The sequence below is a fragment of the Streptomyces sp. NPDC001902 genome, from assembly GCF_042891295.1.
In the GTDB taxonomy this organism is placed as follows: domain Bacteria; phylum Actinomycetota; class Actinomycetes; order Streptomycetales; family Streptomycetaceae; genus Actinacidiphila.
The window spans coordinates 56,766-98,425 of the sequence record NZ_JBIATA010000013.1; the positions used below are offsets into that span (position 1 = coordinate 56,766).

Genomic DNA, 41,660 nt, shown 5'->3' on the forward strand with positions numbered 1-41,660 from the left:
GGGTGGTCCTGCCGCGGCAGCGTGCGGACGGTGTACGAGCCGTCGTCACGGGCGGTCCACTCGACGGGCGGGGCGTCCGGGGTGCGGGCGGACCGGCTGACGACGCGGATCTCCGCTGCGACGACGAAGCAGGCGAGCAGCCCGATGCCGAACTGGCCGAGGAACTCCGAGCGGGCGCTCTCCAGCCCGTCGCGCTTGGAGCTGCGTCCGATGGTGGCGAGCAGCTCGTGCACGTCGGACTCGGTGAGGCCGACGCCGGTGTCCGTCACGCGCAGCCGGCCGCCCTCGGCGTGCAGGAGCACCCGGGCGGGAGCGTCGGGCTGTTCGGCCCGGCGGGCGGTGATCGCGTCGACGCCGTTCTGCAGCAGTTCGCGCAGGTAGACCTTGGGGCTGGAGTAGAGGTGGTGGGAGAGGAGGTCCACCAGGCCGCGCAGGTCGACCTGGAAGGCGTGCGGTGTCTGATCTGCAGTCATCGTGGGGGCGCCGGTGCGTTCCCGGGGAGGGAGGACGGGGCGCGGGTAGGGCGATCGGGTGATCGCGGCCGCCGGATTCGGGACATCGTATGGCGGCGGAGCCCGTGGTTACCAGGGGGTTTCGCCGCACGGGACTCACGTGGGGGCGCACGGAGCGGGTGGGCGCCGCCGTACGGCGCGGGGCGGTTGTTCACTGGGCGTTCGGATCGACGGCACGCGGCGCGAGTAGGAACGTGGGGCGGACGCATTCCGGCGTGCGCGACTGCGACGTGGGAGGTCGGGATGGCGGACGGATCCGGGAGCACGGTCGGGCGGCGGTCGGTGCTGAGGGGCGGGCTGGCGGCCTCCGGGGCGCTGCTGGTGCCCGCGGCGGCCGCGCCAGCGCTGGCCCTGTCGGGGAGGCCGGCGGCGACGTCGGGGGTGCAGACCGGCGACGTGACCGCGTCGGGCGGCCTGGTGTGGGTGCGCGCGGACCGGCCGGCGCGGATGGTGGTGGAGACCTCGGCGACCGGGTCGTTCCGGCACATCCGGCGCTTCCACGGCCCGGTGGTCGGCCCCGGCACCGACTTCACCGGGGTGACCCGGCTGCACGGCCTGCCGTCCGGTGAGCAGGTCCACTACCGGGTGCTGCTGGCCGACCCCGACGACCCGCGCCGCACCGGCGCGCCGGTGACGGGGACCTTCCGCACGGCGCCGGACGCACGGCACGGCGGCGTGCGCTTCGTGTGGTCGGGTGACCTGGCCGGGCAGGGCTGGGGCATCAACCCCGACATCGGCGGCTACCGCATCTTCGACGCGATGGGCGCGGTGGACCCGGACTTCTTCCTGTGCAGCGGTGACAACATCTACGCCGACGGCCCGATCGCGGCGACCCAGGCCCTCCCCGACGGCAGCGCCTACCGCAACGTCACCACGGAGGAGAAGTCCAAGGTCGCCGAGACGCTGGCCGAGTTCCGCGGCAACTTCCGCTACAACCTGCTCGACGAGAACCTGCGGCGCTTCAACGCCCGGGTGCCGTCCGTCATCCAGTGGGACGACCACGAGGTCCGCAACAACTGGTACCCCGGCGAGGTGATCGCCGCCTCGGACCCGCGCTACACCGAGAAGAGCGTGGACGTCCTCGCGGCCCGGGCGCGGCGGGCGTTCGCCGAGTACTTCCCCCTCTCCTCGCTGCGGCCGGACGGCGCCGGCCGGGTGTACCGGGTGCTGCGGCAGGGTCCCCTGCTGGACGTCTTCGTCCTCGACATGCGCACGTACCGCAACGCCAACTCCCCCGACGACCAGGCCCACGACCCGCAGGGCATACTCGGCCGTGAGCAGTTGGAGTGGCTGAAGCGGGAGCTGTCGCGGTCGCGTGCAGTGTGGAAGGTGATCGCCGCCGACATGCCGCTCGGGCTGGTGGTGCCCGACACCACGGAGGGCCGGCCGAACATCGAGGCCGTCGCGCAGGGCGACCCCGGCGCGCCGCTCGGCCGCGAGCTGCAGATCGCCGAACTGCTGCGGTTCGTCAAGCACCGCAGGATCACGGGCACGGTGTGGCTGACCGCCGACGTCCACCACACCTCGGCGCAGCACTACCAGCCCTCCCGCGCGGCGTTCACGGACTTCGAGCCGTTCTGGGAGTTCGTCTCCGGTCCGCTGAACGCGGGTGCCTTCCCGGCGAGCGCGCTGGACGGCACCTTCGGCCCGGAGCGGGTCTTCGTGAAGGCCCCGACGGCCTCGAACGTCTCGCCCGCCGAGGGCTACCAGTTCTTCGGGCAGGTCGACATCGACGGCCACTCCGGGGACATGACGGTGCGGCTGCGGGAGCAGGACGGCTCGGTGCTGTTCACGAAGGTGCTCCGGGCGGGGCTGGTCGGGCAGTAGCCACCGACGGCAGCGGGGGCGGCGACGGGCCGGCGCCCGGCGGTGCGAGCGCGCCGCCGGACGCCGGCCGGTCGCGGCCCCCACGGCATCCCGCAGCCCTGCGGATCCCCGGATCCCGCAGCCCTGCGGATCCCCGGGCCACTCCCCCTCCCGCACAGGGCGGCGCCCGCGCCGCCGATGACCGCGGGTCCACCCGAGATCGCACCGGACCGAAGACGCCCGGCGCGCTCGATCGCCGACCCTGCACGAAGACCTCGTCCGGCTGAATCGGGGGACGAGACCCTCTGCACCAAGGGGACGCCCGGCCTTCCCGAAGGGACGGATCAGCACCTCCCCGGGTCACGCGGCACGGGCATCGTCCAGGCGCTCACAGCCGGTCGGCGGCGGTCGGATTCCATCACGATCCGCGGGATGTGGTCCAGGTCACCTCGCCTCGCCTCCTCGGCGCGATGATGTCGGGGCAGCGCGACGGTCTCCCCTGCCGTGACGGCGGCGAGTGACGACGAAGACGAGGAGCGAGTCCCATGCGCATCGTGATCACCGAATTCATCAGCCTCGACGGCGTGGTGCAGGCGCCGGGCGGACCGGACGAGGACACCGACGGCGGCTTCGCCAACGGCGGTTGGACGCACCCCTTCTTCGACCCGGAGGTCGTGGGCGGCGCCTTCGACGAGGCGGTCGGCAAGGCCGACGCGCTGCTGTACGGGCGCCGCACGTGGGCGGCGATGGCCGGCGCGTGGCCCGAGCGGGCCGGTGACCCCTTCGCGGACCGGATGAACGCGCTCCCGAAGTACGTCGTGTCCGGCACGCTCGGCGACTCCGAGCTGACCTGGCACAACACCACCCGCATCCCCGGAGGGGAGGCCGTGGCCCGGATCAAGGAGCTACGGGAGGCCCCCGGCGGCGACGTCGTGGTCATGGGCAGCCCGACGCTCGCGCGCACCCTGCTGAGCGAGGACCTGGTCGACGAACTCCGCCTCGTGGTCATGCCCGTGCTCCTCGGCGGCGGCAAGTCGCTCTTCCCCGAGGACGGCGGACTGCGCACCTTCGCACTGGTCTCCACGGTCACCAGCGACAAGGGCGTCAACGTCTGCACCTACCGGCGGGCGGGCGGCGCCCCGGGGGCTTAGCATGTGCAAATCGTCGGGGCAATACGGCGATTTCGAGACCTCGTGGAGCGAGCGGGGAGGGTGCCCAGCGGGCTCCTGAGGACGGGAAGGACGGCGCCGTGACGGGTGGTTTCACCTATGAGCAGGTCGGGATGACACGGACCGGCGGGCCCACGCCGCCGGGGTTCCACCACCTGCACGAGCGGATCCGGCTCGGCGAGGGCCCCCAGGTGCTGGCCGCGGCCGGGCGGGCGCTGATGGGGTGGCGGATGCACCGGGCGACCGGACTGCGGGTGCCCGCCCGCACCCCGGACGCGGCGCCGGGGGTACGTGTGTCCCTGCGGATCGGCCCGCTGCGCGCGCCGTGCGAGGTGGTGTGGGCGGAACGCGGCCCGGAGCGCGTGGGGTTCGCCTACGGGACGCTCCCCGGCCACCCGGAACGCGGCGAGGAGTCGTTCGTGGTGAGCCTCGCGCCCGACGGGTCCGTGTGGCTGGATGTCACGGCCTTCAGTGGACCGGGGGCGTGGTTGGTGCGTCTACTGGGCCCCCTGGGACGCGTCACTCAGCGTGGCATCGCGCGGCGCTACGGCCGGTGCCTACGCAGATTGTCGCAGGACGGAATTGTTGAAAGGGGGAGTTAACCGACATGGAACACCCTTTACCCGTCGGTCACAACGCGTTCGTGATCACGCAACACGAGTTCGGCATGGTGTTTGCATGCGAGAACTGACTTCCGCCACGACCGCCCCCGCCGCCTTCGCGGCCCGGCAGCACCACTGGCGCCGCGACGTGATCGAACTCGCCGCGCTCTTCGTGGCCGTGGCCACCGCCGACCTCATCGCCAATCTCGTCGGGCACGCCCCCGACGGCCCGGCCCTGCTGTGCCTGTCGGCCGCCGCGCTCGTCGCCACGGCCGGCTTCCACACATGGTGGGCACGCCATCACGGTCACTCACCGCCGACAGCCGGGAGCCACAGCGGGAGCCGTACGATGGAGCCGGGGGAAAGCTCCGCCGTGGGCGGACCCGACCCGCGGACGACGTTGTGGCGGGTGCGCACCACCGTGCACGACACGCCGGGCAGCCTCGCCGCGCTCTGCACGGCGCTGGCGGGGCGGGGCGTGGACATCCTCACCCTCCAGACGCACCCGCTGGCCGAGGGCACCGTGGACGAGTTCCTGGTCCGCGCCCCGGCCGCACTCGCCCCGGGCGACCTGACGCGGACCGTGGGCGGCGGGGGCGGGCGCGACACCTGGATCGAGCGGGCCGACGCCCACGACCTGGTCGACACCCCGACCCGGGTGCTGAACCTCGCCACCCGCACCGCCATGGACGCCGCCGAACTACCCCTGGCACTACGCCAGTTGTTCGGCCGCTGCACGATAAGGTCCACCCCGCCCGGTACGGCCGGCCCCGATCCCGCCGAGGACACCGAGGACACCGAGGACACCCTGGAGGGCACCATCATGCGGCTGCGCGATCCGGCCGGAGGCACCCTCACCGTGGAACGCGCCTACCTCCCGTTCACCCCGACCGAGTTCGCCCGCGCCCGCGCGCTCGTCGAGCTCGACGCGCACCTGGGCACCAGGGTCCCGGAGGACCGGGCGGTGCTCACCCTCCCCGAGGGCAACGAGATCACCGTCCGCCGGGCGGGCCCCGAGGACCTCGAGGCCGCCCGCGAGCTCCACGAGCACTGCTCCGCCAGGACCCTGACGCGCCGTTACCACGGGCCGGTCGCGGACGTGGACCGCTATCTGACCCACCTGCTCAGCCCCCGCTTCGGGCAGACCCTCGCCGTGCAGACCGTCTCCGGCCGGCTCGTCGCCCTCGGCCACCTGCTGTGGGACGGCGACGAGACCGAGGTCGCCCTGCTGGTCGAGGACGCCTGGCAGCGCCGCGGCATCGGCCTGGAGCTGCTGCGCCGCCTGGTCGCCCAGGCCGTCGACGCGGGGTGCGAGAGCGTCTACGCGGTGACCCGGGCGACCAACACCGGGATGGTCGCGACGATGCGCCGCCTGGGCCTGCCGCTGGACTACCAGGTCGAGGACGGCACGCTGGTCATCACCGCGACGCTGTCACCGGCCGGCGCGAGCGCGTCGCAGCGCTGAGCGCGATGTCGAGGTCCTCCCACAGGTCCTCGACGTCCTCCAGGCCGACGGACAGCCGCAGCAGCCGGTCGCTGACCCCCGAGCTGTGGCGGTCGCCCTCGTCGACGATGCGGTGGCTGATCGAGGCCGGGTGCTGGATGAGGGTGTCGACGCTCCCGAGGCTGACCGCCGGGGTGATCAGCCGGACCCCGGCGATCACCTCGTGCGGGTCGCCCTGGACCTCGAACGCGACCATGGCGCCGCCGATCCGCGGGTAGTGCACCTTCGCCACCCGCGGGTCGGCGGCCAGCCGCTCGGCCAGCGCGGCCGCCGTCGCCGAGGCGGCCTTCACCCGGACCGGCAGCGTGGACAGCCCGCGCAGCAGCAGGTAGCCCGCCAGGGGGTGCAGCACCCCTCCGGTGGCGAAGCGCACCTTGCGCAGCACGCGGGCGAACTCCTCGTCACAGGCGATGACCCCGCCCAGGACGTCGCCGTGGCCGCCCAGGTACTTGGTGGCGCTGTGCAGCACGATCCTGGCGCCGCTCTCCAGCGGGCGCTGCAGGACGGGCGTGGCGAAGGTGTTGTCGACCAGCAGCGGCACCTCGCCGCAGGAGTGGGCGACGGCCCGCAGGTCGACCTCGGCCAGCGTCGGGTTGGCGGGGGTCTCCACGATCACCAGGCCGGTGTCGGGGCGGATGGCGTCCGCTATTCTCCCCCTGACTGCGTCGGGGGTACCCCCAGCCGGGTCGGTCCAGGTCACCTCGGTGCCGATCAGGCCCCCGGTCAGGAGGTGGTCGCTGCAGCCGTACAGCGGGCGGACGGCCACCACGTGGCGCAGCCCCATGGAGGCGCGGGCCAGCAGGGTGGCGGTGAGGGCGGCCATGCCGCTGGCGAAGGCCACCGCGGCCTCGGCGCCCTCCAGCCGGGCCAGCGCCGCCTCGAAGCGGGCGACGGTGGGGTTGTCGAGCCGGGAGTAGACCGGCGGGCCGGTCAGCGCGGCACCGGTCACGGCGAAGTCGTCGAGCCGGGCGGCCTCGGCGCGGCTGTCCCGCGAGGGGTAGGTGGTGGACAGGTCCAGGGGAACGGCGTGCAGGCCGAGGTCCGCGAGGTCTTCGCGGCCGGCGTGCACGGCCTCGGTGGCGAGGGCGCGGGTGGGCGCCGATGCTGTCGTGTCCATGGCCCGATGCTGAACAGCTACCGGTCCGTAGCGGGGAGGGCCCGTGTTAACTTCGGCCGATGTCCGATTCTGTGCTTCTGGACCCGGTCGACCTCGAGATTCTGCGGCTCCTGCAGAACGACGCACGGACGACGTACAAGGACCTCGCCGCGGCCGTGGGCGTGGCCCCGTCCACCTGCCTGGACCGGGTCAGCCGGCTGCGCCGCACCGGGGTGATCCTCGGCCATGAGCTGCGGGTCGACCCGGCCCGGCTCGGGCGGCCGCTGGAGGCACTGCTGGCGGTGCAGGTGCGGCCGCACCGCCGGGAGCTGATCGGCCCGTTCGTCGAGCGGGTGCGGGCACTGCCCGAGTCCCGGGCGCTGTTCCACCTCACCGGGCCCGACGACTACCTCGTCCACGTCGCCGTGGCGAGCACCGGTGACCTCCAGCGGCTGGTCGTCGACGAGTTCACCTCGCGGCCCGAAGTCGCGCGCGTGGAGACCCGGTTGATCTTCCAGCACTGGGACTGCGGCCCGCTGCTCCCGCCCACGTCAGGAATATGATCGTCAATGGTGATGACGGAGCAGGCCGCTCCGTACCAGGATGTGACCATGCCCGACACCACCGGCAGCGCGCTGCCCCGCCAGATCGCCGACGCGTACGTCGACGCGGTCACCGAACTCGACCCCATCACCGCCACGTACCTGGGGGTGCGGACCGGTCAGGACCGGCTCCCCGACTTCAGCCCCGCCGGCCTGGAGGCCCAGGCCGGGCTCGCCCGCCGCACCCTGGCCGACGTCGACGCGGCCGAGGCGACGGACGACGACGAGCGCCGCTGCGCCCGGCTGCTGCGCGAGCGGCTCACCGCCGAGCTGGCCGTGCACGAGGCGGGTGAGGGCCTGCGGGCCGTGAGCAACCTGCACTCCCCCGTCCACTCGGTGCGCGGCGTCTTCATGCTGATGCCGACCGGGACCGACGAGGACTGGGCCGCCGTCGCCGCCCGGCTGCGCGCGGTCCCGGAGTCCCTGGCGGGCTACCGGGCCTCCCTGGAGGAGGGCGTCGCCCGCAAGCTGCCGGCCGGGCCGCGCCAGGTCGCCACGGTCATCGAGCAGCTCGGCGAGTGGCTGGGCGAGGACGCAGGAGCGAGCTGGTTCGCGCAGTTCGTGAAGGAGGGCCCGCAGGCCCTGCGGTCCGAGCTCGACGGCGGTGCCGCCGACGCCACCGCGGCCGTCGCCGGCCTGCGCGACTGGCTGCGCGACACCTACGCCCCCGCCGTCGAGGGCACCCCGGACGCCGTCGGCCGCGAGCGGTACGCCCGCTGGGCCCGCTACTGGACCGGCTCCGACCTCGACCTGGACGAGGCGTACGCCTGGGGCTGGGAGGAATTCCGGCGCCTCGACGCCGAGATGCGCGTCGAGGCGGAGAAGGTGCTGCCCGGCTCCACCCCGCTGGAGGCGCTGGCCCACCTGGACGAGGCCGGCGAGGCCGTCGAGGGCGTCGACGAGGTCCGCGACTGGCTGCAGGGCCTGATGGACGAGGCCATGGCCGCGCTCGACGGCACCCACTTCGACCTGGCCGAGCCCGTCAAGCACGTCGAGTCCCGCATCGCCCCGCCCGGCAGCGCCGCCGCGCCGTACTACACGGCCCCCTCCCTGGACTTCTCCCGGCCGGGCCGCACCTGGCTGCCCACCCTGGGCCGCGAGCGGTTCCCCGTCTGGGACCTGGTCAGCACCTGGTACCACGAGGGCGTCCCCGGCCACCACCTGCAGCTCGCGCAGTGGGTGTACGTCGCGGACCGGCTCAGCCGCTACCAGGCCACCCTCGGCCAGGTCAGCGCCAACGCGGAGGGCTGGGCCCTGTACGCCGAGCGCCTCATGGACGAACTCGGCTTCCTGACGGACGCGGGGCGCCGGCTGGGCTACCTCAACGCGCAGATGCTGCGGGCCACCCGCGTCATCCTGGACATCGGTATGCACCTGGAGCTGGAGATCCCGCAGGACAGCCCGTACCGTCCGGGCGAGACCTGGACGCCGGAGCTGGGGCGTGAGTTCTTCGGGCGCTTCAACGGGCTCAGCGACGCCATGCTCGACAGCGAGATCATCCGCTACCTCGGCATGCCGGGGCAGGCCATCGGCTACAAGCTGGGCGAGCGCGCCTGGCTGGCCGGGCGCGAGGCCGCCCGCAAGGCCCACGGCGACTCCTTCGACCCCAAGGCCTGGCACATGGCCGCGCTGTCGCAGGGCTCCCTGGGCCTGGACGACCTCGTCGACGAGCTCTCGAAGCTCTAGGCCGTCCTCCCCCGGGGCCGGCCCGGGGGAGGACACCGGGGAGGACACCGTACGCCCCCGCTTCACCGCTCCGGGTCGGGCCAGGCCGCCACGAGCGCCCGGTAGTCGGCGAAGCGGGGGCCGGGGACCGTCTCCCGCACCGGCCGGCCGTTCAGCCAGTCCATCCGGTGGATGCCGGTCTCGGTGTCGAGCAGGCAGCACACTCCCCCGGCTGCGGCCGTGAGGCCGGTGAACACCGACCGGACGCTCGCGGACCGCTCGAACATCAGGCTCATCCGGGTGGTCGCCGCCGTGAACTCCAGCGTCGCGTAGTGGGGGTGGAGCGCGGGCGCGAACCGGACCGTCAGGTAGACGTAGCCGATCGGGACCCTCCCGAGCGCGTCGGGCTCGGGGTCCCGGTCCTCCAGGAACGCGCGCACGGCGTCGTCCACCCCGAACATGATCGAAGTGTCGAGCCCCAGCGTGCCGCTCCCGGAGCAGTCCACCGGCTCGCTCCGGAAATGGGACGTGAAGGGGACGACGATGCCCTCCCCGCCGGGCAGGGTGACGGTCAGCGGCGGCACCTGCGAGGCCGGCGGCGCCAGCTTCACCAGCTCCGCCAGCGCGGCGGCGACGTTCCTGCCCGGCAGGACGATCTCGTAGGTGTAGTCGAGCCCCATGCGCATCCCTCCCCTGAGCGGCACCGATCCTGCCACGCCGGACCGTCGGCAGCCCGCGGGTTTCCCGCGGGGCACGCCGCCGCCCGGTGCCTGCCCGCGATGCCCGCCCCGGCGCGGGACCCGCCCGCGGGGAGCGGCGGGGGTGGATAGGGTGAGTCGCATGGGGGTGTCACGCCGATGATTCCGAATGCTGCGCGGGAAGACGGCCGCCTGGTGCTGACGCACGGGCGGGTGGTGCTGAGGGAGCAACTGCCGGAGGAAGCAGCCCAGTTGGCCGACGGCAAGCCGGCCGGGCTGGAGTGGATCGACGGCGGGCCGGGCGAGGGCACGATCATCGCGGCCGGGATGATGACGATCGCGGCGGCCGCCGCGGTGTACGCCCCGGGGTGGGGACTGTTCGTGATCCAGCGGACGGACGACGGCCTCGCGCTCGGCGGCATCGGCTTCCACGGCCCGCCCTCCGCCGTCGACGGCCTGGTGGAGATCGGCTACGACCTGTCGGAGTCCGCGCGCGGCGTGGGCTGGGCGACGGACGCCGTACTGGTGCTGTCCCGGTGGGCGCTGAGCCGTGCCGAGGTGCGCACCGTGCTGGCGACCACGGATCCGGGCAACCGCGCCTCGCAACGGGTGCTGGAGCGGGCCGGTTTCGGGCGGGTCGCGGACCGGGACGCCCAGTGGGCGTACGAGCTGCGGCCGGCCGGGGTGGTGTGACGGCGTAATGCGCTGTCGCGGCACCCGCCGGGTGCGCCACCATCGTTGACCGTGAACACCGTGCACCCGTCCCGGACCCTCTTCCTCTCGCCGCGCGTGACCGCCACCGGCCATGCGCTCGCCGCGGCCGCCCACCGGCGCGGCATGGCGACGCGTACCCTCCCCACGTGGCGGGTGCCGCAGGACGCGCTCGACGCCGTGGGCCCGTCGCTGTACGCGGGGCCGCTCTTCGCGGACGCGGTGGCGGCGGACCTGGGCCTGGGGCTGCTGGAGGCCGACGAGGACTGGCTGGCCCGGCTGCCGTGCCAACTCGTGGGGCGGCGGATCGAGTTCACGACCCTGGCGGAGGCCCGCGGGCTGCGCCGGCCCGCCTTCGTGAAGCCGCCGAACGACAAGAGCTTCCCGGCCCGGGTGTACCCCGACGGCAGCGGCCTGCCCGGTCCGGACGCGGTGGACGACGACGCCCCCGTGCTGGTGAGCGACATCGTGGCGTTCGCCGTCGAGTACCGGCTGTTCCTGCTGGACGGCGAGGTCGTCACGGGCAGCCGCTACGCGGCCCGCGGCGACCTGGACGTGGCGCCCCTGGACGGCGACCCGGCGGCCGGCGAGGTGCGGGACTTCGCCCGACGGCTGTTCGCACCCGGCGTGCCGGAACTGCCCGGCGCGGTCGTGGTCGACGTCGGCAGGACCGCGGACGGGTGGGCGGTGGTCGAGGCCAACGCCGCCTGGGCGAGCGGGCACTACGCGTGCGACGCCGACGCCGCGCTGGACGTCGTCCTGCGGGCCGCGGCGCCGCTCGCCGGCTGGGGTCCGCGGGACCGCCGGTTCCTGCGCCCGGCCGTCTCCGTGGTCCGCTGAGGCCGTCGCGCGGCGGCCTCAGCAACCGCAGTCGTCGGCGCCCACGGGCGCGGTCAGCGGGTCGGCCGGACGCCGTGAGGTGCCGTCGGCCGTCTCGTGGGCGAAGCCCTCGCGGATCCAGTACTCCATGCCGCCGAGCATCTCCTTGACCTGGTAGCCCAGGCTCGCCAGGGCGTGCGCGGCGCGGGCGGCGCCGTTGCAGCCGGGCCCCCAGCAGTACACGACGACGGGCACGTCGCGGTCGAGGAAGGCCGCGGCGAGCCGGGGGACGTCCGCGGTGGGCAGGTGGACGGCTCCGGGGACGTGGCCCTGCTCCCAGGCCTGGGTGGAACGGGAGTCGACGACGACGAAGCCGGGTCCGGTGCCGCTCTCCGCCGCCGTGGCGAGGGCGGCCGCGACGTCGGACACGTCGGCGTGGAAGGCGAGGCTCGCGGCGAAGTACCCGGCGGCGTCGGCCGGAGCGGCGGGCGGGACGCGCAGCACGGGGTTGCCGGCCGGAGCGGAGGCGGGGGCGGAGTCGGCGGCAGAGGCGGAGGTGGAGGTGGCGGTCTGTGTCGTCATGGCGGTAAATCTACGAGCCGCCGACGCCCGACTGAAGGGGCGTTCCCCGGCGCCCGTCTTGCCCGACCGGGGAAACCACTGGTACTCAAGGGGAATGACCGTGGATTCCCTCGACGCCACCGACTGGCGCATCCTGGACGCCCTGCAGCGCGACGGCCGGGCCAGCTACGCAGAACTGGCGCGTGCCGTGTCGATGTCACCGAGCGCGGTGACCGAGCGGGTCCGCCGGCTGGAGGAGGCGGGGGTGATCACGGCGTACACGGCCGTCGTGGACCTGGAGCGGATCGGCCGCCCGATCATGGCGTTCGTCCGGCTGCGCTACCCGCACGGCAACTACAAGCCGTTCCACGATCTGCTGGAGTCGACCCCGGAGATCCTGGAGGCCCACCATGTGACGGGCGACGACTGCTTCATCATGAAGGTCACCGCCCGCTCGATGCGTCACCTGGAGGAGATCACCGGCCGCGTCTCGGGCCTCGGCTCGGTGACGACGAGCGTCGTCTACTCGTCACCGCTCGCCCGCCGTGCGGTGGCGGAGGGCTGACCCCCGCTGCCCCTTGACCACCTGCAACTGGGCGGGGACGCGCTGCCGGAGCTCGGCCACGTGGCTGACGATGCCGACGGCACGGTCCCGTTCGCGCAGCCCGTCGAGGACGTCCAGCACCTCGTCCAGGGTCTGCTCGTCGAGGCTGCCGAAACCCTCGTCGACGAAGAGCGTGTCGAGGCGGGCGCCGCCCGACTCGTCCGTGACGACGTCCGCGAGACCGAGGGCGAGGGCGAGGGAGGCGAAGAAGGTCTCGCCGCCGGAGAGCGTGGCGGTGTCGCGCTCGATGCCCGTCCAGGAGTCCACGACCATCAGCCCCAGGCCCGACTTGACGTTGCGTGAGGCACGGGCGTCGGTGTGGACGAGGGTGTAGCGCCCGGAGGACATCCGGTGCAGCCGGACGCTGGCCGCGGCCGCGACCTGTTCCAGCCGGGCGGCCAGCACGTAGGTCTCCAGTTCCATGCGCAGCGTGTTCTCGCCGGCGCCGGTGGCCAGGTCCGCCAGGCGTCGCAGCCGCGCGTACTCCTCACGGGCCGGGGCGAGCGCCCTGGTGCCGCGCAGCGCCTCGGCCCGCAGCCGGTCGAGGGCGTCGCGGGTCGTGTGCGCGGCGGACTGGCGGGCGGCGGCCCCGCGCAGCCGTACGGTGGCGGTCTCGACGGCCCGCCGGGCCGCGTCGGGGTCGGCCGGGGGCAGCGCGGCGGCCTCGGCCAGGTCCAGGGCGGTGAGTTCGGCGGTGACCGCGGCCTCCTCGCGGCGCCACTCCTCCGCCCGTTGCCGCAGCCGCCGCAGTTCCGTCTCCGGCTGTACGGCGGCGGCCGCCGCCTCGGGCGTGGGGAAACCGGCCTTGTAGGCGGCGTCGGCCAGGTCGGAGTCCGCCTCCTTCAGCGCGCGGGCGCAGTCCTGCCCGGCGCGGGCCGCCCCGGCCGCGGTGGCGGCGCGCTCGGCGTCCGCCGTGAGCCGGGCGCGGCGCTCGGCGACGGTGGCGTACGGGCCGCGGGCCCGCGCCAGCCGGGCGGTGAGCTCGGAGTCCTCCTGGTCGAGGAGCTCCCGGCGGGTGGTGAGGGAAGCGAGCCGGTTCTCGGCCTCGTTGCGGTCCGCGGAGCGGCGGGCGTGCTCCGCGAGGGCCCGGTCGAGCGCCTGGCGCGCCTCGGGGGCCCGCGCGGCGGCCTGCACGGCGGCCCGGTACTCCTCTTCCAGGGCGGCGTGCGCGGCAGCGAGTTCGGGCTGCGGCTCCGGTCCCGCGCCGGCGAGGGCCGCGTCGTGGGCCGCGGTGAGGCGTACGACCTGGTCCTGCGCGGTGTCCCGGGTGGCGGCGGCCCGCTGCTGGGCCTCCTGCGCGGCCTCCTCGTCGGCGCGGCCCACCTGGCGGCCTGTGGGGCGGGCGGGGTGCGGGTGCTCGGTGGCGCCGCAGACCAGGCAGCCCTCACCGGGGCCGAGCTGCGCGGCCAGTTCGGCGGCGATGCCGTTGATGCGGGCCTCGCGCACGTCCTGCCAGTGGTCGCGGGCGTCGGCGGCGGCGTCGCGTGCGGCGCGCAGCCGGTCCTGCGCGGCGAGCAGCGCGGTGGCGTGGGTGTCGCGTTCACGGGCGGCGTCGAGGCGGCGGCGGGCCCGGTCGAGGGCGCCGGAGAGTTCGGCGGCGCGGGTGGCGGCGGACTGAGCGGTGTCGACGGCGCGTTCGTGGCCGAGGCGTGCGGCCTCCCAGCCGTCCAGCCACGCGGCCGTGTCGGCGATCAGCCGCTCGTCCTCGGCGGCCTCGCGCTCCACCCGCCCTCGGTCGTGGGCCAGTTCGGCGGCGCGCTGCTCGGCCCGGCCGGCGTCGGCGAGGCCGCCCAGTTCTTCGCGGAGCCGGTTCTCGTACTCCGCGAGCTGTTCGGCGCCCGCCTCGTACTGCTCGGCGGGCAGGCCCGCGCGGGCGGTGCGCTCCTCGACGGCCGCACGGGCCTGCCGGGCGGCGGCCCGCTCGCGCAGTTCCAGGGCGGGCACCACGGTCGCGGCCCGCTCCGCCGTCTCCAGCAGCCGCTGTTCGCGGGCGCGGGTCTCGCGCTCGCCGGCCATGTCGCGGGCGCGGCGCTCGGCCGCGGCGTGCCGGCGCTGCCGGACGGCGAGTTCGCGTACCGCCTCGGCCTCGCGCTGGGCCTGCTCGTGCGCGCCCTCGGCGGCGGTCACGGCGAGGTCGGCGACGTCGACGCGTTCGTGAGCGGTGGTGGCCAGCACGGCCGCCCAGCGCAGGATGTGCGGGGCCAGTTCCGGGTCGCCGGTCGCGACGCCCTCCGGCAGCGGCCCGACCAGGGCCTCCGGGTCGTCACCGGCGGCCTGGCCCATGCGCTCGGCGAGCCGCTGCAGTTCGTCGTCCCCGGCGGCCACCCGCTGCTCGGCGGCCCGCCGCCGGGCCCGCAGCCACTCCTCGACGGCCTTGAAACGGCCGGTGTCGAAGAGCTTGCCGAGCAGGGCGGCCCGGTCGGTGGCGGTGGCCCGCAGGAAGGTCGCGAACTCGCCCTGGGGCAGCAGCACGACCTGGCAGAACTGCTCCCGGCTCATGCCGATGAGCTGCTTCAGCTCCTCGCCGGCCTCCTGGTGGGACTTGCTGAGCGCCCGCCACTCCCCCGCCGTGTGCTCGCGCAGCAGGGTGACGGCCTTCTCGATCGTGTAGCCGGTGCCGCGCTTCTTCGGGCGCGGCTGCTCGGGGCGCCGGGTGATCTCCAGCCGCCGTCCGCCCACGGTCAGGTCGAGCACGACCTCGGTGGGCGTGTCCTCCCCGGCGTGGTCGCTGCGCAGCCGGTTGCCCTGCCGGCTGCCGGGGACCCCGCCGTACAGGGCGAAGCACACCCCGTCCAGCACGGAGGTCTTGCCGGCGCCGGTCGCGCCGTGCAGCAGGAACAGCCCGGCCGAGGACAGCTCGTCGAAGTCCACGGTGTGGCTGCCGGCGAACGGCCCGAAGGCGGTCAGGGTCAGACGGTGCAGGCGCATCAGTCGGTCTCCGCCCCTAGGGCATCGCTACGGACCGCGTCGAACGCGTCCCGCAGGACACCCCGCTCCGCGGCGTCGGGCCCGGTACCCGGCCCGCTCCCCGGCCGCACGCGGCGCCGGGCACCCGCCGGCCGCCCACCGCCCACGGTGGGGCCGAGCACGACGGCGGCGTGATCGCCGCGCGGCCGATCGCCGCGCAGAGCGCCGACCGCCCGGCTGGCGGCGAACGCCCCGAGGGCCGTCAAGGTCGGACGGTGCAGGCGCATCAGTCGGTCTCCGCCCCTACGGCATCGCTACGGACCGCGTCGAACGCGTCCCGCAGGACACCCCGCTCCGCGGCGTCGGGCCCGGTGCCGCGGACGTGGGTCACGAAGTCCTCGGCGATCTGCCGGTCGGTACGGCCGCGCAGGCGCTGCGCGTACGAGGCGTGGGGGCCGGCGTCCGTGCGCTCGGGCTCGAAGGCCAGCGCGAGGGCGTGGGGGAAGCGTTTGCGCAGGCGGGCCATGGGCTCGTGCGGGCGGTGCGGGTCGGTGAGGGTGGCCTCGACCCAGGAGTCCTCGTGCCGTTCGTGCGCCGGGTCCTCCAGCAGTTCCTCCAGGTGGCCGCGGATCCGGGCGAGCGGCCGGGGCACGGGGCAGTCGACCCGCTCGGCGGACACGGAGCCGTCGGCGCCGAGGTCGACCAGCCACATGCTCTTGCGGTGGTCGGCCTCGGAGAAGGAGTACGCCAGCGGGGAGCCGGAGTAGCGGACGCGGTCGGTGATCGTCTGGCAGCCGTGGAGATGGCCGAGGGCCACGTAGTCGACGCCGTCGAAGACGCCCGCGGGCACGGCCGCCACACCGCCGACGGTGATGTCCCGCTCGCTGTCGCTGGGCGCGCCGCCCGCGACGAAGGCGTGCGCCAGCACGACCGAGCGGGTGCCCGCGGGGCGTGCGGCCAGGTCCGCGCGGACCCGCGCCATGGCGGCGCTCAGCACCTCGGCGTGCCCGGCCCGGTCGAGGGTGAACTCCTCGCGCACCAGGGCCGGTTCGAGGTAGGGCAGCCCGTACAGGGCGACCGGCCCGTGCGCGTCGGCGAGCACGACCGGCCTCGCGCACCCGGCCGGGTCGGTCCGCAGGTGGATCCCGGCGCGGTCGATGAGCCCGGAGGCCACACCGAGCCGGCGGGCCGAGTCGTGGTTGCCGGAGATCATCACCGTGGGCACGCCGAGGGCGGCGAGCCGGTGCAGGGCGTCGTCGAAGAGCTCGACGGCGGGCAGCGAGGGCAGCGCCCGGTCGTAGACGTCGCCGGCGACGAGGACGGCGTCGACGCGCTCCGCCCGCACCGTCGCCACCAGATGGTCGATGAACGCCGCCTGGGCGTCGAGCAGTCCGACCCGGTGGAAGGACCGCCCCAGATGCCAGTCGGAGGTGTGCAGCAACCTCACCGTGGCTCTCCCGCCCGCATGTTCCGTTCCTCCGGCTCACGTTCCGCATGCTCCGCACGGGCCCCGGTGTCCCCACCGGTCCCGTAGGCTCCGAGAGCAGGCTATCCGGCACCACTGTCAGCGCGCCGCGGGAGTCCGAATTCGGGCAAGGTCGGTCAAGCCGTGTCCCCGCCCGCCCGTACGATAACCGCCATGACGGCGAGCGACTCCGGCAGACGACTGATCGACGGCCGCTTCGAGCTGCTGGAACGACTGGGCGGCGGCGGCATGGGCCTGGTCTGGCGGGCCCGCGACACCGCCCTGCACCGCGAGGTCGCCCTGAAGGAAGTACGGCCGCCCGACCCGGACTTGGCCGCGACCGACCCCGAGGCGGCGGCGAAACTGCGGGAGCGCGTGCTGCGCGAGGCCCGCGCGCTGGCCCGGGTGCACCACCCCAATGTCGCCACGATCCACCACATCGTGGACAGGACGGACCTCCCCCACCCGTGGCTGGTGATGGAGCTGGTGACCGGCGGCTCCCTGCAGGACCGGCTGGCCCGCGGCCCGCTGACCCCGCCGGAGGCGGCCGCGGTCGGCCGCGGGGTACTCGCGGGGCTGCGCGCCGCGCACGCGGTCGGGGTCCACCACCGCGACGTGAAGCCCGCGAACGTGCTGCTGCGGCCCGGCATGACACCGGTGCTCACCGACTTCGGCATCGCCACGCTCCGCGACTCGACACGGCTGACGACCACCGGCGGCCTCATCGGCTCGCCCGAGTACATCGCCCCCGAGCGCATCCGCGGCGAGGAGGGCAACCCCGCCTCCGACCTGTGGTCGCTCGGCATGCTGCTGTACGTCGCGGTGGAGGGCGTCCACCCGCTGCGCCGCGAGACCAGCATCGCCACGCTCGTCGCCGTCCTCGACGAGCCCCTGCCGCCCCCGGTGCGGTCGGGGCCGCTCGCCCCCGTGCTCACCGCCCTGCTCGTGCGGGACGCCGCCGCCCGGCCCGATGCCGACCGGCTCGACCGGATGCTCTCCGACGTCGAGCGCGGCACGCCGCCCGCTCCCGCGCCCATGGACGCGGCGCCCCCCGGTTTCGGTCCCGCCCCGGCCTCGTACCCGCCGTTGGCTCCCCACCCCTACCACCCCCCGCAGCCGCCGACCCGCCCCACCGCGCTGCCCGCGGCCCGGCGCGGCGGCCGTGCCGGCCGGGTCGTGGCCGCCGCCACCGCCGTCGTGGCCGTGGGCGTCGCGGGCGTCCTGCTGTACACCCTCGTCCCGGGGCTCCACGGTGGGGACTCCGACGCGAAGGAGAAGGCCGGCGGCACGGGGACCCCGAAGGGCAGGCACTCCTCCGGCCCCGGCGCCCCCAGCACGGCGGCGGCCGAGAAGCTGCTCTCGGTGGCCGGGGGCCGCTCGATGGCGGACGTCGTGAAGTCGGTCTCGGGCGGCACCAAGGTGGTCGAACTGACCGTCTACGAGGACTACGCGATCTTCAAGGCACCCAAGAAGTCGGACACCGGCGTGTACGACGGCTACATGTACCGCGACGGCGAGGTGACGGAGTGGGGCAGCAAGGGCACCATCGATCCCGACGACACCGTCGTCGACCTCAGGACCGTCAGCTGGGACGCGCTTCCGGCCCTGATGGGCCGCGCCGACAAGGACTGCAAGGTCGAGCACCCGACCCTCGGCTACGCGATCGTCAAGCCCGACATCATCAGCGACAAGCCGTCCCTGTACTACTACCGGGTCGACGACTACCGCACCTGCTTCATCGAGGCCACCGTCAAGGGCAAGGTCACCTACGTCAACGCCGAGTGACCTGCCGGCGGGCCCGCTACACGTCCACGAAGGCGCTGCCCGACACCTCGACGCCCGCGGTCCCGGCGGAGGCGTCCGCGAGCCAGCTCCGGAAGGCCGCCAGTTCCTCCTCCGGCACGCCCAGCTCGATGCGCACCTCCGCCGCGCCGTAGGCGACGCCTCGTACGGTGCGGCCGGCGGCGCGCAGATCGTTCTCGATGCGCCCGGCCCGCTGGTGATCCGCGACGACGGTGACCAGTGTGAGCTTCTGCCGCTCGACCGTGCCGAGCTCGTCGAGCGCCGCCGACACGGCGCCCCCGTAAGCGCGGACCAGACCGCCCGCGCCGAGCTGGATGCCGCCGTAGTAGCGGGTGACGACGGCGACGACGTCGCGGACCTCGCGGCGCAGCAGCACCTGCAGCATCGGGGTCCCGGCGGTGCCGCCCGGCTCGCCGTCGTCGCTCGCCTTGTGGATCCGGCCCTCGGCGCCGATCACGTACGCGTAGCAGTTGTGGGTCGCCCCGGCGTGCTCCTTGCGGACACGGGCGATGAACTGCTGCGCCGCCTCCTCACTGGGGGCCGGCGCCAGTGCGCACAGGAACCGCGAGCGCTTGATCTCGCTCTCGTGGACGTGCTCGCGCCCGATCGTCAGATACCGCTCCACCACCCCGCCACCCTACGGGAACAGTCAGGTGCGTCCTCTGGTTGACTGCTGCGGACGGAATAGAGGGAGGACGACGTGTACGGAGACGACGCGACGGTTCGGAAGATCCTGACCGGCCTCGGGGACACCTGGGCCGTGGTGGGGCTGTCCAACAACGCCTCGCGGGCGGCGTACGGCGTCGCCGCGGTGCTGCAGCGGTACGGCAAGCGCGTGGTGCCGGTGCACCCCAAGGCCGAGACCGTGCACGGTGAGCAGGGTTACGCCTCGCTGGCCGACATCCCGTTCCCGGTCGACGTGGTGGACGTCTTCGTCAACTCCGACCTGGCCGGGGCCGTCGCGGACGAGGCCGTCGCGATCGGCGCGAAGGCGGTCTGGTACCAGCTCGGCGTGATCGACGAGGACGCGTACGCGCGCACTCGGGCCGCGGGTCCGCTCATGGTCATGGACCGCTGCCCCGCGATCGAGATCCCCCGGCTCGGCTAGCCGCCGGACCCCGGTTGCCGCGGGCCCCGGGGCTCGCGGATGCGCCGGAGATCCGCTGCGTCGGGCCTGATGCCCTGTTGTAGCGTGCACACATGCCCGGTCCCGTACGCCCTGCCCGACCCGATGACGCCGCCGAGCTGGTACGGCTGCGGCGGCTGATGTTCCTGGCCATGAGCGGGCGGGACGAGCCCGGTCCCTGGGAGGCGGCCGCGCAGGAGCGGGCGCGCGAGCAGCTCGGCGGGGGCGGCGCGCGGTGGCTGGGGGCGTTCGTGGTGGACGGCGACCCCGCGGTCGCGGACGGGCCGCACCTGGCGGCGTGCGCGGTGGGCCGGGTCGAGGAGCGGCTGCCCGCACCGGGGCACCCGGCGGGCCGGTTCGGCTTCGTCTTCAACGTCTGCACCGACACCCGCTACCGCGGCCTGGGGTACGCGCGGGCGACGACGCAGGCCCTGCTCGCGTGGTTCGCGGAACAGGGCGTGACCCGCGTCGACCTGCACGCGACCCCGGAGGCGGAACCGCTCTACCGCAGCCTGGGGTTCGCCGAGCACTCGATCCCGCTGTCGCTGGACCTGTCGCGGCGGCCGGTCAGGGGGCGGACGGCTCCGCGATGAGGGCCGTGCCGACCCGGCGGAAGCCGAGCCGGGCGTAGATCCGGGCGACGGCCTCGTCGCCCGCCGACAGGAACACGGTGGTCAGCCCTTGCGCACGGGCCTCGGCGACGAGCGCGCCGGTGACCGCGAGGGCCAGGCCGCGGCGGCGGGCGCTGGGCAGGGTGCCCACGCCGACGATCTCGCAGACCTCGCCCACGGGGTTGTACTGGCCCGCGCACAGCGCGGTGCCGTCCTCGACGGCCGCGGCGTGGACGGTGAGCCCGGCCCGCAGTCGGGCTTCCGCGGTCGCGACGAGTCCCGGGGCGGCGTGCAGCGGGAGCGCGGCGGCGAGTTCCGCCCGCCCGGCGGTGCCGACGGCGGTGCCGGGCTGCGCGAAGGCCAGGTGCGGGACGGTGAGCGCGCTGGGCAGCGCGGGGTCACCGGGCCGGAGCAGCCGTACGCCGACGTCCGCGGGGAGTTCCGGCGGCGGCGGGGACGGGGACGGGACGAGCGGATCCAGCACCATCAGCGGGTGCTCGTGCACGGCCAGGCCGGACGCCTGCGCCGCCTCCCGGAGGCCGGGGGTGGTCTCCGCGACCCACTCGAAGCACTCGGGCACGCCCAGCTCGCGCTGGCGGGCCCGGACCCGGTCGACGTCGGCCCGGCCGACGGTGCCGTCGGCGCCGGGCGTCGGGCGGGCGTAGAAGGGCCAGCCGACGCCCTCGCGGACGAAGAGGGTGAGCGGGCCGTGCTCCTCGGCGCGGGCGCCCGCGCGGGGCACGGCGTCGTAGTAGCGCTCCAGGCGGTCCAGCAGATCCGTCACGCGGGGAGTCCCAGCCCTTCCAGCAGTTCCACGCCGGGCAGCGAGGCCAGCGCCTTGCCGGGCACGAGCAGTTTGCCGCGCCGGCGGCCGCTGCCGATGATCACGTACGGGGTGTCCGCGACCGCCGCGTCGACCAGCAGCGGCCAGTCGGCGGGCAGCCCGATCGGGGTGATGCCGCCGTACTCCATGCCGCTCTCGCCCACGGCGGTGTCCATCGGCGCGAACGAGGCCTTGCGGACGCCGAGATGACGCCGCACGAGGCCGTTCACGTCGGCCCGCGTGGTGGCGAGGACGACGCAGGCGGCGAGCGTCACCTCCCCGCCGCGCTTGCCCGCGACGACCACGCAGTTCGCGGACTGCTCCAGGGCGACCCCGTACGTCTCGGTGAAAACCGCGGTGTCCGCCTTCTCCGGGTCGGTGTCGACCAGCAGCAGCTCCTCGACGGGCACCTGCCCGCTCCAGGCGGTCAGTGCGGCCGCGACGGGGGCCGGAAGCAGGTCGAGCTTCTCCACGGCGGGGTGGACGTCGGTGAAGGTGCCGATGGGTGCGCGCATGTCCGGAACGCTAACAAATCCCGGGAGTTGGCGGCGCCGTCTCACTGGGGGGCGGGGACGGAGATGGCCAGCGTCATCTCCGTCACCTCGGTGCCCCGGTTGCGGTAGCCGTGCGGCGCTGCGGCCTCGAAGCCGGCGGTCGTCCCGGCGGGCACGCGGTGCTCCTGCCCGTCGACGACGAGGGTGAGCTCGCCCTTGTCCACCCGGATCAGTTCGACGGTGCCCGGCGGATGCGCGTCCGAGTCGTGGCCCTCGCCCGGCATGATCCGCCAGGCCCACATCTCCAGCGGTCCCGGCGCCTGCCCGCCGGCCAGCAGCAGACCGCGGCTGCCGGCGGGGGTGCTCCACAGCTCGACGGCCTGGTCGGCGGGGACCAGCCGCACCTTGGGCCCGTCCGCGTAGTCCAGCAGGTTCACCAGGCTCGCGCCGAGCGCGTCCCCGATGCGGACGATGGTGCCCAGGCTCGGGTTGGTGCGCGCCTGCTCGATCTGGATCAGCATGCCGCGGCTGACGCCGGCGCGGGCGGCGAGCGCGTCGAGGCTGTAGCCCCGTTCCAGGCGCAGGCGCTTGACGTTGCGCGCGAGCGACTGGGCGATCAGGTCGAGGTCCGGCACCGTACCGTCCAATATGATGAATGCTGGAGTTCACTTCACTGTACTACTGTGGGGTGTACTGCACTGTTCACCGTACTGTACTGCGAGGGAGCCCCATGACCGCGGTCTTCGCCCTGGCCACCAGCCTGTTGTGGGGTCTCGCCGACTTCGGCGGCGGGCTCCTCACCCGCCGTTTCCCGGCGCTCACCGTGGTCGTCGTGTCGCAGGGCGTGGCCGCCGTCGTGCTGGGCGCGGTCGTGGTCGCGACGGGCGGCTGGAGCGAGGCCTCCCCGCGCCTGTGGTTCGCCGTGGCCGCGGGGCTGATCGGCCCGGTCGCCATGCTCTGCTTCTACCGCGCGCTCGCCCTCGGCCCCATGGGCGTCGTCTCGCCGCTGGCCACGGTGGGGGTGGCGGTCCCGGTGAGCGTGGGGCTGCTGCTCGGCGAACGCCCCGGGACCGTGCAGTACGCGGGCATCGCGGTGGCCGTCGTGGGCATCGTCCTGGCCGGCGGGCCCGAGCTGCGCGGGGCGCCCGTACAGCGGCAGGCGGTGGCCATGACCCTGGTCGCGGCCTTCGGCTTCGGCGCGGTCATGTCGCTCGTGGCGGAGGCTTCCCACACCGTGACCGGGCTCTTCCTGGCGCTGTTCGTCCAGCGCGTCTGCAACGTCGCCGTGGGCGGGGCGGCCCTCGCGGTCTCCGTGCGGCGGGGCGCGCCGTCGCTCCCCGAGGGCGGCCTGCCGACGGTGTGGCGCAGCCTGCCCGCACTGTCCTTCGTGGGCCTCGCGGACGTGGCGGCCAACGGTTCCTACGCCTTGGCCGCGCACCACGGCCCGGTCGCGGTGGCGGCGGTGCTGGCCTCCCTCTACCCCGTCGTCACCGCCCTCGCCGCCCGGGGCGTCCTCGGGGAACGGCTCCGCCCCGTCCAGGCGGCCGGCGCCGGCCTCGCCCTGGCGGGATCGGTCCTGCTGGCGGCCGGCTGACGGCGCACCGCCCGCCCGCCGCTTGCCGCACTTGCAATCTCCCATGCCGTTTCGGCAACCTGGGGGCGTGGACGTCACGAGGAAAGAGGTGCTGGACGCCGTCGGGCCCCGGCTACGGGAGCTGCGGCGCCGCCGCGGCATGACCCTGGCCGAGCTGGCCGAGCGGACGGGGATCAACGAGAGCACCCTGTCCCGCCTCGAGGGCGGGAGCCGCAAGCCGACCCTGGAGCTCCTGCTGACCCTGGCGGAGGTCCACGCGGTGCCGCTCGACGAGCTCGTCGGCGCGCCCCGCACCGGAGATCCCCGCATCCACCTCCGGCCGGTCACCCGCGACGGTCTGACGTACGTGCCGCTGAGCAGACCCGGCGGGATCCAGGCGCACAAGCTGCTGATCCCGCCGCACCCGGGCACGGAGCCCGAGTTGAAGACCCATGAGGGCTTCGAATGGGTCTACGTCCTGGCCGGACGCCTGCTGCTGCTCCTCGGCGACCGGCGCGTGGTGCTGAAACCCGGCGAGGCCGCAGAGTTCGACACGCACGTCCCGCACCGGCTCGGCCCCGACGGCGATGACCCCGTCGAACTGCTCGTCCTGTTCGGGCGCCAGGGCGAGCGGGCCCATCTGCGGGCCCGCACCACCTGAGGCCGGGGCGACCGGGGTGACGGGGAGAGTTCACGCCCCCGGCAGCGGGTCCAGGCCGTGCCGGCGCACCCCGAGCACGCGCCGCGTGACCTCCGCCTCCGTCCGCCCGCTGAAAACCCCGGTACCGGCGGGCCGCCGGGCCCGGGCGGCCGCACGGGCGTCGGCCGTCAGCAGGTCCATGACGATCGCGGCGGCCGCGGTCGTCCCGGCCGCCGCCGCAGCCGGAACACCCGCCATCAGGTCGCTGACGTTCCCCGCGGCCCACACGCCGTCGACGCCGGTGAAGCCGGAGGCATCCACCGCGAGTTGCTCCCCGAAGCGCGCCGGATGCTCCCGCACGGCCAGGCCGAGACCGCCGAGGAAGGACGCCCGTGCCGTGAAGCGAGGGGCGACCACGAGCACGCGGACCGGTACCACCTGCCCGGAGGCGAGGCGCACCCCCGCCAGCCGGTCCGCGTCGTCGGTCTCCAGGCCGGTCACGGCGCCCTCGACGACGCCGACGCGCAGCCCGGCGAGCTGTTCCCACTGATCGTCCGTCAGATCCGTGCCGGAGTGCAGGAACAGCGTCACGTCCTCTGACAACTGCCGGAACAGCAGGGCCTGGTGGAAGCTCCCGAGGACCCCGACCGCGGTGTCCCGGACCTCCCAGCCGTGGCAGAACACGCAGTGCACCACGTCCCTGCCCCATCGCTCCACCAGGCCCGGCACCTCCGGCAGTTCGTCGACCAGGCCCGAGGTCACCAGGACCCGCCGGGCCGCCGTCCGCCGTCCGTCCGCGCACTCGACCACGAAGCGGCCGCCGTCGCGGTGGATCGCCGTGACGCTTCCGGCGACGACGCGGCCGCCGTAGGAGGCGACCTCCTCCCGCCCCCTCCGCAGCAGTTCCAGGGGGGCGATGCCGTCGCGTCCCAGCAGTCCGTGTGCCGCGGCGGCGGGGGCGTTGCGGGGCTCGCCCGCGTCGATCACCAGCACCGACCGCCGTACCCGTGCCAGGGTCAGCGCGCCGGACAGTCCGGCGGTGCCTCCGCCGACGACCACCACGTCCCACACGCCGCCCGGTGCCTCGATGCCGTTCCCGCCGATGCCGCTCTTGTTCTCGTCCATGGCGGCACGATCACTCCGGCCGCCGGTGGAGGCAACGTTCCGTGCCGTTTCGGCAAGAGGCGCCGCGCACGTCCTGAGCGGTCAGGCCTCGGAGGCCAGCTTCTCCTCCAGCCCCGCGAGGAGTTCCGGGTCGAGCCCCGCGAGGGCGGCCAGCTGCTGGTGGGTCGCGCCGGCGGGCACCGGCACCGGGGCGGGCGTCCGCAGCGGCGGCTCCCACCCCCGCTCGGGCGTCCAGCGCCGGACGACCCGCGCCGGCGCGCCCGCCACCACCGAGTGGTCGGGGACCTCGCCCCGCACGATCGCCCCCGCCGCGACGACGACGTTCCGCCCGATCCGCGCCCCCGGCAGGACCACCGCGCCCGCGCCGAGCCAGCTCCCCGAGCCGATCTCGACGGGCGCCGAGCGCGGCCACTGGCGGCCGATGGGCTCGTGCGGGTCGTCGTAGGAGTGGTTGTCGCTCGTCACGTAGACGTACGGCCCGCAGTAGACGTCGTCGCCGAACACGACCGGCCGGGAGGCGATCACGTGGCTGCCGCGGCCGAGGACGACGCCGTTGCCGAGCCGGACGACGGGGTCGGGGCCGAGGTCGAGGCCGGGCATCATCCCGGCCGTCAGCGTGACCTGTTCGCCGATGATGCAGCACTCGCCGAGATGGATCCACCGCTCGCCGAAGACCGTCCCCTGCGGGAACGCCAGCCGGGTGCCCGCGCCGATCCGGCCGAAGCGCAAGGGCCCGGGGCGCTCGGCGGAGACGGCACCCGCGTCCTGGACCCACCGCCAGCCGCGGTGCACCAGACGCGAGACGGCCCGGCGACGCCAGGCCGCCGCGGAGGAGAACAGGTTCTCGTTTTTCGGCACCCGCTCACCGTACCGAGGGCGCCGGGGCGCGGCCGGGCGATCAGATGTGATGTGCGCCGCGTTCCGTCCACGCGACGGCGACCTGCGCGGCGAGGCGGACGTTGCCGCGCACGGCGGCGAGGTTCGCCTCCAGGCTGGCCCCGCCGGTGTGCTCGACGAGGTGACCGAGGAGGAACGGCGTGACGGCCTGCCCCGTGACGCCCTCGCGTTCGGCGGCCGCCAGCGCCTGCGCCAGCACGCGGTCGTGCAGGGCCGGGTCGAGTTGCTCGTGCTCCGGCACGGGGTTGGCGAGGATCACGGCGGACGGCGGCCCGTCGAGGTCGTCCTGGGCGGCCATGACGCAGGCGGCCTCGTAGGGCGTGCAGACCGTCCAGTCCACGGGCTGCCCGGAGCCGCTGAGGTAGAAGCCGGGGAACTCGCTCGTCCCGTAGCCCACGATGGTGACGCCGAGGGTCTCCAGGCGCTGCAGGGTGGCGGGCACGTCGAGGATCGACTTCACCCCGGCGCACACGACGGTGATCCGGGTGCCCGCGAGCAGCCTCAGGTCGGCGGATTCGTCCTGCTCCTCGGTCCAGCCCCGGTGCACGCCGCCCAGTCCGCCGGTCGCGAAGACGCGCAGCCCGGCGCGGGCGGCGAGGAAGGCCGTGGCGGAGACGGTGGTGGCGCCGCTGGCGCCGGTGGCGACCGCGACGGGCAGGTCGCGGTGGCCGAGCTTGCGCATCCCCTCGTCGCCGGCGATGCGCTCCAGGCCCTTCCCGTCGAGCCCGATGCACGGCACGCCGTCCAGCACCGCGATCGTCGCGGGGACGGCGCCGGCCTCGCGCACGGCGGCCTCCAGCTCCAGCGCCACCTCGTGGTTGCGGGGACGGGGCAGGCCGTGGGAGATGATCGTCGACTCGAGAGCGACGACCGGGGCACCGGTTTCCAGCGCGATGATCACTTCGTCGGAGAACTTCAGCACGCAGTACGCGCTACCCGCCACGCGAGGGGCGCAATCACCGGACTACGGTGATCCCCATGACGGAGAGAGCCTTGATCGCGGACGTCGCCGGGCGTACGCCCCACCTGGACCCCGGCGCCTTCACCGCGCCGACCTCGGTGGTGCTGGGCGACGTGACGCTGGCCGCCGGCGCGAGCGTCTGGTACCACACGGTGCTGCGCGGCGACTGCGAGTCGATCAGCGTCGGCGAGGGCAGCAACGTCCAGGACAACACCACGGTCCACGCCGACCCCGGGTTCCCGGCGGTGATCGGCGCGGGCGTCACGGTGGGCCACAACGCGGTGCTGCACGGCTGCGTCGTCGAGGACGACGTGCTGGTCGGCATGGGCGCCACGGTCCTCAACGGCGCCCACATCGGCACCGGCTCGCTCGTCGCGGCGGGCGCGCTCGTCCCTCAGGGCATGCGGGTGCCCCCGGGGTCGCTGGTGGCGGGCGTACCGGCGAAGGTGCGCCGTGAGCTGACCACCGAGGAGCGCGAGATGGTCCGGATCAACGCCGAGCACTACGTCCAGCTCGCCGACGCCCACCGGGCCGCCTTCGCCCGGGACTGACCGCCCCGGGACCGACCGCTCAGTCGGCGGCCGCCGCCACGGCGTCCGCCTCCGGCGCGGCCTCGTGGGCCTTCGCCGCGGCCTTGGCCCGGCGCCGCACGACGAGGAACGAGCCGAGGCCGATCAGCACGGCGGCCGCCAGGCCGATCCAGGAGAAGCGCTTGAGCCACGGCTCCGCGACGATGCCCACGTAGTAGATGACGGCCGTGGTGCCGCCCGCCCACACGATGCCGCCGAGGACGTTGGCGACCAGGAACTTCCAGTACGGCATCTTCAGCACGCCCGACAGCGGGCCGGCGAAGATCCGCAGCAGCGCCACGAAGCGCCCGAAGAACACCGCCCACATGCCCCAGCGCGTGAACGACGCCTCGGCGGCCGCGATGTGCGCCGGCGAGAAGTGCTTGGGGAAGCGCCGCCCCAGCCGGTCCAGCATCGGCCGCCCGCCGCGCCGGCCGATGGCGTAGCCGATCGAGTCGCCCACGATCGCCCCCGCCGAGGCGCAGACACCGACCAACCACGGGTCCACGTGCCCCTGGGAGGCGAGCAGGGCCGAGCTGACGAGGATGATCTCGCCCGGCAGCGGGATGCCCAGGCTCTCCAGGCCGATCACGAGGCCCACCAGCAGGTAGACGCTGACCGGCGGGATCGTGCCGAGCCACTCCTGGACGTGCAAGGCCGCTTCCTCCCCCTAGGGCGGTCGGATGTCGGTCGGCGCGCCGGTGCGCGCACGTCGTTGCAGCGTATCCGACGTGGGCATCAGCGTGTCGCCGCGGGCCGGACCCCGCGGGCTCAGCCCTGCGCCATGACGAGGATCCCGTCGGCGAGCAGGAACACCCCGCAGGCGAGAGCGAGCCCCGCGAGGACGGCCAGCACCCCCGGCCGCAGGATCACCGACGAGGACCGCGCCGCCTCGGGGCCCAGTTGCCGCCGTCGGAGCCACAGTGCCCGGACGCCGCCGTACAGGCTCACGAAGCCGACGATCAGGTACGACATGGGGGCAGCCCTCCAGGCTCTCGGGTCGCTCCGTGACCCCGCCTGGCCTGAGCCGGGACATGGAACCGGAACCGCTCCGGCCGCACGAAGACCGCAGAAGCCACGATCTTGGAACCGAACGCGTCCGGCGTCAACAGGGAGTTGCGCGTGCGGGGCGGGCGAGTTCGCAACGGATTCGCGATGCCCGTCCCGGCGCCCGGTCGGGCACCGGGGTGCGGCACCCGGGCGTCGCTCAGGAGTTGGGGCGGAGGGTCCACACGATGGTCATCTCGCCCGTGACGGCGCCGTCCTCGCGTGCGAGGGCGACGGTGACGGGGAACTCGGGGCGCTCGCCCTTGTCGAGGTCGGCGATGACGTCGGCGGCGGGGCGGCCGAGCTGGGCAGTGGCGGTGACCGGGCCCATGGCGAGCTTCTTGTAGCCGATCTCGGCGCGGACGGCGAGGGGGACGGCGCGGGAGAGCTGGTCGGCGAAGGCGGCCAGGACGACGGCGCCGCTGGCGGTCTCGGCGAGGGTGAACATCGCGCCGGCGTGGGGACCGCCGACGTGGTTGTGGTAGGCGGGCTGGTCGGGGAGGCGGACCACGGCGCGCTCGGCGGTGGTCTCCAGGAACTCGATGCTGAGGGTGGCGGCCATCGGCACGGTGGCCGCCATGAGCTCGCCTATCTGGGGCTGGTTCTCGGACATGGCCGGATGTTACCAGCAGGTAATCATCGCTTCCGTGGAACCGCGGCCGCTCAACCCCTAGTGTTTCCAGCCATGTGGCCAGGACAGCAGCAGCCGGGGGAACCGCAGTATCCGCAGCAGCCCCCACAGAACCAGCCCCAGTGGGGGCAGCAGCAGCCCGCCCCGTACCAGCCGCAGCAGCACCCGGCCTACCAGCAGCCTCCGCAGATGTGGGGACCCCCGCCGGGGCCGGTGCCGGGTGGGCCGAAGCCGCCCGGGGGGCGGCGGGGCGCGGTGGTCGCGGTGTCGGTGGTGGCCGCGGTCGCGGTGGTCGCCGCCGGTGTCCTGGTCGCGGTGAAGCTCACCGGCGACGACAAGGGCCCGCAGGCCGGCCCGTCCGGCGGCCGCTCGCCGGTCGCCTCGGAAAGCGCCCCGGACTCCCCCGCCCCCTCGCCCTCCGCGTCGGGGAGCGAGGAGGGCGAGGGGGGTGAGCAGGGCCCGGGCCCTGACGACGCCCGCGGCAACCCGGGCGAGGACACGATCAAGCCCGTGGTCCCCGGCTGGCAGACCGTCGTGCGCAGCGACATGGGCGTCGCCTACGACATCCCCAAGGGCTGGACGGTCAAGCCACAGGGCCTGCTCATCGGCTACGAGTGGGACGACAACCGCGTCGTCACCGGGGGCGCGGCCGTCCTCGACGAGAAGTGGTGCGGCACCGACGAGCGCGGCCTGGCGGGCGTGAAGGGCGGCAAGGGCGCCAAGAGCCTGAAGTCCGAGGCCGCCAACGAGGCCTACAACTGGGCGTACGGCAAGTACAACAAGGAGGGCCGCACCAAGCTGACCGAGGCGGCCCCCCGCGCCTACACCAACGCCCAGGGCGTGCCCGGCTGGATCGCCTCCACGCGCGCGACCGGGATGAAGGGCTCGTGCGCGGCCGACGGCACCTCGTACAGCTTCACCTTCCTCGGCAAGGACAAGGAGGTCCGCTCCTGGCTGCTGGTCGTGGACAGCGGCTACGCGGGCGCGGTCGACGCCGGGACGGTGGCCAAGGTCCGCGACAGCGTCCGGCTGGTCGGCTGAGGGCGAGGGCGAGGCCGTAGCCCGATCCGGCCGGCTCGGGCCCGGCTCGGGCCCGGCCCGGCTGTCGGCCGGAAATGGGTTTGCCAAAGAAACGGCCCAGCGACGATAGTCCCCGGGTGAAACGCCACGTCCCCCACCGGCCGCGCTTCCCGGACTGGGCCGGCCGCAACTTCCGGCTCCTCGCCGCCTCCGCCTTCGTGACCGGGCTCGGCGCCTCGGGCGCCGTCGTCGCGTCGGCGTTCGCGGTCCTGCAGACCGGCGGCGGCGGTACGGAGATCGGACTGGTCGCCGCAGCGCGGACGGTCCCCCTGGTCGTCTTCCTGCTCATCGGGGGCGCGGTCGCGGACCGGCTGCCGCGGCACCGGGTCATGGTCGCCGCCAACTGCCTGAACACGGTCTCGCAGGGCCTGTTCGCGGTCCTGGTGCTGACCGGCCGGGCCGAGATCTGGCACATGGCCGTGCTCTCCGCGCTGGGCGGCACCGGGCAGGCCTTCTTCGCCCCCGCCAACGAGGGGATGCTGCTCTCGACCGTCGACTCCGCCCACGCGGGCCGCGCCTTCGCGGTGTTCCGGCTCGGCGTCAACGGGGCGAACGTCGGCGGCGCCGCGCTCGCCGGGGCACTGGTCGCCCTCGCCGGACCGGGCTGGGTCCTCGCGGTGGACGCGACGTGCTTCGCGGTCGCGGCGGGGCTGCGCGCGCTGCTGCGGGTGTCCCCGGCGACGCTGCGCGACCGCGCGGAGCGGCGCGGCGGCGGTCTGCGCGGCGGTCTGCTGGGCGATCTGCGCGACGGCTGGCGGGAGTTCGTCTCCCGGCGCTGGCTGTGGGGCATCGTGGTGCAGTTCTCGGTCGTCAACGCCGTGTTCACGGCCGCAGACGCGGTGTACGGGCCGCTCGTGGCCCGGGAGCACCTCGGCGGCGCCGGGCCGTGGGGCGCGGCCCTGGCCGCGTTCGGCGTCGGGAACCTGCTGGGCGGGCTGCTGATGCTGCGCTGGCGGCCGCGCCGCATCCTGCTCGCCGGGGTGCTCTGCGTCTTCCCGTTCTCGCTGCCCGCCGCCGCGCTGGCCCTGGCGCTCCCGGTGCCGCTGCTGGCCTGCGCGATGCTCGTCGCCGGCCTGTCGATCGAGGTGTTCGGCGTGGCCTGGATGATGGCGCTGCACCAGGAGATCCCCGAGGACAAGCTCTCCCGCGTCGCGGCCTACGACTGGTTCGGCTCGGTCTCCATGATGCCGATCGGCACGGCGCTCGCGGGCCCGGCCGCGGACGCCTTCGGCCTGAACGGGGCGCTGTGGGGCTGCGCGGGGCTGACGGTGCTGCTCACGGGCGCGGTGCTCACCCTCCCCGAGGTGCGGCGGCTGCGGCGCGTGGACGACCCCGAGGGCGGGCGGACGGTAGCGCGGGGCGGTCAGCCGACGCCGAAGGAACCGTCGGGCGGGATCGGCGAGGGCACCGCGTCCTTGTCGTAGACCGGCCGCGCCCCCCGTCCGAACACCTCCAGCGCGTCGCCGGCCACCACGCGGGCGGGGAAGACGTCGGACGCGGTACGCCGCGCGATCCGGTCCACCGGCAGCGGGGCTCGGCTCGCGGCCAGCACGGCGTTGCCGAAGCGGCGGCCCCGCAGCACCCCGGGCTCGGCGATCAGGCACACCTGGCCGAACAGCTCGCGCAGGCCCGCGATCTGCGGCCGCAGGAAGTCGAAGGGCGCCGAGTCGGCGAGGTTCGCCAGGTACACCCCGCCGGGACGCAGCACCCGGGCCGCCTCGGTGACGAACTCGTACGAGGTCAGGTGCGCCGGCACCCGCGAACCGCCGAAGACGTCCGCCACGACGACGTCCGCCGAAGCCTCCGGGGCGGCCTCGAGCCACGCACGGGCGTCGTCCGTCGTGATCGCCACGCCGTCACCGCCACGCCCGAGCGGGAGCCGGGCGGCGACCAGCGCGGCGAGCGCCCGGTCGGCCTCCACGACCCGCTGCCGCGAACGGGGCCGCGTCGCGGCGGTGTAGCGGGGCAGCGTCAGGGCGCCGCCGCCCAGGTGGACGACGTCCAGCGGCGCGCCCTCGGGCGCGGCCTCGTCCAGCACGTAGGCCAGGCGCCGCGCGTACTCGAACTCCAGGTGGGTGGGGTCGTCCAGGTCCACGTACGACTGAGGGGCCCCGTCGACCGTGAGCAGCCAGCCCGCGGGCCGGTCCACGTCCGGCAGCAGCCTGGCCGCGCCGAAGTCCACGTCCTGGGTCACGGGTATGCGTCCGTCGTCCTCCACGCCGCAATTGTCCCAGCACACGACGGGGCCCGGGGGCGGAACCCCCGGACCCCCGCGCTCACTCGGCGAGCGCCGTGACGGTGCCCGCGCCGACGGTGCGGCCGCCCTCACGGATCGCGAAGCCGAGCCCCGGCTCCAGCGGCACCGGCCGGCCCAGCTCGACCGTCATGTCGACGGTCGCCCCCGGCAGGGCCGCCCCCACCTCGCCCAGGTCCACGTCGCCGACGACGTCGGCGGTGCGGACGTAGAACTGCGGCCGGTAGCCGCTGGCGATCCCGGTCCGCCGCCCGCCCTCGGCGGCCGGCAGCAGGTAGACCCGCGCCCGGAACCGGCGGCTCGGCGTGACACTGCCCGGCGCGGCCACCACGTGGCCCCGCCGGACCACGTCCCGGGCCACACCACGCAGCAGCAGCGCCACGTTGTCGCCGGCCTGGGCCTCGTCCATCGGCTTGCCGAAGGTCTCCAGACCCGTCACCACGCTGGCCGTCTCCGCGCCGAGCACCTCCACGCGGTCGCCGACCCGGACCGTGCCCCGCTCCACGGCGCCGGTGACGACCGTGCCGCGCCCGGTGATGGTCAGCACGTTCTCCACCGGCAGCAGGAAGGGCGCGTCGGTGTAGCGGTGCGGCATCGGCACGTGGGTGTCGACCGCGTCGAGCAGCGCCTCGATCGCCGACGTCCACCGCGGGTCGCCTTCCAGCGCCCGCAGGCCCGACACCCGGACGACCGGCAGCGTGTCGCCCGGGTAGCCCTGGGCAGAGAGCAGCTCGCGCACCTCCAGCTCGACCAGGTCGGTGAGTTCGGGGTCGCCGGCGTCGGCCTTGTTTAGCGCCACCACGATGTGCTCGACGCCGACCTGGCGGGCGAGCAGCACGTGCTCGGCGGTCTGCGGCATGACGCCGTCGAGGGCGGAGACGACGAGGATCGCGCCGTCGAGCTGGGCCGCACCGGTGATCATGTTCTTCACGTAGTCGGCGTGGCCGGGCATGTCGACGTGCGCGTAGTGCCGGGTGTCCGTCTCGTACTCGACGTGCGCGATGGTGATCGTGATCCCCCGCGCGGCCTCCTCCGGGGCCCTGTCGATCCGGTCGAACGGCACGAACGCGGCGGAGCCGCGGGCGCTGAGCACCTTGGTGATGGCGGCGGTCAGCGTGGTCTTGCCGTGGTCGACGTGACCCATGGTTCCGATGTTGAGGTGCGGCTTGGTGCGCACGTACGCCTGCTTGGGCATGTTGCTTCCTCGGTAAGTCGATTCATCGCCTCGCGTGCGGGACCCCTGGACCGTGCCGACCCTCCCCCTGCGGGGTCCGCCGGACTGTCCGGGAAGGGTCAGATTCGGGCGCCGCCGAACGCATTGGCCGAGAAAGCCTGTGCCGGGGCAGCCTGCAGCGCGTCCGCGACTGCGGACGTATCTGCGCTGAAGGCGTACCGGGACATGCCGTCGATGATCGGGTACGGCACGGCCGTCGGTCGAACGATTTTCCGGCGGCCCGCCTCACGCCCCGCCGACGCGGGCGAGGACGTAGGCGCGCCGGGTCTCCGTCTCCTGCGGGTAGGGGGCCCGCTCCAGCCGCGCCTCCACCTCGAACCCGGCGTCGGTCAGCGCCTCGGTGACCGTCCCGGGGTCGTGGAAGTGGAAGTCGACGTCGACCTCGTGCCCCCACCACTGCGTCACGTGCCGGATCTCCGCCCCGACGTGGAAGGCCACGAGCACCCGCCCGGACGGGCGCAGCACGCGCCGCATCTCGCCGAACGCCGGCCGCAGTTCACCGGGCGTCAGATGGACCACCGCGTAGAGCGCGACGACCGCCCCGAACTCGCCGTCCGCCGCAGGGAGGCGGAGCAGGTCGCCCTCGCGGAACTCGGCCCCGGGGTGCTCGCGGCGGGCGAGCGCGACCATTCCCGGCGACAGGTCGATGCCCACGGTCCGCGCCCCGCGCGCCGCGAGCCACGCCGTGACGTGGCCGGGGCCGCACCCCAGGTCCGCCACGGGCGCGCCGTCCGCGGTCTGCTCGGCGAGGGCCGCCAGCAGGGCCCGGTCCAGCGGCTTGTACGCCAACTCGGTCCCGATGCGCTCCCGGTACTCCTCGGCCACGGTGTCGTAGCTGCGGCGCACCCGGCCGCGCCCGTCGCTCCCGCTCACAGGTGCTTCCCCGCCTCTCGTACCGACAGCGGCGACAGCCGCTCCCCCGACTCCGCGAGGAACGCCCGCACGGCGCCGGGATCGGTGCGGGCGTACGCGCGCAGTGCCCAGCCGATCGCCTTGCGGATGAAGAAGTCCCGGTGGTCCGCCTGACGCAGGCAGTAGCGGAACAGCCGGGCGGGGTCGGTCTCCGCCTTGTACGTCAACTGGTGCAGCAGCGCGGTGCGGGCGAGCCAGAGGTCGTTACCGGTGATCCACTCGTCCATCACGTCCACCAGGGCGGGGCCGGCGGCCACGAGCCGTCCGACGACGTGCGCGGCGAGCAGGTCGACGGTGTCCCACCACGGCTCCGTCGTGATCAGGTGCCGGGCCGTGCCGAGGAAGTCCGGTGAGCAGCGCCCCACATGACGGCGCAGGTAGTCCACGGCGAAGTAGCGGTACTCCCGTTCGGGGAGCGCCCAGCAACGCAGGGCGACGGCCGTGCAGTCCCCCTCGTCCGGGCGCGGCGTGCCCGCGAGCACGGCGCGGGACAGGGTACGCCGGGCCGGCGTGGCGATACCGAGGAACGGGAACGCGTCCCGCATGTACGCCGCCGCCGAGGCGGCCCGCACCGGGTCGGCGGCGGCACCGTACGCCGAGGTCAGCCGGGGCAGCACGAGGTCCGCGAGGGCGCTGTCCGGCAGGACCGGGGCGGGAGGGGCCATGGCCCTACGGTACGCGGCGGCACCGGAGCGACATCCTCCTCCGCTAGGCTCGCGGGATGTCCGAGGTCACCGTCCTCTCCCGACCGCGTTCGCGACCGGCGTCGTGGGCGCGGCTGGCGCTGCTGGTCGTCCTCCTGTCCGGGGCCGCGGCCTCGGTGCTGGTGTGGGAGCCCCAGCGGCTGCTCGCGCACGGCTGGCCCGCGCAACTCACGGGCGCCGCGGCCGTGGTGCTCTTCGCCGCCGGCTACGGGCTCTGCGCCCTCGCCTTCGTACCGCGCCCCCTGCTCAACGTCGGCGCGGGAGCGCTCTTCGGTGCCCAGGCGGGAGTGCCCGCGGCCCTCGCCGGCACGGTGCTCGGCGCCGGCCTCGCCTTCGTCCTCGGCCGCCTCCTCGGGCGGGACGCGCTGCGCCCGCTGCTCCGCGGCCGGGTGCTGCTCGCCGCGGACCGCCAGCTCAGCGAGCACGGTTTCCGCACGATGCTGGCGATGCGGCTCTTCCCCGGGGTGCCGTTCGCGGCGGCCAACTACAGCGCGGCGGTCTCGCGGATGCGCCTCGCGCCCTTCCTGCTGGCCACGGCGCTGGGAAGCGTGCCCAACACGGCGGCCTACGTCATCGCCGGCAGCCGCGCCGCGACGCCGACGTCACCGGTCTTCCTCGTCGCGATGGGCTTCATCGCGGTCACCGGCCTCGCCGCCGTCGTCGTCGCCGCCCGCACCCGCCGCAAGCGCTGACCCTCCGGGCGGGGCGGGGGCGCGGCCGGGGCCGCAGACGCCAGGGCCACCGTCACGGCCGGTAGACCGTGCCGGGGCGCGGTACGGCGGGAGCCATCAGCTCGGAGACGGTCACGAGGACGTAGCCCCGGCGGCGCAGGGCGTCGACGATCCCGGGGACGGCGGGGATCGTGCCCCGGTAGCGGTCGTGGAGGAGGATGATCCCGTCGCGCTTCGTCTGGTCCAGGACCCGCCGGGTGATCAGCGCGGTGTCGGTCGTGGCGTAGTCCTTCGCGGTGACGCTCCACAGCACCTGGGCCAGGCCGAGTTCGCGCATGACCGCCGAGACGTCGTCGTCGGTGCGGCCCTGCGGTGGGCGCATCAGGGTGGGGGCGTGTCCGGTGATCCTGCGGACGTCGTTCTGGACCGGGGTCAGTTCGTCGCTCACCTGCCGCGCGTCCAGTTCCGTGAGCACCTTGTGCGACCAGGTGTGGTTGCCTATTTCGTGGCCATTGCGCGCCATGCGCCGCAGGGTCTGCGGATAGGTGTCCGTGTGGCCTTTCCCCTGGACGAAGAACGTGGCGCGGACCTTCTTCTCCGCGAGAATGTCCAGCAGTTTCGGCGTGGTGGCGCCGGGCCCTCCGTCGAAGGTGAGCGCCACGCATTTCTCGACGGTGCAGTCGGGGGCGGGGCGGTGGCTGCCGGCCCGGGCCGCGCGCTGGGCGGCGGCGCGTGCGTCGGCCGGTGACGTCACTCCGTGGAGGGTGCTGCATCCGCTGGTCACGGCGATGGAGGCGATGGAGGCGACGGCGGCCAGTACGACGGCGACCCGGGTCACCGGCCGCGGTGCGGCGGGGACTCCGGCCCGGGTGAAACGTCGGGGGAATTTCCTGGGATTCATGACCGGAAAGGTACGGACCGCGGGGAACCCGGGAATTCGACTGCGGGTATGCGCCTTTTCCGTCCGAAGGAACGATGCACACCGGGCGTCCCCATACTTTGGTATAGAAGTCTATCAAGGGGGCCCGTGTGTTTTGATGCGGACCGGGGACGGCGTTTACGGTTGCGTGCGTGATCGATGTGAGACGGGCCCTGCTCGGGCACCCGCGGCTCGTGGACGCGGGCGTGGTGGTCGCGGCCGCCGGGCTGACGGTTTTCGTCGTGCGGGTCCAGCAGTCGGGTCTGCACGTGTACCCGCAGCTGTCCAGCGGTGCCTTGCTCACCTCGCTGCTGCCGATCTCCTGGCGGCCGTCCCAGACGGCGCTGATCCCGCTGCTGGCCTGCGCGGCCCTGTTCTGGCGCAGGCGTCACCCGGTGGCGCTGGCCCTGGTCCTCGTGGCACTGTCGGTCGTCTGGCCCGTGGTCGTACCGCTGCTGGTGGCGCTGTTCACCGTGGCCGCCACCCGCCCCCTGCGCACCACGCTCCGGGTCACCGGCGTGGCCCTGCTGCCCGTGCCGGCGCAGTTCTTCGCGACCTCGTACACCGGGCCCCTCACCTCCGCCACGGCCGTGTCGGCCGTGGCGTTCGTGGGCGGTGCCGTCGGCTGGGGCCTGTACGTCGCCGGTGTGCGGGAGAGGGCCGCACGGGCGGAGCGGGAGGCGGACCTGCGCGCCGAGCAGGCCCGGCAGCACGCCCGGGAGGAGATCGCCCGGGAGATGCACGACGTGCTGGCCCACCGGCTGACCCTGCTCAGCGTGCACGCGGGGGCGCTGGAGTTCCATCCCACGGCGTCGCCCGCCCAGGTCGCGGAGGCGGCCGGTGTCATCCGGCAGAGCGCCGGACAGGCCCTGGAGGACCTCCAGGACGTGCTGCGCGTCCTGCGCACCCCCACGGTCCACGCGCACACCGAGCCCCCGCAGCCCGCCGTGGCCGACATGGACCGGCTGGTCGAGGAGTCGCGCGCGACCGGCGCCACCGTCGAGGTGCACCGGGACACGGAGGACCTGGCCACCATGGACCCCACCACGAGCCGGGCCGCGTACCGCATCCTGCAGGAAGCCCTCACCAACCACCGCAAGCACGCGCCGGACGGCCCGCTGCGGCTGTCGCTGACCGGCGGGGCCCGCGAGGGGCTGACCGTCACGGCCCGCAACCCGGTGCCGCAGGAACGCGCCGCACGTCCCGAAGGCGCCGGCCAGGGCCTGGTCGGGATGAACGAAAGGGCGGTCCTGGCCGGCGGCAGCATGCGCCGTACCTCCACCCCCACCGACTTCGCCCTGGAGATCTGGCTGCCATGGACCAGGTGACCCGCGTCCTGATCGTGGACGACGACCCGCTGGTGCGCTCCGGCCTGCGCATGATGCTGTCCGGGGCACGGGACGTCGAGGTGGTCGCCGAGGCCGCGGACGGTACGGAGGTCCTGCCGCTGGTCGAGGCGCACCGGCCCGACCTCGTCCTGATGGACATCCGCATGCCGCGGATGGACGGCCTGAGCGCCACCGCCGAACTGCGGCGCAGGCCCCGGCCGCCCGAGGTGCTGATCCTGACCACGTTCACCACGGACGGCTACGTCCTGGAGGCGTTGCGCGCCGGGGCGGCGGGCTACGTCCTCAAGCACACGCCCCCCGCCCAGATCGTCGCCGCGGTGCGGAACGTCGTGGCGGGCGAACCGGTCCTGTCACCGGCCGCCGTCAAACAGCTCATCGGCGCCGTCACCGCCGCCGGTGACGAGGGCACCGCCGCGCGCCCCGACGACCGGGGCGAGGCGGAGCGGCTGCTCGGTCTCCTGGGGGAGCGGGAGCGGGAGGTGGCGCTCGCCGTGGCACAGGGCAGGACCAACGCCGAGATCTCGGCGTCGCTGTACATGAGCGTCCCCACGGTGAAGGCACATGTGTCCCACATCCTCACCAAGCTCGATCTGAACAACCGGGTCCAGATCGCCCTGGTGGTGTACCGGGCCGGTCTCGCCTGACGGCAGGTCAGTCCGCTTGGCGCAGCCCGGCGACGAGGAGCGCGACCAGGCGGCGCGCGTCGTAGCGGGGATCGCTGTCCGCGCCGATGCAGAGGTTGCCGACGCCGCGCATGAGCGCGTACGCCTCCAGGTCGGAGCGGATCTCGCCGGACGCGGCGGCGGCGTCGAGCAGCCCGGCGCACACGGGCACGAGGCGGTCGAGGAAGGAGGCGTGCAGCGTCTCGAAGCCGGCGCTGTCGGACTGCAGCACCGCGGCGAGTCCGTGCTTGGTCACCAGGAAGTCGACGAACAGGTCGATCCACCGCGCCAGTGCGGCGTGCGGGGTGGCGCTGCTCGCCAGCAGGGCGGGTCCGGCCTCGGCGCAGGCGTCGACCTGGTGCCGGTAGACGGCGGTGATCAGATCCGCCCGGGTCGGGAAGTGGCGGTAGATCGTGCCGGTCCCGACGCCGGCCCTGGCGGCGATGTCGCGCACCGGTGCCTCCACGCCCGAGGCGACGAAGGCGGCGGCCGCCGCCTGGAGCAGCGTCTCCTCGTTGCGCCGGGCGTCGGCCCGCTTGGACCGCGGCGCCCGCCCCGTGCCCTTGTCGCCGTCCTCCATCACCGCGCCACTCCTTCCACGACCGGCCTTGCCAACCGGAACGTCGTTCCGTATCGTTAGCGGAACAAGGTTCCGTTTGCTCATCATGCCAGGGCGCACGCCCCGGGACCAAGCCGTGCGCGCTTCCGCCGCACGCAGCCACCACACCCCACCCGCAAGGGAGAACACGGTCATGCAGTACCGCACCCTCGGCCGCACCGGCGTGCAGGTCAGTTCCCTCGCGCTCGGCGCGATGAACTTCGGCAGCATCGGGCGCACCACCCAGGACGAGGCCACCGCCCTCGTCGACGCCGCCCTCGAGGCCGGGATCAACGTCATCGACACCGCCGACATGTACGGCGCCGGAGAGTCGGAGGAGATGGTCGGCAAGGCCCTCGCCGGCCGCCGCGACAACATCGTGCTGGCCACGAAGGCCGGCATGCCGATGGGCGACGAGCGCAACCAGCGCGGCAGTTCACGCCGCTGGCTGGTCAGGGCCCTGGAGGACAGCCTGCGCCGGCTCGGTGTCGACCACGTCGACCTCTACCAGGTCCACCGGTGGGACCCGGCCACCGGCGACGAGGAGACCCTGTCGGCCCTGACCGACCTGCAACGCGCGGGCAAGATCCGCCACTTCGGCTCCTCGACCTTCCCCGCGTACCGCATCGTGCAAGCCCAGTGGGCCGCCCGCGAGCACCACCTGAGCCGGTACGTCACCGAACAGCCCGGCTACTCGATCCTGCAGCGCGCCGTGGAGACCCATGTGCTGCCCGTCACCGAGGAGTACGGCCTGGGCGTGCTGGCCTGGAGCCCGCTGGCCTCGGGCTGGCTGTCCGGCGCGGTCCGCGAGGGCCGGCCGGTCACCACCAGCCGCTCCACGTTCCTGCCGGAACGCTTCGACACCGCCCTGCCCGCCAACCGGGCCAGGCTCGACGCCGTCGAGAAGCTGGCCGCACTCGCGGCCGAGGCCGGCCTGACCATGGTCCAGCTCGCCCTCGGCTTCGTGACGGCGCACCCCGCCGTGACCGCCGCGATCATCGGCCCCCGCACACCGGACCACCTGCGGGCGCACCTCGCCGCCGCGGACACCGTGCTCTCCGCCGACGTGCTGGACGCGATCGACGCGATCGTCGCCCCCGGTCTCGACCTCGCCCCGCACGAGAAGTTCGACACCCCGCCCGCACTGCTCGACCCGTCCCTGCGCCGCCGCAGCCGTCCGTGACGCCCACGGGCCCGGACCGGACGTACGGCGCGGACCGGACGACCGGTCCGGGCCGGACGTACGGCGGGACGACGCTCAGCCCTGGGTGACGCCCGGCCAGTCGGCGTAGCGGATGCGGGAGATCTCCAGGACCTCGCCGGTCGTGCCCCATTCGTCCTTGCCGAGGCGGGCCAGCGGACGGAGCTTGCGCACGTCGGGGTGGCCCTCGAACATCACGGCCTCGGAGACGGCGGCGTGGACGACGCGGCCGAAGACCACGGTCGAGTCGCCGAGGGTGACCGTGCTGTGCAGTTCGCACTCCAGGGCGACGGGCGAGGCCGCGACGCGCGGCGGCTTGACCGCGCGGCTGGGCTCACGGGCGATGCCGACCGCGTCGAACTCGCTGACGCCGCGGGGGAAGTCGGTGCCGGTGGCGTTGATCTGCTCGAAGAGGTGCTCGGGCGCGAGGTTGACCACGAACTGCCGGGTCTCCTCGATGTTGCGCAGCGAGTCCTTCCGCCCCACCGAGGTGAACTGCACGACCGGCGGGCTGACGCAGGCGACGGTGAAGAAGGAGTGCGGGGCGAGGTTGGCCGTCCCCGCCTCGCTGAGCGTCGAGACCCAGGCGATGGGGCGCGGGACGACCACCGAGGTCAGGAGCTTGTAGAACGGGGTCCGGCCCATGGCCTCGGGATCGAAGTCGATACGCATGGCCGCCAGTATCCCCCTCGGCGGGTGCGGAACGTAACCGGCGCCTCCACCCCGGCCCGACGCGAGGCCGCCACGAAGGTGCCTGGTACCGGACGGCACGAGTCCCCGTCGCACGAACGGTACGAAATACCCATTCCGTCGCAGGCGCGCAGCGGCCGCATCACCCTGAACCTCGACGTCGAGCCGGCCGCGCACCTCCCCCGACGACCGGACGATGCGGCCCACCCTACCGGGCCAGAAGGCCGTGGGGGGGGGGCGGGCCCCCCCCCCCCCCCGCCCGGGGGCCCCCCCCCGGGGGGGGGCGGGGGTCTGGTGCACTCGGTCGCCCCCCCCCACGGGCTCCCGAAAACCACACCCGGCCATTCGGAGACCCCCCCGGAGCC

Annotated in this window: 44 protein-coding genes (1 of these 44 only partly in view); 21 read left to right on the forward strand and 23 right to left on the reverse strand. The window is 74.5% G+C overall.

Going from position 1 to position 41,660, the window contains the following annotated elements:
• Nucleotides 1-473 carry the 5' end (the start) of an HSP90 family protein gene (locus tag ACFYYN_RS21725; protein WP_500547142.1) on the reverse strand. 1,366 nt of this gene lie to the left of the window's left edge, so the window shows 473 of its 1,839 coding nt (coding positions 1-473); it begins with the start codon at nt 471-473; its stop codon lies beyond the left edge, outside the window.
• Between the two features lie 282 nt (nt 474-755).
• On the opposite strand from ACFYYN_RS21725, the gene ACFYYN_RS21730 reads away from it, so the two are divergent.
• The 4 genes from ACFYYN_RS21730 to ACFYYN_RS21745 all read left to right on the forward strand — a co-directional run bounded on the left by ACFYYN_RS21730 (nt 756) and on the right by ACFYYN_RS21745 (nt 5,554).
• A complete protein-coding gene (locus ACFYYN_RS21730; RefSeq protein WP_500547143.1) occupies nt 756-2,339 on the forward strand; it encodes an alkaline phosphatase D family protein in 1,584 nt (527 codons plus the stop codon).
• A 524-nt stretch (nt 2,340-2,863) separates the two neighbouring features.
• Complete coding sequence (locus ACFYYN_RS21735) at nt 2,864-3,469, forward strand: dihydrofolate reductase family protein (protein WP_500547144.1); 606 nt, start codon at nt 2,864-2,866, stop codon at nt 3,467-3,469.
• Nucleotides 3,470-3,567: 98 nt separating this feature from the next.
• Nucleotides 3,568-4,089: a DUF1990 domain-containing protein gene (locus ACFYYN_RS21740; protein ID WP_500547145.1), complete on the forward strand. Its 522-nt coding sequence runs from the start codon at nt 3,568-3,570 to the stop codon at nt 4,087-4,089.
• Nucleotides 4,090-4,165: 76 nt separating this feature from the next.
• On the forward strand, nt 4,166-5,554 hold the full coding sequence (locus tag ACFYYN_RS21745) for a GNAT family N-acetyltransferase (RefSeq protein ID WP_500547146.1): 1,389 nt from the start codon (nt 4,166-4,168) through the stop codon (nt 5,552-5,554).
• Here ACFYYN_RS21745 and ACFYYN_RS21750 read toward each other — a convergent pair.
• Nucleotides 5,508-6,710, reverse strand: a complete 1,203-nt coding sequence (locus ACFYYN_RS21750) for a trans-sulfuration enzyme family protein (protein WP_500370947.1) — start codon at nt 6,708-6,710, stop codon at nt 5,508-5,510. The genes ACFYYN_RS21745 and ACFYYN_RS21750 overlap by 47 nt on opposite strands.
• Nucleotides 6,711-6,769: 59 nt before the next feature.
• On the opposite strand from ACFYYN_RS21750, the gene ACFYYN_RS21755 reads away from it, so the two are divergent.
• Nucleotides 6,770-7,252 carry an Lrp/AsnC family transcriptional regulator gene (locus ACFYYN_RS21755; protein WP_431964617.1) on the forward strand — a complete coding sequence of 161 codons (483 nt, stop codon included), beginning with the start codon at nt 6,770-6,772 and terminating at the stop codon, nt 7,250-7,252.
• Between the two features lie 48 nt (nt 7,253-7,300).
• On the forward strand, nt 7,301-8,977 hold the full coding sequence (locus ACFYYN_RS21760) for a DUF885 domain-containing protein (RefSeq protein ID WP_500547147.1): 1,677 nt from the start codon (nt 7,301-7,303) through the stop codon (nt 8,975-8,977).
• A gap of 62 nt (nt 8,978-9,039) precedes the next feature.
• On the opposite strand, the gene ACFYYN_RS21765 is transcribed toward ACFYYN_RS21760, so the two are convergent.
• Nucleotides 9,040-9,636 (reverse strand): hypothetical protein, encoded by a 597-nt coding sequence (locus tag ACFYYN_RS21765; protein WP_500436696.1) that lies wholly within the window; start codon nt 9,634-9,636, stop codon nt 9,040-9,042.
• Nucleotides 9,637-9,813: 177 nt separating this feature from the next.
• Between ACFYYN_RS21765 and ACFYYN_RS21770 the strand changes: the two genes are divergently transcribed.
• The gene (locus ACFYYN_RS21770) at nt 9,814-10,347 is read left to right on the forward strand and encodes a GNAT family N-acetyltransferase (protein ID WP_499510413.1); all 534 of its coding nucleotides are present in this window, start codon (nt 9,814-9,816) and stop codon (nt 10,345-10,347) included.
• A 51-nt stretch (nt 10,348-10,398) separates the two neighbouring features.
• Nucleotides 10,399-11,205: an ATP-grasp domain-containing protein gene (locus ACFYYN_RS21775; RefSeq protein ID WP_500547148.1), complete on the forward strand. Its 807-nt coding sequence runs from the start codon at nt 10,399-10,401 to the stop codon at nt 11,203-11,205.
• An 18-nt stretch (nt 11,206-11,223) separates the two neighbouring features.
• Here ACFYYN_RS21775 and ACFYYN_RS21780 read toward each other — a convergent pair whose 3' ends face one another.
• Nucleotides 11,224-11,766 (reverse strand): rhodanese-like domain-containing protein, encoded by a 543-nt coding sequence (locus ACFYYN_RS21780; protein ID WP_500547149.1) that lies wholly within the window; start codon nt 11,764-11,766, stop codon nt 11,224-11,226.
• 94 nt (nt 11,767-11,860) lie between these two features.
• Between ACFYYN_RS21780 and ACFYYN_RS21785 the strand changes: the two genes are divergently transcribed.
• Nucleotides 11,861-12,310 (forward strand): Lrp/AsnC family transcriptional regulator, encoded by a 450-nt coding sequence (locus tag ACFYYN_RS21785; RefSeq protein WP_499510416.1) that lies wholly within the window; start codon nt 11,861-11,863, stop codon nt 12,308-12,310.
• Here the strand turns inward: ACFYYN_RS21785 and ACFYYN_RS21790 are convergent.
• Both ACFYYN_RS21790 and ACFYYN_RS21795 read right to left on the reverse strand, forming a co-directional pair.
• A complete protein-coding gene (locus ACFYYN_RS21790; RefSeq protein ID WP_500547150.1) occupies nt 12,275-15,277 on the reverse strand; it encodes an AAA family ATPase in 3,003 nt (1,000 codons plus the stop codon). The two genes, ACFYYN_RS21785 and ACFYYN_RS21790, sit on opposite strands and share 36 nt — an antisense overlap.
• A gap of 265 nt (nt 15,278-15,542) precedes the next feature.
• Nucleotides 15,543-16,703 carry an exonuclease SbcCD subunit D gene (locus ACFYYN_RS21795; RefSeq protein ID WP_500547151.1) on the reverse strand — a complete coding sequence of 387 codons (1,161 nt, stop codon included), beginning with the start codon at nt 16,701-16,703 and terminating at the stop codon, nt 15,543-15,545.
• A gap of 192 nt (nt 16,704-16,895) precedes the next feature.
• Between ACFYYN_RS21795 and ACFYYN_RS21800 the strand changes: the two genes are divergently transcribed.
• Nucleotides 16,896-18,506: a serine/threonine-protein kinase gene (locus ACFYYN_RS21800; protein ID WP_500547152.1), complete on the forward strand. Its 1,611-nt coding sequence runs from the start codon at nt 16,896-16,898 to the stop codon at nt 18,504-18,506.
• Between the two features lie 16 nt (nt 18,507-18,522).
• Here the strand turns inward: ACFYYN_RS21800 and ACFYYN_RS21805 are convergent, their stop codons facing one another.
• Nucleotides 18,523-19,152 carry a YigZ family protein gene (locus ACFYYN_RS21805; protein WP_500547153.1) on the reverse strand — a complete coding sequence of 210 codons (630 nt, stop codon included), beginning with the start codon at nt 19,150-19,152 and terminating at the stop codon, nt 18,523-18,525.
• A gap of 72 nt (nt 19,153-19,224) precedes the next feature.
• On the opposite strand from ACFYYN_RS21805, the gene ACFYYN_RS21810 reads away from it, so the two are divergent.
• Together ACFYYN_RS21810 and ACFYYN_RS21815 are read left to right on the forward strand one after the other, a co-directional pair.
• Nucleotides 19,225-19,632 carry a CoA-binding protein gene (locus ACFYYN_RS21810; protein WP_500547154.1) on the forward strand — a complete coding sequence of 136 codons (408 nt, stop codon included), beginning with the start codon at nt 19,225-19,227 and terminating at the stop codon, nt 19,630-19,632.
• 92 nt (nt 19,633-19,724) lie between these two features.
• Complete coding sequence (locus ACFYYN_RS21815) at nt 19,725-20,243, forward strand: GNAT family N-acetyltransferase (RefSeq protein ID WP_500436688.1); 519 nt, start codon at nt 19,725-19,727, stop codon at nt 20,241-20,243.
• Here ACFYYN_RS21815 and ACFYYN_RS21820 read toward each other — a convergent pair.
• Genes ACFYYN_RS21820 through ACFYYN_RS21830 form a run of 3 tightly spaced genes read right to left on the reverse strand, consistent with a single transcriptional unit; the run spans nt 20,218 to nt 22,213 of the window.
• Nucleotides 20,218-21,045 carry a GNAT family N-acetyltransferase gene (locus ACFYYN_RS21820; RefSeq protein WP_500547155.1) on the reverse strand — a complete coding sequence of 276 codons (828 nt, stop codon included), beginning with the start codon at nt 21,043-21,045 and terminating at the stop codon, nt 20,218-20,220. The genes ACFYYN_RS21815 and ACFYYN_RS21820 overlap by 26 nt on opposite strands.
• Nucleotides 21,042-21,599 carry a YbaK/EbsC family protein gene (locus ACFYYN_RS21825; RefSeq protein WP_500324972.1) on the reverse strand — a complete coding sequence of 186 codons (558 nt, stop codon included), beginning with the start codon at nt 21,597-21,599 and terminating at the stop codon, nt 21,042-21,044. The genes ACFYYN_RS21820 and ACFYYN_RS21825 overlap by 4 nt, the downstream gene beginning before the upstream one ends.
• A 41-nt stretch (nt 21,600-21,640) precedes the next feature.
• Nucleotides 21,641-22,213, reverse strand: a complete 573-nt coding sequence (locus ACFYYN_RS21830) for a helix-turn-helix domain-containing protein (protein ID WP_500547272.1) — start codon at nt 22,211-22,213, stop codon at nt 21,641-21,643.
• Between the two features lie 95 nt (nt 22,214-22,308).
• Here ACFYYN_RS21830 and ACFYYN_RS21835 point away from each other — a divergent pair, with 95 nt between their 5' ends.
• Both ACFYYN_RS21835 and ACFYYN_RS21840 read left to right on the forward strand, forming a co-directional pair.
• Nucleotides 22,309-23,172, forward strand: a complete 864-nt coding sequence (locus tag ACFYYN_RS21835; RefSeq protein ID WP_500547156.1) for an EamA family transporter — start codon at nt 22,309-22,311, stop codon at nt 23,170-23,172.
• A 67-nt stretch (nt 23,173-23,239) separates the two neighbouring features.
• Nucleotides 23,240-23,812, forward strand: a complete 573-nt coding sequence (locus ACFYYN_RS21840) for a cupin domain-containing protein (RefSeq protein WP_500547157.1) — start codon at nt 23,240-23,242, stop codon at nt 23,810-23,812.
• 30 nt (nt 23,813-23,842) lie between these two features.
• Here ACFYYN_RS21840 and ACFYYN_RS21845 read toward each other — a convergent pair whose 3' ends face one another.
• The 3 genes from ACFYYN_RS21845 to ACFYYN_RS21855 form a co-directional block, all read right to left on the reverse strand.
• On the reverse strand, nt 23,843-24,916 hold the full coding sequence (locus tag ACFYYN_RS21845) for an NAD(P)/FAD-dependent oxidoreductase (protein WP_500547158.1): 1,074 nt from the start codon (nt 24,914-24,916) through the stop codon (nt 23,843-23,845).
• 81 nt (nt 24,917-24,997) lie between these two features.
• Nucleotides 24,998-25,774, reverse strand: a complete 777-nt coding sequence (locus tag ACFYYN_RS21850) for an acyltransferase (protein WP_500324978.1) — start codon at nt 25,772-25,774, stop codon at nt 24,998-25,000.
• A gap of 40 nt (nt 25,775-25,814) precedes the next feature.
• Nucleotides 25,815-26,735, reverse strand: a complete 921-nt coding sequence (locus ACFYYN_RS21855; RefSeq protein ID WP_500547159.1) for a pseudouridine-5'-phosphate glycosidase — start codon at nt 26,733-26,735, stop codon at nt 25,815-25,817.
• Between the two features lie 56 nt (nt 26,736-26,791).
• Here ACFYYN_RS21855 and ACFYYN_RS21860 point away from each other — a divergent pair, with 56 nt between their 5' ends.
• Nucleotides 26,792-27,325 (forward strand): gamma carbonic anhydrase family protein, encoded by a 534-nt coding sequence (locus ACFYYN_RS21860; protein WP_500547160.1) that lies wholly within the window; start codon nt 26,792-26,794, stop codon nt 27,323-27,325.
• 19 nt (nt 27,326-27,344) lie between these two features.
• Here ACFYYN_RS21860 and ACFYYN_RS21865 read toward each other — a convergent pair whose 3' ends face one another.
• The 3 genes from ACFYYN_RS21865 to ACFYYN_RS21875 form a co-directional block, all read right to left on the reverse strand.
• On the reverse strand, nt 27,345-27,998 hold the full coding sequence (locus ACFYYN_RS21865) for a DedA family protein (protein ID WP_500547161.1): 654 nt from the start codon (nt 27,996-27,998) through the stop codon (nt 27,345-27,347).
• 116 nt (nt 27,999-28,114) lie between these two features.
• Nucleotides 28,115-28,318 (reverse strand): hypothetical protein, encoded by a 204-nt coding sequence (locus ACFYYN_RS21870; protein ID WP_500324985.1) that lies wholly within the window; start codon nt 28,316-28,318, stop codon nt 28,115-28,117.
• Nucleotides 28,319-28,550: 232 nt separating this feature from the next.
• Nucleotides 28,551-29,003, reverse strand: coding sequence for a DUF4442 domain-containing protein (locus ACFYYN_RS21875; protein WP_500324986.1), 453 nt, complete (start codon nt 29,001-29,003; stop codon nt 28,551-28,553).
• Nucleotides 29,004-29,075: 72 nt separating this feature from the next.
• On the opposite strand from ACFYYN_RS21875, the gene ACFYYN_RS21880 reads away from it, so the two are divergent.
• On the forward strand, nt 29,076-30,062 hold the full coding sequence (locus ACFYYN_RS21880) for a DUF8017 domain-containing protein (RefSeq protein WP_500547162.1): 987 nt from the start codon (nt 29,076-29,078) through the stop codon (nt 30,060-30,062).
• Between the two features lie 74 nt (nt 30,063-30,136).
• On the forward strand, nt 30,137-31,525 hold the full coding sequence (locus tag ACFYYN_RS21885) for an MFS transporter (protein WP_500547163.1): 1,389 nt from the start codon (nt 30,137-30,139) through the stop codon (nt 31,523-31,525).
• On the opposite strand, the gene ACFYYN_RS21890 is transcribed toward ACFYYN_RS21885, so the two are convergent.
• The 4 genes from ACFYYN_RS21890 to ACFYYN_RS21905 form a co-directional block, all read right to left on the reverse strand.
• Nucleotides 31,465-32,319 carry a spermidine synthase gene (locus tag ACFYYN_RS21890; protein WP_500547164.1) on the reverse strand — a complete coding sequence of 285 codons (855 nt, stop codon included), beginning with the start codon at nt 32,317-32,319 and terminating at the stop codon, nt 31,465-31,467. The two genes, ACFYYN_RS21885 and ACFYYN_RS21890, sit on opposite strands and share 61 nt — an antisense overlap.
• 58 nt (nt 32,320-32,377) lie before the next feature.
• Entirely contained in the window at nt 32,378-33,550 is a 1,173-nt protein-coding gene (gene tuf / locus ACFYYN_RS21895; protein ID WP_500547165.1) for an elongation factor Tu, read from the reverse strand.
• 264 nt (nt 33,551-33,814) lie between these two features.
• Nucleotides 33,815-34,462: a class I SAM-dependent methyltransferase gene (locus ACFYYN_RS21900; RefSeq protein WP_500547166.1), complete on the reverse strand. Its 648-nt coding sequence runs from the start codon at nt 34,460-34,462 to the stop codon at nt 33,815-33,817.
• Nucleotides 34,459-35,166: a DNA alkylation repair protein gene (locus tag ACFYYN_RS21905; protein WP_500547167.1), complete on the reverse strand. Its 708-nt coding sequence runs from the start codon at nt 35,164-35,166 to the stop codon at nt 34,459-34,461. Before ACFYYN_RS21905 ends, ACFYYN_RS21900 begins: the two co-directional genes overlap by 4 nt.
• A gap of 56 nt (nt 35,167-35,222) precedes the next feature.
• Here ACFYYN_RS21905 and ACFYYN_RS21910 point away from each other — a divergent pair, with 56 nt between their 5' ends.
• Complete coding sequence (locus ACFYYN_RS21910) at nt 35,223-35,897, forward strand: TVP38/TMEM64 family protein (protein WP_499510441.1); 675 nt, start codon at nt 35,223-35,225, stop codon at nt 35,895-35,897.
• Between the two features lie 52 nt (nt 35,898-35,949).
• Here the strand turns inward: ACFYYN_RS21910 and ACFYYN_RS21915 are convergent, their stop codons facing one another.
• The gene (locus ACFYYN_RS21915) at nt 35,950-36,777 is read right to left on the reverse strand and encodes a polysaccharide deacetylase family protein (protein WP_500547168.1); all 828 of its coding nucleotides are present in this window, start codon (nt 36,775-36,777) and stop codon (nt 35,950-35,952) included.
• 170 nt (nt 36,778-36,947) lie between these two features.
• Here ACFYYN_RS21915 and ACFYYN_RS21920 point away from each other — a divergent pair, with 170 nt between their 5' ends.
• Both ACFYYN_RS21920 and ACFYYN_RS21925 read left to right on the forward strand, forming a co-directional pair.
• Nucleotides 36,948-38,123, forward strand: coding sequence for a sensor histidine kinase (locus ACFYYN_RS21920; RefSeq protein ID WP_500547169.1), 1,176 nt, complete (start codon nt 36,948-36,950; stop codon nt 38,121-38,123).
• Complete coding sequence (locus ACFYYN_RS21925) at nt 38,111-38,788, forward strand: response regulator transcription factor (protein ID WP_500547170.1); 678 nt, start codon at nt 38,111-38,113, stop codon at nt 38,786-38,788. The genes ACFYYN_RS21920 and ACFYYN_RS21925 overlap by 13 nt, the downstream gene beginning before the upstream one ends.
• A gap of 7 nt (nt 38,789-38,795) precedes the next feature.
• Here ACFYYN_RS21925 and ACFYYN_RS21930 read toward each other — a convergent pair whose 3' ends face one another.
• Entirely contained in the window at nt 38,796-39,386 is a 591-nt protein-coding gene (locus ACFYYN_RS21930; protein WP_500547171.1) for a TetR/AcrR family transcriptional regulator, read from the reverse strand.
• Between the two features lie 172 nt (nt 39,387-39,558).
• On the opposite strand from ACFYYN_RS21930, the gene ACFYYN_RS21935 reads away from it, so the two are divergent.
• Nucleotides 39,559-40,587, forward strand: a complete 1,029-nt coding sequence (locus tag ACFYYN_RS21935; protein WP_500547172.1) for an aldo/keto reductase — start codon at nt 39,559-39,561, stop codon at nt 40,585-40,587.
• Nucleotides 40,588-40,662: 75 nt separating this feature from the next.
• On the opposite strand, the gene ACFYYN_RS21940 is transcribed toward ACFYYN_RS21935, so the two are convergent.
• Nucleotides 40,663-41,277 (reverse strand): flavin reductase family protein, encoded by a 615-nt coding sequence (locus ACFYYN_RS21940; protein ID WP_499510447.1) that lies wholly within the window; start codon nt 41,275-41,277, stop codon nt 40,663-40,665.
• Nucleotides 41,278-41,660 lie beyond the last annotated feature (383 nt).

What these genes read in the sequence shown, in the direction of transcription:
- ACFYYN_RS21870 (WP_500324985.1), bottom strand. Translation starts at nt 28,318, where the DNA reads ATGTCGTACCTGATCGTCGGCTTCGTGAGCCTGTACGGCGGCGTCCGG.
- ACFYYN_RS21940 (WP_499510447.1), bottom strand. Translation starts at nt 41,277, where the DNA reads ATGCGTATCGACTTCGATCCCGAGGCCATGGGCCGGACCCCGTTCTAC.
- ACFYYN_RS21915 (WP_500547168.1), bottom strand. Translation starts at nt 36,777, where the DNA reads ATGAATCCCAGGAAATTCCCCCGACGTTTCACCCGGGCCGGAGTCCCC.
- ACFYYN_RS21755 (WP_431964617.1), top strand. Translation starts at nt 6,770, where the DNA reads ATGTCCGATTCTGTGCTTCTGGACCCGGTCGACCTCGAGATTCTGCGG.
- ACFYYN_RS21780 (WP_500547149.1), bottom strand. Translation starts at nt 11,766, where the DNA reads ATGACGACACAGACCGCCACCTCCACCTCCGCCTCTGCCGCCGACTCC.
- ACFYYN_RS21750 (WP_500370947.1), bottom strand. Translation starts at nt 6,710, where the DNA reads ATGGACACGACAGCATCGGCGCCCACCCGCGCCCTCGCCACCGAGGCC.
- ACFYYN_RS21835 (WP_500547156.1), top strand. Translation starts at nt 22,309, where the DNA reads ATGACCGCGGTCTTCGCCCTGGCCACCAGCCTGTTGTGGGGTCTCGCC.
- ACFYYN_RS21760 (WP_500547147.1), top strand. Translation starts at nt 7,301, where the DNA reads ATGCCCGACACCACCGGCAGCGCGCTGCCCCGCCAGATCGCCGACGCG.
- ACFYYN_RS21885 (WP_500547163.1), top strand. Translation starts at nt 30,137, where the DNA reads ATGGGTTTGCCAAAGAAACGGCCCAGCGACGATAGTCCCCGGGTGAAA.
- ACFYYN_RS21730 (WP_500547143.1), top strand. Translation starts at nt 756, where the DNA reads ATGGCGGACGGATCCGGGAGCACGGTCGGGCGGCGGTCGGTGCTGAGG.
- ACFYYN_RS21930 (WP_500547171.1), bottom strand. Translation starts at nt 39,386, where the DNA reads ATGGAGGACGGCGACAAGGGCACGGGGCGGGCGCCGCGGTCCAAGCGG.
- ACFYYN_RS21735 (WP_500547144.1), top strand. Translation starts at nt 2,864, where the DNA reads ATGCGCATCGTGATCACCGAATTCATCAGCCTCGACGGCGTGGTGCAG.
- ACFYYN_RS21935 (WP_500547172.1), top strand. Translation starts at nt 39,559, where the DNA reads ATGCAGTACCGCACCCTCGGCCGCACCGGCGTGCAGGTCAGTTCCCTC.
- ACFYYN_RS21770 (WP_499510413.1), top strand. Translation starts at nt 9,814, where the DNA reads ATGATTCCGAATGCTGCGCGGGAAGACGGCCGCCTGGTGCTGACGCAC.
- ACFYYN_RS21925 (WP_500547170.1), top strand. Translation starts at nt 38,111, where the DNA reads ATGGACCAGGTGACCCGCGTCCTGATCGTGGACGACGACCCGCTGGTG.
- ACFYYN_RS21845 (WP_500547158.1), bottom strand. Translation starts at nt 24,916, where the DNA reads ATGGACGAGAACAAGAGCGGCATCGGCGGGAACGGCATCGAGGCACCG.
- ACFYYN_RS21790 (WP_500547150.1), bottom strand. Translation starts at nt 15,277, where the DNA reads ATGCGCCTGCACCGTCTGACCCTGACCGCCTTCGGGCCGTTCGCCGGC.
- ACFYYN_RS21825 (WP_500324972.1), bottom strand. Translation starts at nt 21,599, where the DNA reads ATGCGCGCACCCATCGGCACCTTCACCGACGTCCACCCCGCCGTGGAG.
- ACFYYN_RS21745 (WP_500547146.1), top strand. Translation starts at nt 4,166, where the DNA reads ATGCGAGAACTGACTTCCGCCACGACCGCCCCCGCCGCCTTCGCGGCC.
- ACFYYN_RS21910 (WP_499510441.1), top strand. Translation starts at nt 35,223, where the DNA reads ATGTCCGAGGTCACCGTCCTCTCCCGACCGCGTTCGCGACCGGCGTCG.
- tuf (WP_500547165.1), bottom strand. Translation starts at nt 33,550, where the DNA reads ATGCCCAAGCAGGCGTACGTGCGCACCAAGCCGCACCTCAACATCGGA.
- ACFYYN_RS21765 (WP_500436696.1), bottom strand. Translation starts at nt 9,636, where the DNA reads ATGGGGCTCGACTACACCTACGAGATCGTCCTGCCGGGCAGGAACGTC.
- ACFYYN_RS21880 (WP_500547162.1), top strand. Translation starts at nt 29,076, where the DNA reads ATGTGGCCAGGACAGCAGCAGCCGGGGGAACCGCAGTATCCGCAGCAG.
- ACFYYN_RS21905 (WP_500547167.1), bottom strand. Translation starts at nt 35,166, where the DNA reads ATGGCCCCTCCCGCCCCGGTCCTGCCGGACAGCGCCCTCGCGGACCTC.
- ACFYYN_RS21785 (WP_499510416.1), top strand. Translation starts at nt 11,861, where the DNA reads ATGACCGTGGATTCCCTCGACGCCACCGACTGGCGCATCCTGGACGCC.
- ACFYYN_RS21875 (WP_500324986.1), bottom strand. Translation starts at nt 29,003, where the DNA reads ATGTCCGAGAACCAGCCCCAGATAGGCGAGCTCATGGCGGCCACCGTG.
- ACFYYN_RS21800 (WP_500547152.1), top strand. Translation starts at nt 16,896, where the DNA reads ATGACGGCGAGCGACTCCGGCAGACGACTGATCGACGGCCGCTTCGAG.
- ACFYYN_RS21860 (WP_500547160.1), top strand. Translation starts at nt 26,792, where the DNA reads ATGACGGAGAGAGCCTTGATCGCGGACGTCGCCGGGCGTACGCCCCAC.
- ACFYYN_RS21815 (WP_500436688.1), top strand. Translation starts at nt 19,725, where the DNA reads ATGCCCGGTCCCGTACGCCCTGCCCGACCCGATGACGCCGCCGAGCTG.